21 protein-coding genes (2 of these 21 only partly in view) are annotated in these 57671 nt (G+C 61.3%); 15 read left to right on the top strand and 6 right to left on the bottom strand.

The features are described from left to right. From J3U88_RS09420 to J3U88_RS09405, 4 genes are all read left to right on the top strand, one after another. On the top strand, positions 1–846 hold the 3' portion of the coding sequence (locus tag J3U88_RS09420; RefSeq protein WP_207856604.1) for a radical SAM/SPASM domain-containing protein. Its footprint begins 528 nt before the window's first position; the window shows 846 of its 1374 coding nt (coding positions 529–1374); its start codon lies beyond the left edge, outside the window; its stop codon occupies positions 844–846. Positions 847–942: 96 nt separating this feature from the next. Beyond that, the gene (locus J3U88_RS09415) at positions 943–2118 is read left to right on the top strand and encodes an HlyD family secretion protein (RefSeq protein WP_207856603.1); all 1176 of its coding nucleotides are present in this window, start codon (positions 943–945) and stop codon (positions 2116–2118) included. Continuing rightward, positions 2115–4751 (top strand): ATP-binding cassette domain-containing protein, encoded by a 2637-nt coding sequence (locus tag J3U88_RS09410; RefSeq protein WP_207856602.1) that lies wholly within the window; start codon positions 2115–2117, stop codon positions 4749–4751. Before J3U88_RS09415 ends, J3U88_RS09410 begins: the two co-directional genes overlap by 4 nt. Next, complete coding sequence (locus J3U88_RS09405; RefSeq protein WP_207856601.1) at positions 4748–6886, top strand: ATP-binding cassette domain-containing protein; 2139 nt, start codon at positions 4748–4750, stop codon at positions 6884–6886. The genes J3U88_RS09410 and J3U88_RS09405 overlap by 4 nt, the downstream gene beginning before the upstream one ends. Here J3U88_RS09405 and J3U88_RS35280 read toward each other — a convergent pair. Then, positions 6870–7172 (bottom strand): IS66 family transposase, encoded by a 303-nt coding sequence (locus J3U88_RS35280; protein ID WP_423842028.1) that lies wholly within the window; start codon positions 7170–7172, stop codon positions 6870–6872. The two genes, J3U88_RS09405 and J3U88_RS35280, sit on opposite strands and share 17 nt — an antisense overlap. A 132-nt stretch (positions 7173–7304) precedes the next feature. On the opposite strand from J3U88_RS35280, the gene J3U88_RS34230 reads away from it, so the two are divergent. The 4 genes from J3U88_RS34230 (at position 7305) to ltrA (ending at position 14301) form a co-directional block, all read left to right on the top strand. Beyond that, positions 7305–9410 (top strand): P-loop ATPase, Sll1717 family, encoded by a 2106-nt coding sequence (locus tag J3U88_RS34230; protein ID WP_243435758.1) that lies wholly within the window; start codon positions 7305–7307, stop codon positions 9408–9410. A gap of 312 nt (positions 9411–9722) precedes the next feature. Then, complete coding sequence (locus J3U88_RS09390; RefSeq protein ID WP_243435757.1) at positions 9723–10223, top strand: DUF6283 family protein; 501 nt, start codon at positions 9723–9725, stop codon at positions 10221–10223. 172 nt (positions 10224–10395) lie between these two features. Beyond that, positions 10396–11838, top strand: coding sequence for a pentapeptide repeat-containing protein (locus J3U88_RS09385; protein ID WP_207856598.1), 1443 nt, complete (start codon positions 10396–10398; stop codon positions 11836–11838). Between the two features lie 1062 nt (positions 11839–12900). Continuing rightward, entirely contained in the window at positions 12901–14301 is a 1401-nt protein-coding gene (gene ltrA, locus J3U88_RS09380) for a group II intron reverse transcriptase/maturase (protein WP_207856597.1), read from the top strand. A gap of 73 nt (positions 14302–14374) precedes the next feature. Here the strand turns inward: ltrA and J3U88_RS09375 are convergent, their stop codons facing one another. The 4 genes from J3U88_RS09375 to J3U88_RS09360 form a co-directional block, all read right to left on the bottom strand. Continuing rightward, positions 14375–14881: a M48 metallopeptidase family protein gene (locus J3U88_RS09375; protein WP_207856596.1), complete on the bottom strand. Its 507-nt coding sequence runs from the start codon at positions 14879–14881 to the stop codon at positions 14375–14377. Between the two features lie 122 nt (positions 14882–15003). Further along, the gene (locus J3U88_RS09370; protein ID WP_207856595.1) at positions 15004–16578 is read right to left on the bottom strand and encodes an MATE family efflux transporter; all 1575 of its coding nucleotides are present in this window, start codon (positions 16576–16578) and stop codon (positions 15004–15006) included. After that, the gene (gene asnB / locus J3U88_RS09365) at positions 16571–18463 is read right to left on the bottom strand and encodes an asparagine synthase (glutamine-hydrolyzing) (RefSeq protein WP_207856594.1); all 1893 of its coding nucleotides are present in this window, start codon (positions 18461–18463) and stop codon (positions 16571–16573) included. The genes J3U88_RS09370 and asnB overlap by 8 nt, the downstream gene beginning before the upstream one ends. A 343-nt stretch (positions 18464–18806) precedes the next feature. Then, positions 18807–19589 carry a class I SAM-dependent methyltransferase gene (locus J3U88_RS09360; RefSeq protein ID WP_207856593.1) on the bottom strand — a complete coding sequence of 261 codons (783 nt, stop codon included), beginning with the start codon at positions 19587–19589 and terminating at the stop codon, positions 18807–18809. Between the two features lie 264 nt (positions 19590–19853). Between J3U88_RS09360 and J3U88_RS09355 the strand changes: the two genes are divergently transcribed. Further along, the gene (locus J3U88_RS09355; protein ID WP_207856592.1) at positions 19854–21134 is read left to right on the top strand and encodes a winged helix-turn-helix domain-containing protein; all 1281 of its coding nucleotides are present in this window, start codon (positions 19854–19856) and stop codon (positions 21132–21134) included. 79 nt (positions 21135–21213) lie between these two features. Further along, positions 21214–21786, top strand: a complete 573-nt coding sequence (locus tag J3U88_RS09350) for a sigma-70 family RNA polymerase sigma factor (protein ID WP_207856591.1) — start codon at positions 21214–21216, stop codon at positions 21784–21786. 244 nt (positions 21787–22030) lie between these two features. Here J3U88_RS09350 and J3U88_RS09345 read toward each other — a convergent pair whose 3' ends face one another. Further along, positions 22031–22360: a hypothetical protein gene (locus J3U88_RS09345; RefSeq protein ID WP_207856590.1), complete on the bottom strand. Its 330-nt coding sequence runs from the start codon at positions 22358–22360 to the stop codon at positions 22031–22033. Positions 22361–22616: 256 nt separating this feature from the next. Here J3U88_RS09345 and J3U88_RS09340 point away from each other — a divergent pair, with 256 nt between their 5' ends. The 5 genes from J3U88_RS09340 to J3U88_RS09320 form a co-directional block, all read left to right on the top strand. Beyond that, complete coding sequence (locus J3U88_RS09340; protein WP_207856589.1) at positions 22617–23246, top strand: hypothetical protein; 630 nt, start codon at positions 22617–22619, stop codon at positions 23244–23246. A 469-nt stretch (positions 23247–23715) separates the two neighbouring features. Then, entirely contained in the window at positions 23716–32028 is an 8313-nt protein-coding gene (locus tag J3U88_RS09335) for a non-ribosomal peptide synthetase (RefSeq protein WP_207856588.1), read from the top strand. A gap of 8 nt (positions 32029–32036) precedes the next feature. Next, complete coding sequence (locus tag J3U88_RS09330) at positions 32037–36596, top strand: type I polyketide synthase (protein WP_207856587.1); 4560 nt, start codon at positions 32037–32039, stop codon at positions 36594–36596. Further along, positions 36593–45697: a non-ribosomal peptide synthetase/type I polyketide synthase gene (locus tag J3U88_RS09325; protein WP_207856586.1), complete on the top strand. Its 9105-nt coding sequence runs from the start codon at positions 36593–36595 to the stop codon at positions 45695–45697. Before J3U88_RS09330 ends, J3U88_RS09325 begins: the two co-directional genes overlap by 4 nt. Beyond that, positions 45694–57671 carry the 5' portion of a non-ribosomal peptide synthetase/type I polyketide synthase gene (locus tag J3U88_RS09320; protein WP_207856585.1) on the top strand. The gene runs 1729 nt beyond the window's last position, so 11978 of the gene's 13707 nt are visible here — the first part of the coding sequence; the start codon lies at positions 45694–45696; its stop codon lies off the right edge, out of view. Before J3U88_RS09325 ends, J3U88_RS09320 begins: the two co-directional genes overlap by 4 nt.

Below are 57671 nucleotides of genomic sequence, written 5' to 3'. Positions count from 1 at the left end.
TTTCCCTTGCTGTACCAAACCCTGCTCGACGCGGGTGTTAGCTTCTGGCAAATTCAGCTCACCGTCCCCATGGGGAACGCGGTGGAATCCAACCAAATTTTGATGCAGCCCTGGGAACTGGTCGACCTTTACCCCATGCTGGCCTGGCTTTCCAAAACCGGCCACGCCGAAGGCCTCCAAATACAACCGGGTAACAACATCGGTTACTTCGGCCCCTACGAACGCGCCATGCGCGGCGTTCGCTTTAAGGACAATCAGAACGTCTTCTACACCGGGTGCAACGCCGGTTTGCAAGTCATCGGCATCGAGGCCGACGGCAGCATCAAAGGCTGTCCCTCGCTCCCAACCAACGCCTACACCGGCGGCAATATCCGCGAGAAAAAACTGGAAGACATTTTCTACAATGCGGAAGAACTCAAGTTCAACGAAAACGCCGGCACCCCGGAAGGAACCGACCATTTGTGGGGCGGCTGTAAAGGATGCGAATTTGCCGAATTGTGCCGCGGCGGCTGCAACTGGACCGCTCATGTCTTCTTCGGCAAACGCGGCAACAATCCCTACTGCCACCACCGCGCCTTGAAACAAGTTGCCAACGGTCAACGGGAACGTTTTTCACTCAAAACCGGCGCAGCGGGCCTTCCTTTTGACCACGGTATCTTTGACATGGTGACAGAACCCTTCAATGCACCCTATGATGATCCCCTTGCCTTCTCCCTGGACAAGGTCCAATTCCCCGAGCGTTTGGTCGCTTCCTACGAGGGCAACCTCCTGGCGGGTCTCAAAGAGCACCGCGATAAGTACCTCAAATACTACGCCGAACGGTTCCCACTCGCCCAACCCGTTTAAGCCGCGGGCGTTCGGTGACGGATCAACCGGTCCGTCGCCCCCGCAACGTGCGTCGCCCCGCACGTTGTGACAACGCAAGCCAAGGTCACCCCAACCATGTCTACCCCGTTTAAACAAACCACCCGCGCCCTCAACCGTGAACGACACCGATTGGTCGGCGGCCTTGCCGTCGCGCTTTTCCTGTTGGCCGGGCTTTGGATTTGGTGGTTTGGCGCCGGCGCCGTGCCCGTGCATCGCCAAGGCAATGCACGGGTTGTCGCCGTGGCCGAACCCCATGTGATCACCGCCCATCGCAACGGTCGGGTCGCCGAACACCAGCTCCAACTCAACCGCCGTGTGCAACGCGGCGACCTCTTGCTGCGGCTGGACCAGACCGCCGTTCAAAAAGCGCTGGAACAAACGGAAGCCGATCTGGACCTACACCGCCAGACCCTGGCGCAAATTACGGCCGCGGCGCAACGACAACAGGTGCTTGCCCGGAAAGCCTTGGAAAGCGCCGACTTGCGTTTACAACAAGCCAAACTCGCCGTTGAACGCCACGAGCTCCGGTTGCAGGCGGCGGAAGATAAGCTGGCCCGCTACCGCCCTCTGCGTCAGCGCGGTGAAATCGCCGAATTGGATTTTGCAGAAATGGAACAAGCCGCGCGCGAAGCTCGTCAAGAGGGCGACCAACTGCAGCTCACCCAACAACTGCGCGCGAGTGAACGGGCACAAGCCAAAACCGAGGCCGACAACCAGGCGGGCGAACTGGCACGCCGGCGCGACCAAGCCGAACGCGATATTCGCAGCGCGGCCTCCGAACAACAACGGCTGACCCACGAGGCGGCCCAATATGTGGTAACCGCGCCCGCGGACGGCGTATTGGCCGAGGTACGCCCCTTACAAAACGACGCATACGTGGAGGCGGGTCGCGAATTGGGTCGCTTGTTAACCGAGCAAACCCTCATGGTCCGCGCCTGGTTCCATCCCGCCGACGCCGTCGGCCGCATCAGCGCCGGCGACAGCGCGGAAATGCGCCTCGACGGTTTCCCCTGGCTGCAATACGGCAGCCTGACCCTGCGCGTGCGCGAGGTCGCCGGGGAATGGCGCAATGAGCGCGTGCGCATTGATTTCGACATCCTCGCAACCCCGCCGGGTATCCCGCTCCAACACGGGCTCCCCGGCCAGGTGCTCGTGCGTGGCGAAACCGTCACCCCGCTCCAGATGCTCCTGCGCACCGTGGGTGGCCGACGCGCCGCCCAACAACCCACCCGCTCGGAACCGCAACCATGAAGCGCCGTTTCTTGGTGCCGGAAATCGTCCAATCATCCCAAATGGATTGCGGCCCGGCGGCATTGTCGGCCGTGCTCAATGGGTTTGGCCTCGATGTGGGTTTTGGGCGCATGCGCGAGGCTTGCCAAACCAGCGTCGACGGCACCAGCATCGACACCCTCGAGGAAGTGGCCGTCGCCCTGGGCCTGCCCGCCGAACAAATGATGTTGCCGGACGACCATTTACTGCTGCCCGACACCGATCTCCTCCCCGCCCTCGCGGTGGTCTCACTGCCAGGCGGCGGCCATCACTTCATTGTGATTTGGCGCAGGCACGGGCGCTGGTTCCAAATTATGGATCCCGCCCACGGCCGCAAATGGGTCTCCGCCCGACAACTCAAGCGCCAACTCTACCAACACCGCCACGCCCTGAGCCACGCCGATTGGTTCGCCTGGGCGCGCACCTCCAAACATTTTGTTTTTCCCCTCATCCAACGCCTCACCGCGCTGGGGTTTAGCAAGGACGCGGCCCAGGTTCAGGTCGTCGAGACCCTGCAAAACGAGGATTACCGCCCGTTGGCGACACTCGACGCCGCCACCCGCTGCGTGCGCGCCCTCAAATCCGGTGGTGCCGTTCGCGCCAAGTCGGCCGCAAAACGTCTGATCAGCCGCCTCTACGAACGCGATTTGGCCGGGGACAGCCTGGGAACCTGCATCCCGGAAGCCTATTGGTCGGTGAACACCGCGCCGCAAGACACCCACCTGATGATGCGCGGCGCCGTGTTTATCAGCTTCCAACCGGGAACGCTTGATGAGGCCGAAAACGAACCCAGCGAAACGGATACCGCCTTGCGCCGCGCCGTCGGCGAGAAGGAACCCGCCGTCGCCGGCCTCCTGTGGCAAACCATCCGTGCCGACGGTTGGTGGGCCCCGCTCACCATTCTTTTTTTGGCGTTGCTGCAGGCCGGCGGTGTTTTGTTCGAAACCCTACTGTGGCGCGGCCTGATGGAGATCGGCAACGGGCTACCGCTGCCCGAGCAACGGCTCGCGGGCGGCATGGTCCTCTGGTTGTTTGCGGTCACCCTGCTCTTGCTGCAAATCCCGCAAAAAGTGGCCCAGTTACGCATGGGGCGAAACCTCGAAACGCGGCTCCGCGCCGCCTTTTTGGCAAAAATCCCCCGTTTGGGTGAACGTTACTTCCACGGCCGCCTGACCGGGGACATGGCCGAACGCAACCACATGTTGCACCACATCCGCGGCTTGCCGTTGATGGTCACCCGCCTGATTTCAGCCGTGTGTGCCCTGGTTTTCACCTGCGGCGGCGCTATTTGGCTGGCCCCCCATCTCGCCGGGCCCATTCTTCTGGCCGGCATCACCGCCGCCCTGTTGCCGCTGGGCATTTACCCCTTGCTCGCCGAACGCGACATGCGGGTCCGTGCCCACGAGGGTGCACTCAGCCGTTTTTATCTGGACGCGCTCAAGGGTGCCGCACCCATCCGCGCCCACGCCGCGCAAGGCGCCGTCACCCGCGAACACGAGCGCCGCCTGACCGCCTGGGTCCAAGCCGCTTACCAGCTGCTCACCGCCTCAACCCTTACCCGCCTGCAAAGCTTGGTCGGCGTCGCGCTCACCTTTTGGATCGTCAGTCGGCAGGTCCAGATTCAGCAGGACGGCACCTTGCTCCTGCTGATTTACTGGCTGTTGCAAATCCCCGACCTCGGCCAACAAATCGCCGCCGCCGTAAGCGCCTTACCCGCTTACCGCAGCACCACCCTGCGTTTTATGGAGCCGCTCGCCGCCCCCGACGAACACCACCAACCGACGGCAACCGAACCCCATCAGCCCACCGACACGCGCGGCCCCGCCCTGCGCTTTGAGGCGGTGGCCGTCACCCTCGGCCGCCAGGCCGTTTTGAGCGGGGTCAATCTCGACATCCAGCCGGGCGAACACCTGGCCTTGGTCGGCCCGTCCGGCGCGGGGAAATCCAGCCTGCTCGGTTTGTTGCTGGGCCGCTATCCCGTCAGCGAGGGCGCCGTTTGGGTGGACGGCACCCGGCTGGACAACGAAGGTTTGCCCGGTTTGCGCCGCGAAACCGCGTGGATCGACCCGGCCGTCACCCTCTGGAACGATACCCTGCTCAACAACCTCACCTACGGCAACGAACCCGAACCCGTCCCCTTGGAACCCGTCCTCGAGGCCGCCGAGCTGATGCCGATCCTCGACAAACGCAACCAAGGCCTGCAAACCCAGATCGGTGAGGCCGGCACCCGTCTATCCGGCGGCGAGGGCCAGCGCGTGCGCCTCGGCCGCGGCTTGCTGCGCCGCAACGCGCGGCTTATTTTGTTGGACGAGGCCTTCCGCGGCTTGGATCGCGCCACCCGCGCCGCCAAGTTGCGCATGGTGCGGGCATGGTGGCCGCAAGCCACGCTGATATACGTCAGCCACGACCTGGATTCTACCCTGTCCTTCGACCGCGTGTGTGTCATTGAAGGCGGCCGTTTGGTTCAGGACGGATCGCCCGAGCAACTGCGCAACCAACCCGGCCCCTACCAACGCCTGCTCCGCGCCGAACAGGAACTCATGGACAGCTTGTGGGCCGACCCCGATCAGCGCCGCCTCCGTTTGGTGAACGGTAAATTGGAGGCGCAACCATGACGCCCGATGAACTGGCCCGTCACGGTTGGCCCGCCGCCGAGTTGGACAACGCCGTGGCCGCCCTCGCCGCGCAAAGCGGCCTACCGCAAAGGCTTGACGCGGTAACGCTGGATGCGGCGGCCCTCGCCGGGAACGCCGAACCGGTCACCAATGAAAACCTCGACCGGATCATCCGCCAAGCCGCCGCGGGCCGCGGCCTGCAAGCCGAACGCCTCAGCGTCGGGTACGGTGACGTCGAGGACCTGCTGCGTTTCGCCGGGCCCGCCTTGTTTGTGTATCCCCACGAAAACCAGCCGTACCTGCTGGCCCTCGCCGGCGGCAACCACCGCTTTCTCAAGGTCTTGAGCCCTGACGGCCGCCTACTCAAGGTCAAAACAGAAAGCGTGCTGCCGCTGTTCGCCTGGAAGGTGGAGGCCCCCTTCCGCGTCGCCACCGAACAACTGCTTCACGAGGCCGAGATTCAAGGCGCCGACCGAGAACGCATCCAACAACGCCTGCTCAAAGAAACCTTGGCCGACTCGCGCATTCAATCCTGCTGGATGCTGCGCCTCAACGATACCGCGCCCCTTCCCGCCCGCGCCGCCGCCACGCGCCTGGGTTCGCGGCTGGCTTTGTTCCTAACCACCCACTTCATCCAATACTTTTTATTGATCCAGGCCTGGAAATGGATCGGCGGCGCCTCGCTCACCGGCCAAATCGACGCCGATACCCTGTGGCCCTGGGGTCTGCTGCTGCTGAGCCAAATCCCCTTAACCATGATGACCCTTTGGTTCCAGGGAACCTTTAACATCGGGGCCGCCCAAATCCTCAAACAGCACCTGCTCCAGGGCGCGCTGCACCTGGACGCGGACCACCTCAAAAAAATGGGTTCCGGGAACTTCCTCGCGCGCGTGCTCGAATCAGACGCGCTGGAGAGCCTCGTCATCAACGGCGGCTTGACCGCGCTGCTGTGTTTCGTCGACCTCGGCTTCGCCGCCTGGGTGTTGGCCCACGGCCCTCAAGCCGGCCTGCTCACCGCGTTGCTGCCGCTGTGGGTCGGGTTCGGCGGCATGCTCATCGCCCGGTATTACCATCGTTGCCGCCACTGGACCCATCTCCGCCTCAAACAATCCCACCAACTCACCGAAAAAATGTTGGGCCATCGCACCCGCTTGATCCAAGAGATCCCGCACCAATCCCACCAGCAAGAAGACCGCTTCTTGGCGGAAACCCTCGCCGCGGGAAAAGCCATGGACCGGATTTCGCTGTGGCTCGACCTGCTGCTCACGCGCGGCTGGATGGTCGCCGCCCTCGCCGCCCTGCTCCCCATCCTCTTCCAGCCGGGCCTCAACCCACTGGGTATCGCCGTCTCACTTGGCGGCATCCTTCTGGCCGTGCGCGGGTTCACCCAATTCAACGCGGGTTTCACGAGCTTGGTCCAGGCATGGATCGCTTGGCGCGAGGTGCGGCTATTGGTGGCGGCCCCGCCCGACGCGGTCCCCATCGCCGACCCACGCACCCAGCAGGCCGACACCAACCCAAGCGGCAACCTGGTCAACATGCGCGACATCCACTTCCGCCACCAACGCGCCCAAGCCGCCGTCCTGCAAAACCTCCACCTGCAGATCAAACGCGGCGAACGCATCCTCATCGAAGGTCCCAGCGGCAGTGGCAAGTCAACCTTCGCCGCCATCCTCGCCGGCCTGCGCGACCCCAACGGCGGCTTGTTGCTGCTCAACGGCTTCGACCGCGCCACCCGCCGCGATCAGGATTGGCACCGCCGCATCGCCTTGGTCACCCAATTCCACGAAAACCACATCTTCTCGGCCTCACTCGCCTTCAACCTGCTCATGGGCCGCGCCTGGCCACCCCAACACGCCGACTTACAGTTGGCCGACCAAATCTGTCGCGAGCTGGGCCTGGGCGACCTGCTCGACCGCATGCCGGCGGGCCTGCAACAAATGGTCGGCGACACCGGCTGGCAACTCTCCCACGGCGAGCACGCGCGCGTGTGCATCGCCCGCGCCATCCTGCAAGAACCCGAACTGCTCATTCTGGACGAAAGCTTCGCCGCCCTCGACCCGGAAACCCTAACCCTGGCCCACACGGCAATCTCCAACCGCATCGACACCCTCGTCCTCATCGCCCACCCATAACCAAGAACCAAGCAACCGAGCGACTTCGTGTTAGGCTGCTTTGGTCAATAAATGTTTGGGGTCCAGAATTCGGCAGCCCGCCACGCACAGCCCACATGTAAGACGGCGTGGTGTTTAATCGGTCTTTTTCACCGTAAACCCGGGGCGTTGTTTCATCGATTGGAACATCGTTGCTTTTGAGAAGGTCTTCCTTGAAAGCGTCGACCAAAGCGAGGCAACACTGAGCGACTTTTTGCGACCATTCATCCATCGTCGTTCTCGACAGGAGAATGCCAAGATGTGCCAACTGTTAAAAGAAGCGATTCGCGGCGCGCGCAAGGTCACCCCGCCCTCCCTTGGCTTTATTTTTATGACGCTACAAATGTCTTTTAGAGTAGCTTGATATACCCTGATTTATCATCTTGCTGAGGTTCTTGTTTTGTGGTATTTTTTTGGAAAAAACATCAAGCGGGCCCCTGTGATCAAAAATAACTTCAGAAAAATAAACTCTCTGGGCGACGTTCAAGCAGAGAGAGATTTTGAAATGCTAGATCAAGCTTTTTACGAAACCCCAGAATATAGAACTCTCATTGAAGAGCATACAAGGCGAGTGATTGTCGGTCGTCGGGGGACCGGCAAGAGTGCTCTATTCTACAAGCTTCAAAAACACTGGAGACTAGATAAAAAGGCGGTGATTGTAAGTATATCTCCTAACGAAACCGAAATCATCGGGCTTAGGCCTTTTGTTAATCTTTTTTCTGACAGACAGAAGCACCTAAGGATTGCTAGTAAAATCGCATGGGAATACGCTATTCTGCAAGAGATTATCCTTAACCTTGCATCGAACTATAAGATTCGATCCGACAATGAACTAGCACAGCTTTTAATTGAGGAAAAAGCATGGCGAAAAGAGGGTGATAATATTATAGATAGAATGTTAGGAGCCCTGGACACCCTGGTTGAAACTGACGTAGTTATAGAGAAAAGAATATCAACACTTGCCAGAACCCTTCAAATTAAAGACCTATATCAACTTGTCGCGAAGGCGCTAAATAAGAAGACCTTCTCTCTGCGCATAATCGCGGACAAATTGGACGAAGGTTATGAACCAGACCCTATTGGCATTTCTATTTTGACAGGTTTAATTTACGCTCTCGACAGCCTATCCAATCAACTCCCAAGAACGGCAACAACAATATTTTTTCGTGACAATATATTTCGGTCTATTCAGCTCCTTGATCCTGATTATTCCAGAAATGTTGAAGGTGATGTGCTTAGATTACACTGGGACGAATACCAACTTTTCAACATGATTTGCAACCGCTTAAGAGTAGCTTTTGGAATAACACAAGAGAAGAGTCTGAAAGTTTGGGATCAAAAGACGGCCCGAGATCTAAGAGGAAAACAAGGCTTTCGTCGATGCCTTCAATTGACACTGTACCGGCCCCGCGATCTTCTCGTTTTATTAAACAAGGCATTTAATAATGCTTATTCTCACAGTCGAGACGTTATAGTTAATGATGACATAGATAAGACATCAAGGCAAATTTCTTGTTCAAGACTTGAAGATCTCAAGAAGGAATACTTGGAGATCATCCCATGTATCGCGCGCTTGCTTTCGTTATTCTGCAACACAAAAACAACTCTCAACTATATTGAGATTGATGAAATTCTGGCAACGGTTTCTCTTGAATCACTTGAAAAATCAGAAGCCCAAGCGTTTGCCATTCTAAGCGACACAAAGACGATAATTCAGACCTTATACAGTGTAGGTTTCCTTGGTGTTTGGAAAGACAATGTATCTAGCTTTGTCTTTTGTCACGACGGTAAAGACCCTGACTTCTCCGTGAGTCATCAATCGAAGCTATTGATTCACCCATGCTATTGGATTGGTTTAAATATAAAACCTAATGAACACCTTGAAAACACTGAGGAGATCTACGACGAATACGATATACAAGTATCTTCTGAAACGACAGAAATAAGAAAAAGAAAACTTGGCGCAGTCATGCAGGAATTGAACAACATAAAACAAGGAAGGGAAGATGCCGGAGAGTTCGAGGAGTGGTGCCTAAAAGCTATCAAAATTGTTTTCCCTAAAGGGTTACAAAACCCTTCATTGAACCCAAACAAAAACAAAACTCAAAGGAGAGACATTGTTGGCACAAATACGGGCAGCACTGAGCTTTGGAGGCGAATCCTGGAGGATTATCAATCGAGACAACTGATTTTTGAAGTTAAAAACTTTGAGAGGGAACTCGGCCGAGATGAATACAGGCAAATGTTGTCATACCTGTGCTCGCAGCATGGGAACTTGGGTTTCATCATAAACAGAAGCACTAAAGCAGAATTAGAAAAAAACCGCGAACTAAAGTGGGTTCGTGAGCTTTACCACGAACACAAGAAGCTTATTATTAAGCTTCCTGTGATCAAACTTTACAAATGGTTGAGCAAGCTGCGTAACCCTCAAAAACATGATGCTGGCGAGAAGGAGCTTGGCTCAATCCTTGATCTTTATGAACGTAATTACATACGGCTGGATTAATAAAGGTCACCCATCATTCTCTGTGATTGCTTTTTTACAGCCAAAAAACTCGCCTCCTGAATTGCAAGCCTACCAACGAGCAGGAAAAAGCATCCCCTGAATTTCGGATAAGCTAGAACCACGTAAACGGTAGGAGAATCCCATCTTTTAAGATGGTACGAATGGGGTAGCCGGGATCCACCGGCAAAGGCATCGGGTCGTTGGTAACTACGCCAAGAGCCTGGGAGGGGTTAGGCAGTTTCTGGTGTTTTTCCGCCGTTTGTCGAGGTAGGATAGCCTCGTCCGACCCATGCTGAGAAAGGGGAATCAACGATGAAAAAATCACCGTGTAGCAACTGCCCTAGGCGAAAAGACAGTGATCCCGACGAATGGCCTCGGCAAAGGCGGCATGAGCTGGTCGCAATCATCGTGGGAGGGTTTCAAATGATGGCCTGCCACAAAACCAAGGAAGACCGGCCAAAGCCATGTGCTGGATATGTCGCGCAGGTCGGCATGGAACGCATCGGACTTCGTCTTCTGTCCACGAAGGGCCTCCTTAATCTAGACGTGTATGCACCCGGCGCGGCCAATCCCCATGAAACCTCCGGCGCCTTGCTTCGCGCCAAGGGCATTGACACGGAGGAAATCAACACCGTTCTTTCGAAAACTGAACGGCAGGGGCATGGGACCCCAAAAGCGCAATCAGCCTCGTTAGAGGAAGAGATAGCGCGGAGAACCGCCCCGGTCGAGGCACTGCTTCCCAAAGCTCCCCGCCTGCTAATTTTAAAAACGATGTTGAGAGCAGGCGGTACCTGTGAATTCCGATACCAGTAGATGGTCTTGAAATGGAAGCGACATTGTTTTCTATGACTACAAGCGAGATTTCCATGAGCTGGCAGGCAGCTACGTTCAACTTCACTTTTCGCTTATCTTGCGATTAACCCGTTCTTCTTAGCTTTCACTCTGAAACTTTAGAAAAGTTCAGACAGTAAGAAAAGGAACACCTTTGGATCAAGAAACAAAAACAAGTTCAAAGAAGTCATTATGGATGCGTTTGGGTTTAAAAGTCTCAAGCCCTGATTTGATTACAGGTGTATTTCTTGGAATTGGCTTAGTTATAACAGCTCAAGTGCTTTTTACTTTTGATATCGCTATTGATGTATTAGTGGTAGCCGCTGGCATTATCGTTGTTTTTTTTGTAGGAGCATTCTCCGGCTACTACCTGTTTAAGCACTATTCTTCAAAAGCGATTAAATCAATACCTGAAAACCCTGAAGAAATACAAGATTTAGTTTTTGAAATTGCGACTTTTTCGGCCAAGATATCTTCAGGCAAATATAATGAAAAAGATAAAGAACTTTTAAAAAAAAGGTTGAACAAAGGATCTCCATTTTTTTATTCTTTGTGCCAAGCAATTTGGGCTGCTGTTTTACGAGCGGTTGCATTTGGACGCCTTGTGGCAATCCTAGGTGGCGTGGTTAGTTTTTCAATATTTCTGGCGACCTATATGCAAGTCGAAAAATTAGAAATTCAAAATAAGTTAATTGAGACATCAAACCATCTTCAGGAAGCATCTCGACGAGCTTTGCTAGTTAGCGAGATCCAGGAAATCAATCTAGAGTTAAGTGCGTATTCTTCTAATGGTAAAGATAACATCAAGCTTTCTCTTGCGACATTAGAAAATATTGCTAACCTTTCAGCGGGACTTCGCCCATACCGGTTCTTGGAGTATGGAGAACCAGATTTCTACAAGTCAGTTGGGATTGTAACACCAATACAGGGGGCAGGACTTTTATCCAAAAAAGCATTGAGTCCCGAGAGAGGAAGGTTGTTGCTTCGGGTTCTACGATTAAATCCTGAAAACCTATCCGAATTTGCTGAAGTGCGACCAGATTTTTCTTATTCTGATTTTCGCGGGTTTCAAATATCCCATCTAAATTTCAGTGGCTTAGTAATGAACAGTTCTGATTTTCGAGATTCAGAAGGTTTTACAGCGGTTTTCAATAGTTCTCAATTAGACTATTCAAACTTCACTGGTGCCGAGTTAATTGGTGTTGACTTCACGCCATCAGAAAAACAAATATCTTCTCTTCGCTATCCGCACACAAATCTTCGTGGCGCAATTTTTGTTAACGCACGATTAAATCATGCAAAATTTGATAAGGCAGATTTAGAGGGTGCTGATTTCTCTAATTCAGTTTTATTTGGAGCAAGCTTTAATAATGCAAATTTGCGTAATGTTAACTGGGAGGGAGCTGCGGTTTTTCAAGCTGACACAGTAGATAATCAGGAAAAGGCAATTGACGATTTCGAACGAATAATTGACTTACTCCCATTAGAGGATCAAGCAAAATGGATTTACTCGTTTCGTTACCCAGATGCTGATCACAAATATCTCGGTGATGATGGAGATGACACAGTGTATTTATTTTTCTCAAAAAAAATGTAATGAAGAATTGAAATATAACAAGGCACTTGGTAGATCGGATGTTTTGATCAGCCCAGGGCGTTAACCTTTTTCTTCTACCCTTCGCGGTGTCAACAAGCTAACGGCCTGCATGTGCCCAGCAACCCAGCATGGCCGCCACTTACGCGGAAGCCTTAACCCAATCAACAATTAACTCTTGGGCCGGCGAACATACCGAGGTGCTGCGGGGGAGGGCTGTGCAATCTGCAGGCAACGCCCTTTTTGGCTTTGTGCCGCGTTCTTCGGGGAATTTCTTTCGCCGGTAACTGAAAGTGGCCTATTTGAGACAATGGTTTTCCCCGCGAGAACCTCGACGCCTCCCAACGTTGAATCCGTTGCTTCCATTGAGCCCCCTTCGGGCTGCTGGTTTCAAGCATTTCAGCTTCGCGCATGAGCAACCTCCTGAACGCCTTTTTTGACCAGGTCGCTTACCTACTAAAAGATGCAGTTCCCCTCGCGTTTACCATGTGAGTACCGGAGGCATAGCTCCTTTTGGCGGCTATCAAGGGTGAAACAACTTTTTTAAATTCGTGTCAGGGGATTTGGGTGAGCCGCCGTATCCGCTTCATGACAGGCGTTCCGCCTTTCAATGATTGCAAGCACCATTTATAGCGAAGGCCTCGGCCTTCGCTTTTTTTTGGTGTGCCCGGCAGGGCACACTCACTTGAGGGTTCAAGTCCCTTACAGGCCCGTCAGGGGGAACTGTTAGCCGAACGGCAAGGGTGCTCGTCGCGAGGCGGGATCTGAAGGAAGCCGAAGGCAAAACGCTGACCCGACGTACAGGAATCCCATCAGGCGGTTGCATGGGATGAGAAGGCCAATATCTTCAAAGTCCGATACCTGAACGGAACATGTCGCCGTAAATGCGGCGGGTATAAGCGTGGAGGTGGGTGTGCATTACCCGGGGAGGCCTGTCGATCTGCCTTGTGCTACTAATCTCGTAAGGGGTTGGGATGGATCGGCAGGAGTCAGCAGAAGGCATAGTAGGTCAGGCGACCTGACTGAAGGCCGGAACAGTTCATTTAGCATGGAGCCTTGATTTCGATGAAACGTGAAGCAACAGAATGTCGTGATGAGAAACACGACCCCACGCTGGAGAGTAGCGGCCGGAAGCCGCGAGGGCAAAGCGGCGGGGTGGCAAACGTGCCGGTACTCAGGGAATACTACATGCGGAAGGCAGAAGGACTACTTAAGAGAGTGGTCGCAAATGAGAACATGCAAACGGCACTGGCGCGGGTGAAGAAGAACAAAGGTGCGCCGGGCGTCGACAGAATGACTGTCGACGAACTGGACACCTTTCTCGCACGCAACTGGCCGAGCATTAAAGAAGAGCTTCTGGATGGGCGGTACAAGCCGAAACCGGTGAAAAGGAAAGATATCCCGAAACCGGGGGGCGGCACGAGGGTGCTGGGTATCCCAACCGTTTTGGACCGGCTCATCCAGCAAGCGATTCACCAAGTGCTCCAACCGATATGGGAACCGCTCTTTTCAAGTTCGAGCTACGGCTTTAGGCCGAGGAGAGGCGCCCACCAAGCGCTGATCGCGGCCAAAGCCCACGTTACAGCCGGGCACCGATGGATCGTGGATATGGACCTGGAGAAATTTTTCGACAAGGTCAACCACGACGTATTGATGGCACGGGTAGCGCGTCGTATCGATGACAAGCCGCTCTTGAAACTGATCCGTAAGTTTCTGACGGCAGGCATGATGGTGGGAGGACTTGAGACGCAACGGGTAAAGGGAACTCCGCAAGGCGGGCCGTTGTCGCCGCTGCTGTCGAACATCCTCCTCGACGATCTGGACAAAGAGCTTGAACGAAGAGGGCACCGGTTCTGCCGCTACGCCGACGATTGCAACATCTATGTGAAAAGTCGAAGAGCGGGAGAGCGGGTCATGGAAACGGTCACCTACTTTCTTGAGGCTAAGCTTCGTTTGAAGGTGAACCGAGAGAAAAGTGCGGTAGACCGACCCTGGAAACGGAAATTTCTCGGGTATAGCATGACGGCCCACAGGAAGCCGCGACTGAAAGTGGCCAAAGAAAGCATCCAAAGGTTCAAACAGGAACGGAAACGCGATTTCCGTAAAGGACGAGGACGCAACCTGGAAGCCTTTATGCGCGAATTAGCGCCAAAGCTTCGGGGGTGGGTCGCGTACTACAAACTGGCTGAGGTCAAGGGTGTCTTCGAGGAACTGGACGGATGGATTCGTAGGCGACTACGAACCATTCTATGGCGGCAATGGAAACGCCCGTTCAAGCGATATACGATGCTGCGTAAAAGGGGAATTCCCGAAGAAACGGCAAGGAAATCAGCTTGGAACGGACGTGGACCTTGGTGGAACTCCGGGAAAAGGCACATGAACTTTGCTTACCCGGCAGACTACTTTATTGGACGTGGGCTCATCTCACTTTCTCTGTACAAACTCAGTCTGGGAAGAATGAAATGAACCGCCGTGGTACGGAACCGTATGCCCGGTGGTGTGGGAGGACGGCGGAGGGCAACCCCGCCTCCTACCCGATTTACCAGAGGTCTTCGCCCTTCTGATCTCGGAAGGTTAAGTACAGGCGCAGATCGAACTCGAGTTGGTGGTAATCCGGCTCCATATGTTCGCACAACTGGTAAAAGGCCTTGTTGTGATCCGCTTCCTTAAAATGCGCCAATTCGTGAACCACGATCATGCGCAGGAAATCCTCCGGCACCTTTTTAAACAACGCATCGATCTGAATCGCGCGTTTGGCCTTGAGTTTGTTGCCCTGCACCCGACTCGCGCGCGTATGCACCCCCAGCGCATTGCGCATCACATCAATTTTTTCGCTGTACACCACCTTGCTCAAGGGGCCGGATCGCCGCATGTAGGTATTTTTCAAATCCAGGGTGTATTGCGACAACGCCTTGGGCGAACGAATTTGGTGCGCCTCGGGATACCGCTCCATTAAATAAGCACCCAACCGATCTTGGGCGATGAGCCGTTGCACTTTTTCCAATAAGGCGGGGGCATAACCGCCCAAATACTGCAGCGTTTCCATGATTTAACCTCACCCCGCCATTCTAACCCGGCTCGCGCAACCGCTCGAGAAAGGATTCCCGTGCAACCACCGCGGCCACTTAACAACCAGTCCACAACCTCACCCATCGCGCCGTATAAACATTAACCCGCTTGGTCCGTTCCCGATGTGAAACGGGCCAAGACCCGCTTTTGAATGCGACCCCGCAAACCCGCATCCACCAGCAGGAACCAGGAAGACAGGGCGTACAAACCCAGGTGCGCCGCAACGGCAAGCAGAAATCCCCAGGGCGCGGGTAGCGCCAAGGCACGCACTGCGAACAACCCGGCGACACCGCAACTCACCGGGCCGAGGACCCGCGCCAAAGGTGCCAAAATCTGGGCCGGCCGCGAGCCGCTCCAACGCGCCAGAACATAAACAAAGGCGGGTAAACCCAAGCACGGGTAAAACAGCGTGTAGGGAAAGCTAAGGCTGTAGAACCGCAACCATTCCGGGCCAAACAGCGCGAGCAACAGGGATGCCGGAATGCCGAACCCGGTAATCAGCAGCAGGGCGCGCGCGTAGCCGGCCGCGCGGCCGGCACCGATCAAGAGTTTGATCCAGCCGTCGGCGATGCCGGTAAACATGGCGCCGAACGCGAATAGCCGAATCAGGTTGGCGGTTAACCCATAATCGATCTCGGGATTGGCCTCGGCCGGCCCAATCCACAACTGCAGGATCTGTTGCGGATAGAGCATCAGCAGGGGGAACACCGACATCACGGCCCAGGTATGGGCCAAGCCGGCGTAATAGAGCAGCTTGCGAATGCCTTCGTCGCCGTGGGCCACGCCGAAACGCGCCGAGATGGTGTCCAACCCGCCGGCCATGCCGTGGGCGATGATGCGCACGTAGTTCCCCAACTGCAAGGCCAGCCCGAACATGCCGTTGGCGGTGAGGCCGAAAAAGCGGTTCATCAGGACCGAACTAAACACGGTTTGCACCATGAGCGCCACGTTGGCGGCGGTGTTCCAACCGCCCAGCAACAACATGCGTTTCACCACCGCGGTTTCGTACTCGGGATGGAACAACCGCAAGCGCGGTTCGCGGCGATGCACCCGAATCACGGCCGCGAGCAAGACCCCCAAAAACAGCAGTGTCGACAAAAAACCGTAGGCCACAATGCGGTCGGCCTCGCCGGAAAGGTCCATGAAGGTTACCGCCAATGCCGCGCTGGGGAAGGTCACGCGCTGGGCCACCATCCAGGTGTTGACCTCGGCGAAGCGTTCCCAAACGTTGAGCATGTTAAAACTCGGCGCGGACAGCGCAACGGCAACGGTTTGCAGGCCGATACACAGGGCCATAAAACGGGCGGCCCCGTGCAGAGCGGGCGGAATGTCGAACACGGCGTGTAACAAGGCGACAAAAAGGACGATCCCCAGCACCATCACCCCGGCCGTGATCAGGCCGACCCGAATCGCGGCGGCAAAAACGGAGACCAGTGCCTCGGGTTCCTCTTCGCGGTGGTAGGCGGAAACCAGTTCGTGAATGATGGATTGCTGCACCACGTCGGGGAAAAGCCGGAAATACCCAATGGTGGTGCCCAACAGAATCACCACGCTGTAGACCTCGCCGCCAAATTGGAGCAGCAGGCGCACCAGCAGCAGACCGAAAACAAGGTTGGCACCGAAGCGACCAAAGTTGGCAATCACACGCAGGAGGTTGTGGCGCAACTCACCCACAGGCAGCCACCGGCAGCGATCCTTTGATGAACTGTCGATGCCACAACACCATGCTGATCCAGCGGAAAATTTGCGAGGCGTAGTTGGCTTCACCGCGCACGTGTTCGCCGACCATTTTTTCGAGGCGGGCACGATCAAAAATACCGAGATCGCGACATTCCGGGCTGAACAAAATGGGATGCACCACATCCTCGCTGTGCTCGCGCAACCATTGCGCAATCGGCGAGGTGAACCCCATTTTGAAACGGCGGAACAGCACTTCCTCCGGCACATCCGGCCGCATCGCGTCACGCAGGATCTTTTTCCCCAAACCGTCGCGGAACTTAAAGGATCCGGGCAGGGAGAACATGAACTCAACCAGATGCACATCGAGGAACGGCAAGCGAGATTCCAACGCGTGGGCCATGGAAATCGCATCGCCGTAATGCAGCAGGTTCACCAAATTTTGTTCCATCTGCCGCCGCAAATCGCGGTTCACCTGGTCGTAATCGGGATGGGGTTGTTGGAAATCGGGAAAGATCGGTTGACGGTTCCAAGGCCCGATGTACAGACCGCCGTCACCACGCCACCGCTGATAAAGCGGTTGTGCCCAGGGCATCATGCCGCGCATGAAATTGGCGAAATAGGTCTTGGGCCCCCCGCTGCTGCCGATGGACTGCTCTTTTTTGGCGGTTTGGTAGAGGCTGCGCACATCCTGGCCGATTTGGCCGAAGCGGCCGCGACCGATTAAATCACGGAAGTGGGCAAACAGCAGGCGATCCAAATAACCGGCCAAAAGCTCGTCCGCGCCCTGCCCTTCCAGAAACACGGTGACTTTGCGCCGGGCGGCGCCGGTAATGTTCCAATAGGGCAAAATGGCGGGCGAGGCGTGGGGCGATTCGAGATGGTGCAAACACCGCGACAACACCTCGATCACATTTTTGCCTTCCATGGTGATGCCGTTGGCGCGCAGACCGACGGATTCGGCCAACTTGCGCGCATCGGGAAATTCGCTGCGGTAACCCTGCTCGTACACCGAGGTAAAGGTTTCGAGATTGGTGTGCACTTGTGCCGCCAAGCACGCGATCACCGAACTGTCGAGCCCGCTGGAAAGGGCGACCCCGACCGGAACGTCGCTGCGCATGCGCAAACGCACGGCGTTTTTCATGAGGCGGTTCACTTCCTCACAAGCCGCCTCATAGCTGATCTCGCGATTTTGGTGGGTCGGGTAATCCCAATAACGACGCAGCTTCACGCCGTCGCCATCCACGGTTAAATTATGGGCGGGTGGCAAGCGATGTACCTGGCGAAAACAGGTTTGCGGGGATTGCGCGCCGATGCTGCGCCGCATGATCAGGGAAAGCGCGTTCCAGTTGGGCTCGGCGAGGGACGGTTCCACGGCCAACAGCGACTTAATTTCGGAACCGAACAGGAAACGGCCGCCAACCTCGGCGTAATTAAAGGGTTTGATGCCGAAGCGGTCACGGCTACAGAAAAGACGTCTATTGCCCGCGTCCCAAATCGCAAAGGCCCACATTCCGTTGAGGCGATCCACCACGGCTTCGCCCCAGGCGTGGTACCCCTTGAGCAGCACCTCGGTATCGGAGGCGGTTTGGAAGGCGTAGCCTTGTTTCAGAAGTTCTTCGCGCAATTCGAGGTAGTTGTAGATTTCGCCGTTAAAGACCAGCGACAAACCGGCCTCGCGAAAATGGAACGGCTGATTGGAAGCCGCGACCAGATCAATGATGGCGAGCCGTACATGGACCAGCCCCAATTCGGGATCGGGCAAAAAGGTTCCGGCGCCGTCGGGCCCGCGATGGACCATGGCGCGTTGCATGAGATCGAGTTCGCGCTGCACCACGGCGCGGTCGCTGTTGAGGTTAAAAATACCGGCGATGCCACACAAAGTTTCCCTCCGCGCGGGCCAAAGAATGTTAAACAATGAGATAAATGATGGCCGATTATACCCGAGCGAGAATGGACATGGGCGACAATCTCCGATTTCAAAAGAAACGCCGGCTTCCCCACGGGGTGGAATGCCGAATGGGGTGGATTTGCCCTTCGTTTCACAGAAAAAAACCCTGAGCCGGCCGCCGCACGGACATCTTTCAAATTTTTTTTATTTTTTTTCGGACGGTTGGTCGCTTTTTGGTGAGTGTGTAAGTGGTAGAGCATTTTGAAGGGAGCTTGTAAACTCCTAACGCATTCGCGTTAACTTGCCGGTGGTTCATCAGAGCCACCGGCTTTTTTTATTTGGGCGTCCCAATCAAATAACTCAAGCCCAAGGGCGACTTGGGAATGGGCGCCACCCCCACGCGCCACGCGTAGTCCTGCCGGCCCGGCACCGTTTTAACCAGCGCATTGAGTTCGCGCGGTGAATAGACTCGCAGGACCGACACAATACCGTCGAAGAAAATGGCCAGGGGCAGGAGCGGCAAGATATAAGTGAAAAAGAGGCGTTTCCATGAGAATGGCTTTACGAACGGGATCACCAGAAACATCAGCGGCATAAACACCAGCATAAACACCATACCGAGCAGGCGGTTGGGATCGCCGTCCACCACGGCCACCCCGCGTTTTTGCGCCACGGCGTCGGCGAGCAGTGCCCGTGCTTGTGTCGGCTGAAGATGGTGAAAGCCGTTGAACATGGTACGGAAACCCTTCTGTTCCGGGGCCACCTTGGTTGCGTCCAGCGGTGTTTCCAGGCCTTGGATACGGCCGTCGCTCTCCCGCGCCAAACGCGCGAAGGCCCGATGGTTGGGGTAGAGATCGGAAAGCCGCACGTGAAGCTCTAAGTCGGCTTGCTCGCGAAACTGCTTAACCAGGCTCAACCAGCCCCCGCCGGCCCCGGACCCTAAATCGAGGATTTCGGTGCAGCCGGTGCGATTTAGCGCCTCGGCAAGGAGGGGCACCATCGGGGCAAACCCGTCGCCGGCCTCGGCCAGGAATTGTAAGGTATCGGTAATGCCGTCGCGAATGAATTGGGGACACCAGGGCAGGTCCGCGATTTCGAAAAAGTGAATACGTGCCATAACTACCTCGCTTTCAGATCCTTTTAGTTTCATAGGAGACGCCTGCAAAAAACCCATGTGCGCACCCTTGCCGGCCTGAGCCCGTTCAAGCACAACGTCGAACCCATGATACGGGACCACCACCGTCACCGATTCTGAATTGGATCTGAATTAAATCTAAACGGTTAAACCTTTGGTGGTAAATGTGTTGGCGATTATTCTAAACTTTGCGAAACAGGGTGCCGTCGTTAAAAGATACAGCCATGGTGCCGTCAGGAGGTTCCCATGCCGGAATTTAGATTCGGCCAATTCGTGTTCGACAGTGGGACGCGCCGCCTTTTTCGCGCCGGCCGCGAGATCCCGATTCAGGAGAAACCGGCCGCCTTGCTTCATTTATTGTTGAAGCAACCGGGCGATTTGGTAGACCGCGATGCGGTTACCGCGGCGTTGTGGCCCGATACCCACGTGGCCCTTGCCGATAATTTGAACACCACGATTAGCAAACTGCGCGCCTGCCTCCAAGACAAAGCAGCCAACCCTACCTTTATCGAGACCGTCCCCCGCCGCGGCTACCGTTTTATCGCACCCCTCCCCACGGGGGCGGCGGCCGCGCCCGAGGAAAACCCAAGCGTTCGCCGCCATTACGAACAGGGCCGCTACCATCTGGACCGACTCAATCCCGCCGCGCGCCAATTGGCCAAGGAACATTTTCAGGAAGCGCTAAAGCGCGATCCCAACAGCCATTTGGGCCACGCCGGTTTGGTGGAGGCGCTGCTCTGGGAAGCGGGCATGCTGGGCGATACCACCGCCGTCGCCCCGGCGATTGTCGCCTCCCTGGACGCCGCGCGCGAACACGCCCCCGTGGCTCCCGAAACCCAGCTTGCCGAGGCGCTCGTCGCCTTTTTGGTGCACTGGGACTATCCCCGCGCCGAACGCATGTTCGCCGAACTGGCCGCCGACGGCAACGAACCCGCGCGCGGTTGGTACGCCGCCTTTTTACTGGCCAACGGCCGCTTCGAGGAAGCCGTCACCCAGCTCAACACCGCGCTCGAAAGCAACCCCCTCTCGCAAACCTACCAACACCAAAAAGCCCTGGCCTTTTATTTTCAAGATGATCGCGCGCGCAGCCGTCAACAACTGAACCACCTGGCGCGCACCATGGACAGCGGCGACGGCGTCACCCACTGGTTGCGCTACCATCACAACGAACGCTGGCGCGAACCGGAAGAAGCCGTCGCGGCGCTGCAACAGGCGCTCACCGCCTGGGGTTTCCCCATCGAGGTCGTTTACCCGCTGGCCGCGTTGCAGCGTGAACTGGGTTTGGACGCGGTTCGCCGTCAACTGATCAACCTGCTCCAGCAAGCGCCGGGCATGCGCTTCACCTTAATCCTGCTCCACGCTCAATTGGATGAATGTGACCAAGCCTTTGCCCTTATTAACACGGCTCTCGCCTTACGCGACTGGAACCTGTGCTACCTCTCGGTAGAACCGCGGGCGATCAACCTCCGCGCCGACCCCCGTTACGCGGGCGTGTTGCAAAACCTGCTACGCGGCTACCTGCGCTAACCCCTCCCCCCACCTCGCCTGGAGCCTGCCGCGGCGTACCCCCTAACCTCAACCCAACGTCACCGCAAACGGAGTCTTTATGTCGGATCCAGACAAAGCGTCGATCACCCAACTCCTCATTTCATGGCAAGACGGCAACAGTACCGCGTTGGACGAATTACTGCCAATGGTGTATCGCGAACTCAAGGCCATTTCCCGAAATTACCTGCGCGGCGAGCGCAGCGGCCACACCCTCTCGGCAACTGCGCTGGTCCACGAAGCCTACGTGAAACTGATCGATCAAGACCGCATCACCTGGCAGAACCGCGCCCAATTTTTCGCCATCATCTCGACGCTGATGCGCCGCACCTTGCTGCAACACGCCCGCACCCGCAACGCCCAAAAACGCGGCTCCGGCGAGCAACACCTCACCCTGCGCGAAACCATCCATTTCTTCGGCGACACCACCGAAATCGACATCATCGATCTGGACAGCGCCCTCACCGAACTCACCAAAATGGACGAGCGCAAGGGGCGCATCGTCGAGATGCGGTTTTTCGCGGGCCTCACCGAACCGGAAATCGCGGACGTGCTGGAAATCTCCGAATCCACGGTCCGCCGCGAATGGCGCTCAGCCCGCGCCTGGCTGTACAAGGCGCTGCGCGCCAAGTAAAAGGCACTAGCGAATTTTGCCGTTGGGTAACCGCGGCTCCCGGCGAACAGAAGCGCAATAATTCAAACAACTTACCCGTTCCAGACGTAAAACCCCGGGTGCTTTTTGTTGTTGTTCCGGTCCCAAACAGTAACCCGTACCTTGTGCTCTCTAGCCCGCAATTCTCCCAAGGAATTCTGCTGCGAAGCCGAAAGCCATGCGATTACTTCGCTTACTCGGTCGAGCCGCCTTCGCCGTAGCGCTGCTACGCCTGTGCCGTCTCTCGGTCGTAATCTTCGTACTCACAAGGCTTTCTGCTTCTCGCGACGAATCCTTGTGAGAATTGCGGGCTAGGCGACGTTCTTCGACGCCCAACTTGATCGAAGTCTCCCCGCCAATAAACCTTCCCCAAGGGATAAGATTGGCGAAGGAGCTCTTTGTTCCCGTATTTTACAGATACTTTGTTAATCGATTCATCGCCTTCAACTTTGATTTGAATATCAATCGTCCAGCCCTCGACGTCAAAATCGCGCTCGAATGAAAAAATCATTAAACCAGCCATTTCATCAATATTGTTTTTGTCGGCAAGTCCCACAAAAAACTAAACGCCAACCCTTACCTCGCCTTTGCCCCGTGTCTTGGAGCCTCACAGTTGCGGCGTCAACACGGGTAGCCCGGACATGGAAAAGGTCTTTGCACGATCAATCGATCAGTATCCCGTCGCCGTCATGCTATGATTGGGCTTTCCGATGATATGAACAAACGATGTGAACGTTTACAAAGAGTGCCTTCGCCTGAACCAAACGACCGGAACGCGCTCGTTGCTTCGTGCCCATAAAAAGAAGGTGCCCATGAAGATCGTTGCCGCAATTTTGCTTGGCCTCGGCTTGGTCGGAATCCTGAACGCGGCTGACGAAAGTCAAGAACCCGAGCGACACTATGCACTGCACATCGACGGCAGGCGCCATGCCCTAACGCTCGATAACGCCATTGAATTGGACGGAACCTACACCAACCCGGAAGTGGTGCTCAGGGCCTCGGCGACACGTACGTTTACCTACGCCGGCCTGGTCTTCAAATACCCGGCTTCCTTCTCATGGGATGCCCAGATCATAGGACCCGACCACAAAGTGTGGACCATGGCCAGTCCCAATGTGCGTATTATCATCATCCGCTTACCCATTGTCATGACCCCGGAAGAACAGGCGGCGCAACTGGTGCGCGAGTTCAGTCAGGGAAACCCACGGATCACCGACGTGAGCCGATATTTTTCCGGCCGGACCCTGCGGGGAAAACGCGTCTCCGTTCAACTCGCGAGCGAACATTTTAACCTCGACACCTATGCCCTACCGACCAAAACCGGTTCCAGACTCATCATCCTCCACGACCAGCCGCCGGCGGGTAAACCCATCAGCGGCGAAGGCGAACGCGCCTTCCGAGACTTCTTCAAAACGCTAAAAGACACCGAGGGGCCGAAATAGTTAACGACAAGCACAAGCAAGGATTCCCCTACCTTCTTTTATCGCGGTAGGCGTAAGGATCAAACCGTTCACGGGTTGCATACAACATCCCTCGGCGATCAGGTTTCAATCGAGGTCGCTTCGCTCACGAAAACCTAACAAATCACAGCCAAATGAGAAAATGGTTACCCACCCTTCACCGCGAAAATTTGATGGGTCCACCGATGGGACCTGAACGCGCGTCGGGTTGGTCATTCACCCCGCGCTAACTTCTCGTAGGGGCGGCTAAGAAACTGCCTTAGAAAAACAACCGTCCGTCCGCAAGTTATTCTTTACTAGACCTCTTTAACATTCTTTTCACTTGGTAGGCCTTGCCGGGTCGTGATTAAATACCGAAACACCTCCTCTTTTCCCACGGCACATAGTTCTCAAAAATCCATCATTTCCCGATTATCGATACATCCTCTTTAATCAACACTGGGGCGATAAAATGAGCTTTCCCAACGTCACAGGCGGCGTGGACGTGGTCCGCCTGTCCGATCTTTGGTCTCACCTGCTACGCCAACGGCCCGAGATCTTTGAAGCACATGTCCTTGCGCGCGACGACCGCGCGGGCCGCAACCGTTTCACGGCCTTTCTTGTTCCTGCTTTTCCCTTTGAATCAGTTGCATTTATTCGAGAAGCGAACCACCAGAACCCGCATCTTCCCGCGCTCGACGCCGCGGTCCAGCTTCCCGTTTTGCCACGCGATGCGGCCGGCCGCGTTTGTACCGAAACCTTGAGCGATATCCCGGTTTTTGATCCCGAGGACCCACACCTAACCCATGCGCGGCTTGCGTTTCGCCCATCTCCCACGCAAACCACGAGCCATGAGCCGGCAGCACGCCAAGGAGCGTCCTCGGATAAGGGCGCGGCTATTTTTGCCGTCACGCTCGAAAATAAACACGTCCCCGAAAAACCACTTTCGATTTCACAGCTTTTACCTCATTTGACCCCCACCAAAAAAGCCAACATCAGGCGCAGCGCACCTTCTGAACAGCCCGCGTTTTGCGACGGCGGTCCCCTGACCCGACCGACCCGCCCGAGCCTGATCGCGTTATTGCAGGATGCCGCGCGGGACCCGCAACAAGGTTACCTTCACCTGTCTGCAACAGGCGCGACCACCTTCCAAAGTTATGCCGATACCCTCGCCGAGGCACGTTGCATTTTGGCCGGCTTGCGCAAAAAGGGCTGCCGCGCGGGCGAACCGGTCATCCTGCAAATCGACAACAGTCGGGCATTTTGGCCGACTCTCTGGGGCTGTGTGCTCGGCGGCATCATTCCTGTGCCGGTCACCGTGGCGCCGACCTATGATCAAGATACCGCGGTCCTCCGCAAACTCGTCCATGCCTGGGACATGTTGGACCAGCCCCCCGTTTTGGTTTCCGGTAAACCCGCCCAAGCACTACCCGAATACGCACGCCGCGCCGGTTTGGAAGCCATGGCCTGTGTCCCTGTCACCGACCTTGCCGCCCATCCACCCAGCGACGAAATCCATCCAGCCCACACCGACACCCCGGCCGTGTTTTTGCTAACCTCCGGCAGCACCGGCAAACCCAAAGCCGTGCCCTTGACCCACGGCAACCTCATGGCCATGACCGGCGGCACCATTCAAATGAATGGCTTTACGCGCGAGGACGTGACCCTCAACTGGATGCCGCTTGACCACGTCGGCGTGATCGGGTTCCTGGGCATGACCGCCGTCGACCTGGGTTGCAGCCAGGTCCATGTGCCGACGGATTGGATTTTGAAAGCGCCGTTGCGCTGGTTGGAATTGATTGAAACCCACCGGGCCACGATTTCATGGGCACCCAACTTTGCCTTTAACCTGATCAATGAACAGGCCGAATCCTTGGCCCAACGTCGCTTCGACTTAAGCTCGATGACCTTTTTGGTGAACGCGGGCGAGGCCAACGTGGCAAGCACCATGCGCCACTTCGTCAACCTGCTCGGTGAACACGGCTTACCCGCCGATGCCATGCACCCCGCCTTCGGCATGTCGGAAACCTGTTCCGGCATCACCTGGCGCGGCCATTTCGGCCCGGACCAAATGCGCGACGACCAACCCTTTGTGCGCTTGGGCCCACCGATCCCCGGCGCCCAACTGCGTTTTGTCAACGAGGACGGCACCGTTCTGCGCGAGGGCGAAATCGGCTTGCTCCAGGTTTCCGGCTCCTCCGTCACCCACGGCTATTATCGCAATGCCGAACAAAACCGCGAATCCTTCAAGGACGGCTGGTTCACCACCGGTGATTTGGGTTATTTAGAAGAAGGCGAGTTGGTAATTACCGGCCGCAAAAAAGACGATATTGTGATCAACGGTGTCAACTTTTACTGCCATGAAATCGAAGCGGTGGTGGAAGCACATGCAGATGTCACCGTTTCCTACACGGCGGTTTGCGCGGTTCGCGATGCGGATCGTGCCCAGGAAGATTTGGCGGTCTTCTTCAATACCAACCTTGAGGGCACGGCCCGAGACGGGTTGTTCCGCGCCATTCGCGGCGCGGTCGCCAAAAACTTCGGATTGGTTCCCAAGTACCTGATCCCGCTTGAGACCGAGGCCGTTCCCAAAACGGCCATCGGTAAAATTCAGCGAGGGTTGTTGAAGCAACGCTTTGAAGACGGCCTCTACCGCGACTTGGTCAACCAAGAACAGGACATCGACGATCAATTGCCGGACATGATGGTCCGACCGGTTTGGCGGGCGGCACAACAAGCCGCGGTGCCCCTGGTCGAAAGCGCCGGGCCCCTATTGGTCTTTGCCGACCAACAAGGTTTGGCGGACAGCATCGTCCCGCGCCTGATGGAAACCGGTCCCGTGATCACGGTACGCCGCGAACAGGACGCGGTGCAAGCCGACCATCACGTGAACCCAGCCGACGCCGCAAGCGTCACCGCCTTGCGCGCGGCCCTTGAGCAACAGGGCGCCATCCCAGCCCGCTGGTTGATTTTGTGGCCGGTCGATCCCGGCCCGGACGACCCAGCCGACACGAGCGACGGCCTGACCGCGTTGTTCACACTGGTTCGCGATCTCGTAAATCCCGGCACCCCATTGCAAATAAAAGTCGCGGCCGTCGGCGCGGACCCCGAGGGCGAGGCACCCTTTGAACCAGCCAAGGCAACGCTGGCGGGTTTCTTGGCGTCGTTGCCGCGCGAGACCGCCGGCAGCGCAACCCAACTGATTCACCTAGCGCGCGATGTTCAGAACCACCGCGACGCCTTGATAACCGAATGTCATGCGCCGATCACCGACCCCATCGTGCGTTTCCACAAGGGCGCCCGCGAAATCCAAAGACTTAAGAAAAGGACCTTCTCCGCCGACGAACGCACCCAAACGGGTTTTGTAAAAGGCGGCTTCTACGTAGTAACCGGCGGTTTGGGCGGTGTCGGCCGCCATTTTTGCCGCCGACTCATCGAACAATACGATGCCAAGCTGCTGATCCTCGGCCGCACAAACGCCGACAACCCGGAAACCCGCGCGGCACTTGAGGAACTCAAGGGACAGACGGCCTACGCCTCGGTCGACCTCGGCGACAACCCGGACCTGCATAACCTGATCACAGAACAAGGCGACCAATGGAACCAACCGTTAAACGGCATCCTGCACCTCGCCGGCGGCTACCACTTCCGCACGGTGGCGGAGGAGGACGTAAACGGCATCCACGCGGTTCTCGCGCCCAAGGTAACGGGCACCCTGGCCCTACACAAGGTGGCCGCGGCCCATCCGGGTTGCCTGTTCCTGGCGGTGTCCTCGGTGAACGCTTGGTTTGGCGGTGCACGGCTCAGCGCCTACGCGGCCGCGGGCAGCTTCCTCGAACAGTTTACGGCTTGGCAGCGCACGCAAGGCATCGACGCCCGCTGTCTCAGCTTCAGTGCTTGGACCGAAACCGGCATGAGCCAGGGGTTACCCATCGGCGAAACCCTCCGTCACCAAGGGTTCCAAGCGCTGACACCCCGCCAAGGTTTGGCGGCCCTGGAACTGGCACTTGCTTATGACGCGCACCACCTATTGGTCGGCGTGAACGGCAACCACCCGGCCGTGCGCATGTTCTGCGCGGAAGAAAGCCTGCCGCTCCACACGCCAACGGTGTTTGCGGCCCGCACCACCGAGGGAGAACCCGTGGCGCCCACGTGGATCGACCCCTTCGGAAACCGCTTCGTTCCCTCGGTCGTCACGGTAGAAGATCCACCCCTGAACGCGGACGGCACCCTGGACGTAACACGCCTGCTACAGGCGCACCGCAACCAAAGCAACAAACACCAGGCGCCGCGCAACGCGGTCGAAGAGACCCTGTGTGCGATCTGGCGCGACCTGCTCAAACAACCGATCAACAATGTGTTCGCCAACTTCTTCGAGCTGGGCGGCCAATCGATCAACGCGCTAACGATGGTGGCGCGCATCCAGGAACAACTCCAGGTAAGCCTGCCGGTCGACCGCATCTTCGCCAAACCGATTCTGAGCGACATCGCCGAATTGATCGCCGGCGCCTCGACAGAAAGCGAGCTACCCGCCTTGACCCGTGCCGACCGCACCCAACCGCTCCCCCTCTCTCCCGGCCAAGAACGTTTGTGGATCATCGACCGCATGGAAGGTTCGCGCGCCACCTATAACGAAACGCTCGGCTTACGCCTGCGGGGTGAACTGGACGTGGCGCGGCTGCGCCGCGCGCTCGGCGAGGTGGTCGCCCGCCACGAGATCTTGCGCACCGGCGGCCAAACCCAAGGCAACCAAACCGTGCAACTGATCGTGGACCGCACCGACCATGGTTTCACCTACTACGACCTAAGCGATCTCGCGGCCGGCGACCGCGATCAAGCCCTCGCCGATTTGAAACGCGAAACGGCACAAACCCCGTTTGACCTGAGCCAAGCACCGCTGTTCCGCGTCGCACTGGTCCGCCTCGGCGTCGAGGACAGCGTGCTGCTGCTGGTCGCACACCACATGATTATCGACGGGCACGCGCTCGGCCTCATGCTCTCGGAATGGTCGCGCTGTTACAACGCCTTGGCCGACGACGACAGCTTCAGCCTGGGCAGCGCGCCCTTTCAATACGCGGACTACAGTGTTTGGCTGCGCAACCAACTTCAGGGCGACCTGCTCGAACAACAGACGGCCTTTTGGCGCAAAACCCTGGCGGACGCACCCCCGTTGCTCCAGCTTCCCACCGACCACGTTCGTCCCGCGACACCGTCCCACCGCGGCGGCATGCTGCCGTTTACCCTGGACGCCGACCTGGTCACCCGCTTGCAAGACAAAGCACGCGCCGGGGAAACCACGCTCTACCTGACCCTCGCCGCCGCCTTTAACATGTTGCTGGCACGCCACGCGGGTGTCGACGATGTCGTCATCGGCGCACCTTTTGCCAACCGGCCCCGTCCCGAAATGGACGCCATCCTCGGCTTCTTCACCAATGTGCTGGTTTTGCGCACCTCGCTCGCCGACGATCCCGACTTTGACACGGTCCTGCGCCGCGTGCACAAGGTCGCAAGCGACGCCTACGCCCATCAATTGCTCCCTTTCGAAACCATGGTCGCCGCGCTTAACCCCGAACGGGATTTGGGTTTCAACCCCTGGGTTCAGGTTGTCTTTGAACTGCAAAACGAACCCATGCCCGTACCCGAACTCAACGGGATCACCGCCGCCGCGGAACCCTTTTTCAACCATCAGGCCCGCGTCGACCTGGAACTGCACCTGTGGCAAAACGAGGGGCGCCTCGAGGGCTGGTTCCTGTTTGCCCTCGACCTCTTCGAACCGGCGCGCATTGAAGCCATGGCGGCGCGGTTCCAAGCTCTGCTCCGCACCGTTTTAGAAGCGCCGCAACAACCGCTTTCCGCATTGACCATGCTGACCGAGGCGGACCACGCGGCCTTGGCCCACCTCGACCAATCCAAAGCCGAAACCGGCGAGCCCGTCTGTATTCACACCCTATTTGCGCGCCAAGCGGCGGCGACACCGACGGCCCCCGCGCTTACTTGGCAGAACGAAACCCTGGATTACCAAAGCCTCAACGCGCGCGCCGACGACCTGGCCGGGACACTGGCCGAGATGGGTGTCGCGGCGGAAACCACGGTGGCCTGCCTGCTGCCGCGCGGCGCCGATGCGGTGGTCGCCCTGCTCGCCGTGCTCAAAACCGGCGCCATCTACCTACCGCTCGATGCCAACCAACCGGAAGAACGCCTCAGCGGTATGTTGGAAGACAGCGAGGCCTCCTTCGTGCTGACCCTCACCGATTGGGAGGACCAGGTTTACCTGCCCTTCGGCATGGTGTTCTGCATGGATCGCGATTGGGAACCCGGCGGCGCGGTCGGCTTCGACGCCGAGGCGCACGCGGTCACCCCGGACGCACCGGCCTACATGATTTACACCTCGGGCTCTACCGGTCGTCCCAAGGGCACCCTGCTCGGCCACGCCGGTTTTACCACCATGATCCAACAACAAATCAAGACGTTCGGCATCGGCCCGGGCGACCGCGTCGCCTGGTTCGCCAACCCGGCCTTTGACGCGGCACTCTCCGAAATCACCATGGCCCTGCTCTCCGGCGCCTGTTTGCTGCCCGTCCCAACCGAAACCCAACAAGACCCGTCGGCCTTTGTCGCCTTCATGCGGGAACAACGGATTAGCGCGATCACCTTGCCGCCGTCCTACCTGCGCGGGCTCAACCGCCCCGCGTTCGACGACCTCAAGGTCCTGATCAGCGCGGGCGAAGCGGCCCAAGCGGAAGACGCGCGGTACTACGCGGAACGGCTGCAGTTCTTCAACGCCTACGGCCCCACCGAATATTCGGTGTGCGCAACCATCCACCGCGTCCGCGCCTCCGAAAACACCGAACAGGGGGTTCCCATCGGTCGCCCCATCGCCGGCACCCACGCCCTCCTGCTCGACGGCGACACCCCCGTGCCGCCAGGCGTCGTTGGTGAATTGTGCTTGCGTGGACCGGGCTGTGCCTTGGGTTATCACAACCGGCCCGAGCGCACCGAACACGCCTTTCCCACCGACGCCGAGGGCCGCCGTTTCTACCGCACCGGCGACCTGGCCCGCCTCACCGCGGACGGCAATTTGATCTTCGTCGGCCGCAAGGACCACCAGGTCAAGGTGCGCGGTTACCGCGTCGAGCTCGGCGAGGTGGAACACGCGCTGACCAGCCATCCCACCATCAGCCAAGCAAGCGTGGTCGCCACCCAAGACGCGGACGGCAACACCACCCCGGCCGCCTACTACACCTTCGGCTCGCGCCTAGAGCTGTGGCCGTCGGTGGCCGAGTTCTTCATCTACGACGACACGCTGTACCACACCATGGCCGCCCACGAGCAGCGCAACCAGTGTTACCAACGCGCCTTCGCCAAGGTGCTACCTGGAAAAACCGTGGTGGAGATCGGACCCGGCCCCGAGGTGATCCTTTCCCGCTTGGCCCTGGAAGCGGGCGCCACCCACGTCACCGCGATTGAGTATTTGGAGGAAACCTACCTCAAGGCCAAACAGCGGGTGGCCGAGTTGGGCCTCGAGGACCGCATCACCCTGATCCACGGCAACGCCATGGAAGTTGATCTCCCGGAAAAGGTGGATTACTGCATTTCCGAGATTGTCGGTTCCATCGGCGGTTCCGAGGGCGCCGCCAAACTGATCAACGACGCGCGCCGTTTTCTCCACAACCCAAGCCACATGATCCCCGAGCGCTCCGCCACCCGCATCGCCGCGGTTTCCCTGGAAGAAGGCCTGGACATGGCCTTCCCCAAGGCGGCCGCCTCCTACGTGGAGCGCATCTTCGCCGACAAGGGCTACCGTTTCGACCTGCGCCTGTGTCTCAAAAACGCGGGTCGCCGCAACCTGCTTTCCGACGACGGCATCTTCGAAGAACTGCAGTACACCGAAGAACTGCCGCTGGAACACGAACACCCAATCAAACTGACCTTCCACCGCGACGGCCGCTGTCACGGCTTCCTGGTTTGGCTGACCCTATTCCCGGACGAACAAAACGGCCTAGACACGCTGGAATCACAAGAATCCTGGCTGCCGCTGTACCTGCCGCTGCCCCATGATCCCATCGAGGTCGCCGCCGGCGATGTCTTCCGCGGCACCGTGCGCCGCACGTTGTGCGACAACGGCCTCAACCCCGATTACCGCGTCAGCGGCACGCTGGAACAGGCCGACGGCGGCTTTCAGCCGATTGAGGTGGTTTCCTTCCACCACAAAGCCGTGTACCGCGCCACGCCCTTCTACAAATCCTTGCTGGGCGAAGAGACGGTACCGGTGCGACCTACCTTGGCGGCAAGCGAGGTGCGCGCGCACCTCGCCAAACAACTGCCGGACTACATGGTCCCCGCCCACTTCATCGAACTGGCGCGTTTGCCGCTGACAGCCAACGGCAAAATCGACCGCAAGGCGCTGCCCTCACCCCGCCAAGCCGCCGCCGCGAGCCAGAGCTTCGAGGCACCCGCGGGCGCGGTGGAACAAACCGTGGCCGAAATTTGGTGCGCGGTGCTGGAACGGCCGCGCGTCGGCCGCAACGAACATTTCCTGGAGATCGGCGGGCATTCGCTGAGCCTGATCCAGGTTCACCAACAGTTGGAAACCCGCTTCGGCCCGACCCTTACCATGGTGGAAATGTTCCAATACCCGACGGTCCGCGCCCAAGCCGAGCAAATCGCACAACGCCTCAACGACACAGCGCCGCCCGAAACACCGGCAAACCCCGCGCCGCGCGGCCGCACCCGCTCCCTCAGCAACCAACGCAACCGACGCACGCGCAACCGCAATCGCGACTAGGCGGGACCATGACCGATCCTGAATCCTACGAACCCGGCGAAAATGACATTGCCGTGGTAGGCCTGGCCTGCCGCTTTCCCGGCGCGGCCGACCGCAACGCTTACTGGGACAATCTGCAAAACGGCGTCGCCTCGGTCACCGAGCTTAGCGATGAAGCGCTGCTGGCGGCCGGCGTCCCGCGCGCGGCATTCGAATCGCCCGACTACGTGCGCAAGGCGGCGATTCTGCCCGACATCGACCGCTTCGACGCGGCCTTTTTCGGGATCACGCCCGGCGAAGCGGAACACATGGATCCACAGCACCGGCTGTTCCTGGAAACGGCCTGGCACGCCCTGGAACATGCCGGTGTCGACCCGGACCGCGCCGAGGGTCCCATCGGGCTGTTCGCCGGCGCGGCCATGAACACCTACGGCCGCCTGCAAGCGGACGGCGGCATGCTGGACCTAACCCGCTTCTACGCCCACGCGCTGGGCAACGACAAAGATTTTTTACCAACCCGCACCGCCTACAAACTCAACCTCAAAGGCCCCGCGCTTTGCGTGCAAACCGCCTGCTCCACCTCGCTGACCGCCGTCCATCTGGCCTGCCAAAGCCTGCTCGCGGGTGAATCCGACCTGGCGCTGGCGGGCGGGGTGGCACTGATGGTGCCGCAAACCGTGGGCTACCATTATCAGCCAGGCATGATTTTGGCAAAGGACGGCGTCTGTCGGCCGTTTGACGCCGCGGCTTCCGGCATCATCGGCGGCAACGGCGTCGGCGTCGTCGCGCTGATGCGGGTTCAGGATGCCCGCGACCAAGGCAAACCCATGTACGCGGTGGTCAAAGGCATCGCGGTCAACAACGACGGCGCCGCCAAGGTCGGTTTTACCGCCCCCGCGGTGGAAGGTCAGGCGCGCGTGATTGACGAGGCGCTGGCCATGGCCGATGTCGACCCCGACAGCATCGGCCTGATCGAAGCCCACGGCACCGCGACGCCCCTCGGTGATCCCATTGAAGTGGCCGCCCTGACCAAGGTGTTCCGCGCCCAAACGGACCGCGTCGGTTACTGCGCGCTCGGTTCGGTCAAGTCGAATTTCGGCCACCTCAACACCGCCGCCGGGATTGCCGGTTTCATCAAGGCCGTATTGGCGCTGCACCACCGCACGCTTCCGCCCAGCCTGCATTTCGAAACACCCAACCCCAAACTCAACCTGGCCACCAGCCCGTTTTTCGTGAATACCCGCAAACAAGCCTGGCACACGGCGGCGGGAAAGCCGCGCCGCGCGGGCGTCAGTTCCTTCGGCATCGGCGGCACCAACGTGCACGCGGTATTGGAAGAGGCATCCAAGCCCAGGCCTTCGACGGCCGCGGGCGGCCCCTACCTGCTGCCGCTTTCGGCCCATGATCCGGCCGCCTTGACCGCGCTGGCCGCCACCACCGCCGCCGCGCTGGACCATCCGGCTTGTGACCTGAGCGCCGCCGCCCAAACCCTGAGTCTCGGGCGCAAACCCATGGCGCATCGCACCTTTGCGGTGGCCGCTAGCGGTCCCGACGCCGCGCTTCGCCTGCGCGCCGCCGTCCCAACCCACACCGACGCGCACCAAGGCGAAATCGCCTTTCTGTTGCCAGGCCAAGGCGCGCAAATGCCGGGCATGGCGCGTGATCTGAACGAATTCCCGGTTTTTCGCGAAACCCTGGCACGGACCTTGGCCGCGGCGCGCCCCCACCTGGACACGGATTTGGCCCCGCTTCTCTTCTGTGCACGCGACGACGCAGAGGCCGTCGCTTCGCTGCGCCAAACCCGTTTGGCGCAACCCGCGCTGTTCGCAATCGGCGTCGCCATGGCGGCCCAGTGGCGCGCCTGGGGCGTGGAACCCACCCTTTTGCTGGGCCACAGTTTGGGCGAATACACCGCCGCCTGCTTGGCCGAGGTGTTTTCGTTGGAGGACGGCATGGGTTTGGTTTGCGAGCGCGCACGCCTGATGCAAAACATGCCGCCCGGCGCGATGCTGGCCGTTCCGCTGGCGGAAATCGACGTGGCCGCCCATCTCGGTGCCGGCATCGAACTCGCCGCGGTCAACGGACCCAAATCAGCCGTGCTGACCGGCGAGCCGGCCGCGCTCACCACCCTGCAACAGCAGCTTCAGGCGCGCGGCCTCAACGCGGTCAAACTCCACACCTCCCATGCCTTCCATTCACACCACACCGAGGCCTTGCGGGCACCCTTCGCCGCGGCCTTGAGCAAGGTAACCCTGAAGCCGCCGCGCTTGCCAATGATGTGCAACCTCACCGGCAAACGCCTCTCGGACAGCGAGGCCGTTTCGCCCGACTACTGGCTGACGCAAATGCGCAAGCCGGTGCGGTTTAACGATTGCCTGCGGACCTTGCTAAGCACGCCGCGTTGTCTCCTGCTGGAAATCGGTCCGGGCGCCACCCTCGCCGGCTTGGCCCAAAACCACCCGCGTTTCGGCACCGGCCACACCGCCTTAGCAACCATGCCCCATGCCAAAAGCCAAACCGACGGTACCACTTTTGTGCTGGAAAGTTTGGGCAAAACCTGGTGCGCCGGGGTCGACCTCAACTGGGAGGCGCTGCACGGGGATCAACCGCGCCGCACCCTCGCCCTGCCCGCCTATCCCTTTCAGCGCAAACGCTTTTGGTGGCCGCAAGGTTCGCCCGCCCCAAGCACGGAAACCACCACCCAAACCACACCGAGCTATGATCTGTTTGCGCCGACCTGGACCAAGCTAATCGAACCACCGCAAGCGAACGCGAAACCCGGTTTGTGGTGGCTGGTGACCAACGGGCGCCGTCGCGCGCCGCGGTTCCTTGAGGACGCCGAAGCCGACGGGCATCGCATCGTGCTGTTCAGCCAAGGTGACGGCTTTCAAAAAATCGCCACGGACCGGTTTGCGGTAAACCTTGCGGCAGCGGGTGCACAAGACGCCCTGCTCGCAACCATGGCTCAGATCGGCACCCCCGAACAGATTGTGTTTTGCAGTGACTTGGACCTCGGGGCGGAACAGGATCCCACCGACCCCAACCACGGCCCGATGGACGGCGCCCTAAAGGTTTATGAAAACATGGCGGAATTATTGCGATCCGTTACCAACCTGCCAAAAACCGAACACGGCCATCCGACCCAAATCACCCTGCTCACGCGCGGTTTGGAAAACGTCACCGGCCGCGAACCGCTGTTTCCCCATCAAGCCCCTTTGATCGGTTTGTTGCGGGTGGCGGTACAGGAAGTCCCCGACCTAAAAGTTCGTTTTCTCGACCTGGATCCCGAGGACGACCGCGGCGAGCTGCTCTACGAACTGTTAAAAAGCCAGTCACCCGCGCGGCATCTCGCCCAACGGGGCCAAACCTTCTGGGCGCGTACGATTCAGCCGGCCCCCCCGCGACCGCAAACCCCTTTTCGTGCCGAACCCGGCCTCTACCTAATCACCGGCGGCACGGGCGGCGTCGGTGCCGCCTTGGCCGAGGTCCTCGCGGGTCCGGGCGTCACCCTGCTCCTCACCGGACGCACCGCCTTGCCCGGCCTCGACGGCACCACCCAAGCCGACGCCGACAGCGACGATCCCACCGCGCGCGCCTTGGCCGCGGTCAAACGCCTGCGCGACGCCGGCGCCGAGGTGGTCACCGCCCAGGCCGATGTCACCGACCGCGCCGCAATGACCCAACTCATTGAAGCCTGGGAACGCCGCGGCCGGAGGGTGCGCGGCGTCATCCACGCGGCGGGCGGGGCACGGGTCCAAACCATCGCGGCCGGAAATAGTGGCAACTGGGCGCGTGAACCCAAAATCGCGGGCACCCTGGTCCTCGGCGAACTCTTTGCGCGGCGCCCGCTCGACTGGATGGTGCTGTGCTCCTCGATGGCCGCCGAACTGGGCGGGATCGGGCTGGCCGATTACGCGGCCGCCAACGCCTTCCTCGACGCCTTCGCCGAATGGCGCGACAGCAGATTCGCGGGACGCACCATGTCCATCAACTGGGACGGCTGGCACAACACCGGTCAATCGCGCACCGCGCCGGGCACGCCGGTCGGCATGCCGCCGCAACGGGGCCAAGCCCTGTTCGCCGGCTTGCTGCAAAAACCGCTGACGCGGGTGTGGGTCACCACGACCGATATCGAACAACGCCGCAACCGCGCCGCGGCCGGTCTGACCCGCGACCCCGACGAAACCCCCGCTCCGAGCGCCAAACGCGGCAGTCATCCGCGTCCGCCGCTGGCCAACCCGTATGTGGCCGCGCGCAACCCGCTGGAAACCTTACTCGCCGACACTTGGGCCGCACAACTCGGTCTGGAACAGGTCGGCATTCACGACAACTTCTTCGACCTTGGCGCCTCTTCTTTTCTGGCCGTCCAAGTTCACGCCGCCCTGCGCGGTCCCCTGCAAAAGCTACCCACCCCACCCAAGACCTTGAGGGTCTCCGACTTTTTCGAATACCCGACCATCGCGCAACTCGCCGCCAACATCACCCCTGCCGAAACGCCCGCCCCCACCGCCGCGAACAAACGCGACCGCGGCGCCAGGCAACGTCAGGCGATGGCACGCGATAACGCCCGTCGAACGAGGAAATCATGACGCAACACGATAGCGATCTCGCGATCATCGGCATGGCCTGCCGCTTTCCCGGCGCCACCGACCTCAATACCTACTGGAGCCAATTGCTGAACGGCGCCCGCATCAACACCCGCCTCAGCGACGAGCAGTTGGCGGCGGCCGGGGTGGATCCGGCCGAGTCGGCCAAACCCGACTACGTGCGCGACAAACCCCTCCTCGCCGACATCGACCGCTTCGACGCCGGCTTTTTCGGGTTCCTGCCGCGCGAGGCCGAACTGCTTGATCCGGGCCACCGGCTGTTCCTCGAAACCGCGTGGCACGCCTTGGAACACGCGGGTCACGCCGCCGACGCCCCGGAGCAACACGTGGGCGTGTTCGCCGGTTCCGCGGTCAGCACCTACCTGATCAACCACCTGTTGCACAACCGCCGCATTCGCGAGGGCGAACCGCTGACCCGGCTGATTTACGCCACCGACAAGGATCACCTCGCCACCCGTACCGCCTACAAACTCGACCTCAAAGGTCCGGCGGTCAGCACCAACACCGCCTGTTCTTCGTCCTTGGTCGCGGTCCACACCGCCTGTCGCGCGTTGCTCGGTTACCAGTGTGACATGGCGCTGGCGGGCGGCGTCGCGGTGCAGGTCCCACAACATCGCGGCTACCGCTACCAAGACGGCGGCATGGCCTCACCCAACGGCGTATGCGCGGCGTTTGACGCATCGGCGCAAGGCACGGTTTTCGCGGACGGGGTCGGCGCGGTGGTGCTCAAACGCTGGGAAGACGCGGTTGCCGACGGCGATACGATTTACGCGCTAATTCGCGGCTCCGCGGTGAACAACGACGGTGCCGACAAGGTCGGTTACACCGCGCCCAGCGTCTCCGGCCAAGTCGCCGTGATTGAAGAAGCACTGGGCGTGGCCGGCTTGGAACCCGCCGACATCGATTACATCGAAGCACACGGAACCGGCACCCGATTGGGCGACGCGGTCGAGGTGCGCGCGCTCAACCGCGCCCTGGGCGGACCCGACACCCCGGTAGGTTCGATTCCCCTGGGTTCGGTCAAAACCAACATCGGCCACCTCGACGCCGCCGCCGGGATCAGCGGTCTGATTAAATGCGCGCTGGCGCTGTACCACGAGCAATTGCCCGCCAGTTTGAACTTCACCACGCCCAACCCCGAGATCGACTTCGACGCCGGCCCCTTCTACGTGCACACGGAAACCACGGCTTGGCCGCGCCAAGACCGGCCCCGACGCGCCGGCGTCAGTTCGTTTGGGCTCGGCGGTACCAACGCCCATGTCATCCTCGAACAAGCCGATCAGCCGGCAGCGCGGCCCGAAACGAACAAACCGCTGCCTTTTGTGGTATCCGCCAAAAGCGAGGCGGCCCTCGACCGCATGACGGAAGCCTTGGCCGAACACGCCCGTTTGCACCCAAACCAAAACGCGGTGGACACGGCCTTTTCCCTGGCGGAAGGCCGCAAATGCTTCCCCTACCGCCGCGCGGTCATCGCCCAAAACGCGGCCGAAGCCGCGCACGCCCTAGCGCGCCTGGGCACAGCCGCGGCCGCCCCGTTCGAGCCACCACCCCTGGTTTGGCTTTTCTCCGGTCAGGGCGCGCAATACGCGGGTATGGCCGCCGATTTGGCCGAACACGACGCCGACTTCCGCGCCCGCGTTGAAGAAACCTGTCGCCTGCTGCTCAAGCAAGGCGGCCCCGACCTGAGCGGGTTGCTGTTGGAACGCCAAGTCGACGACGGTCAGTTAACCGACACTGAATGGGCGCAACCCGCGCTGTTTATCGTCTCGTTTTGCTTGGCACGCTGGTGGTGGGAACGCGGTGTCCGCCCCACCGCGATGATCGGCCACAGCATAGGTGAGTTGGCCGCGGCCTGTTTCGCCGGGGTCTTTTCCCTACAAGACGGTTTGCGGCTGGTCCTGCAGCGCGCTCGCCTGATGCAGGCCCAACAACCCGGTGCCATGCTGGCCGTCGCCGAAGAGGCGACCCTGCTGGAAAGCCAACTCGGTCCGGGTCTGACCATCGCCGCCTACAACGGCCGCGAGCGCAACGTGGTCGCCGGCCCGATTCCCGCCATTGACGAACTGGCGACGAAACTTCAGAACGCGGGCGTCTCCTGCCGGCGACTGCACACCTCGCACGCCTTCCACACGGCCATGATGGAACCGGCCTTGGCGCCGTTCACCGCCGCCTGCGCCGCGGTAACCCTCAACGCACCCAGCATGGCGGTCATTTCCAACCGCACCGGCAAACCGCTCACCGCCGAGCAAGCCCAGGACCCCAATTACTGGGCCGAGCACCTGCGCCGCCCGGTTCGCTTCGCCCAAAGCCTCGATCACGTGGCTTCCCCCGACACCCGCTACCTGGAAATCGGCCCCGGCCAAAGTTTACAGCAGTTGGTCGCCCACCACCGTCCCGAGGCACGCGGGCGCGTGTTCGGTTCGCTGCCCAGCACCAAACAAGCCGCGCAAGGCTGTCCTACCGCGTTGAACAGCGCCGCCGCTTTGTGGACCCAAGGGGTACCCGTAATTTGGTCCGATTGGTTCGAACCGACCGGCACCGATTCAGGCCCGCGCCGCATCGCGCTGCCCGGTTATGCCTTCGAACCAACCCGTTTTTGGATTGAACCGGATCCCGCCGTCGCGGAAGCCGAGCCCAAACCCGCCCCTTCAGCCGAGGAACCGCCCGCCGCCGTCGAAAACCCATCCAAACCCCAAACCGGCAATACCCGCGCACGGGTCGACCTGCTGCGCGCCGAACTGCGCACCGTGCTCAGTAACGCGGCGGGCATGGATGAACACCAGATCGATACCGCGCAAACCTTCCTGGAACTGGGCTGCGATTCGCTGCTGCTAATCCAAATCAACCAAACCGTCAAAACCGAGTTCGGCGTCGACGTGCCTTTCCGCCGCCTGTTCGACGACGTGCCCACCATCGACGCCCTCGCCGCACTGCTCGACGTGGAACTAGGCGAGGATGTCCAATTGGCGGATCCCGAGCGCGCAACCACACCCGTCGTCGCGGAGGGCGCGAACCCGGCCCTCGACGCCATTAGCGCCCAACTCGCCGAAATCGCCCGCCAAGTAGCCGCCCTGCGCGGTGAGCCACAAGCACCTGCCAAAGCCGCGCCGCCGCCCAAAAAAGCCCCCGTCAAAAGCGCGGAAAAGGTCAAGCTCGGTCCCTACCGCCCCATTGAACGGGAAGAAAGCGACGAACTGACCCCACGGCAGCGCGCCTACCTGGACGTCTTCAGCGAACGTTATCTGGCCAAAACCAAAGGTTCGCGCGATTTCACCCAAAAGAACCGCGCCACGCTGGCCGATGTGCGCGCGTCCCTCGGTTACCAAGCTCTTTGGAAAAACCTGGTGTATCCGCTGGTCATCGAGCGCGCCGAGGGCTGCCAGGTCACCGACCTGGACGGCAACCGCTACATCGACATGGTGATGGGTTTTGGCGTCAATCTGTTCGGTCACAACCCGGCCTTTGTCACCAAGGCCGTCAGCGAGGCCCTCGCCGGCCGCCCGCAAATGGTGGGCCCGCAAATCTCGCTGATGGAAAACGCGGTGCAGCGTTTCCGCCAACTCACCGGCATGGACCGAGTCACCTTCTGCATCACCGGTTCCGAGGCGGTCGCCACGGCGATGCGTTTGGCCCGCACGGCCACGGGCCGCAACCGCGTGGCCCTGTTTAAGGATTCCTACCACGGCAACTTCGACAGCGTGTTGGTGCGGCGCGGCGCCGCGGGCAACAGCCTGCCGGTCACGCTCGGCATCCCCCAACACATGGTCGACGACATCGTTGTGCTGGACTACGGCTGCGACAGCGCGCTCCAATTCCTCCGCGAGCAAGACGACATCGCCGTGGTGCTGGTCGAACCGGTGCAATGCCGCAACCCCGAATTGGAACCCGGCCCCTTCCTGCGCGAGCTGCGCAAGGTCACCGCGGCGGTCGGCACCCTGCTTGTTTTCGACGAGGTGGTCACCGGGTTTCGCGTCCATCCCGGCGGCGCCCAGGCGGTCTTCGGCGTGCGCGCCGACTTGGCCACCTACGGCAAAATCGCGGGTGGCGGCATGCCACTCGGCATCGTCGCGGGAAAAGCCGAATACATGGACGCGATTGACGGCGGTTTCTGGCAATACGACGACAGCTCCTTCCCGCCCGCCAACCAAACGGTCTTCGCGGGCACCTTCTGCAAACACCCGCTGGGCATCGCGGCCGCGGCGGCGGTGTTCCAACACCTGCTCGACGAAGGCCCCGCGCTTCAAGAAACCTTGGCCGCGCGCACGACCCGTTTCGCGGCGGCCCTGAACGCGGTCTTCGAGGAAGCCCAGGCCCCGATTTTTGTCAAAAACCACGCCTCGATCTTCGCCTTCGCGGCCCGCGACGATTACAAGTGGTTCGAACTGCTCTTCTACCACTTGCGCCTGCACGGTGTTTCGGTTTGGGGTGAACGGCCCTACTTCGTGAGCACGGCACACCGCGACGAAGATTTGGACGCGGTGGTTGCGGCGGTGCGCCGCGCCGTCGCCGACATGCAACGCGGCGGCTTTCTACCCGATCCGAGCCAACCGGAACGCGCCCCGCTGACCCCGGACCAGCGCGACATCCTAACCGCCTGCACGATGGACCCGGCCGCGACCCACGCCTACATTACCCCGGCGGCGATGCGGCTGCGCGGCCCGTTGCAAAGCGACGCTCTCGCCGCCGCCTTCAAAAAGGTGGTCGCCCGCCACGACGCACTGCGCACCACGGTTGACGCGGACACAGGCGAAAGCTTGGTCCATGCGCGCATCGCGGCCGAATTGACCCGCGTTGACCTGCGCGACACCCCGCAGCGCCTCGCCGACCTCCTCGACCGCGAGGAGTACCGCGCCTTCGACCTCAAACGCGGCCCGCTGGTGCGCGCCACGCTTTACCAACTGGCCGAGGAGGAACACGTCCTTTGCGCCGCCACCCATCACCTGGTGTGCGACGGCCTCTCGATGGACACCCTGCTCGGCGACCTGCTCCAGCTTTACAACCAACAGATCGGCCGACCGACCCCACCCCTACCCACGCCGCAAAACCCGGCCCAATACCTGGCCTGGCTGGAAGCGCCGGCCCAGGTCACGGCGCGTCAAAACAACACGGCTTACTGGATGGAACGCTTCCAAGACGGTGTGCCCGCCTCGGCCTTGCCACTCGATTTCCCGCGACCGCCGTTGAAAACCGTGGTCGGCGCACGGGTGGTCAGCACCCTCGAGGCGCCGCTGGTGGCCCAACTCAAAACGCTCGGCCAAAAACAGGGCGCCTCCTTGTTTGTCACCCTCGCCGCCGCGTTTAAGGTGCTGCTCTACCGCTTAACCGGCGAGGATCGCCACGTCATCGGCGTGCCCGTCGCCGGCCAAGCGCTCGCGGGCCTCGACCCCTGCATCGGCCATTTCGTTCACCTGGTTCCCCTCCTCAGCGAACCGGGCGAAGCCGCCCATTTCAGGGCCTACCTTGCCGCGCTGAAGCAGCACTTTTTCGCCGCCCACGACCACGCCCAATTCCGCGCGGCCGACCTGAAAACACGCAACAGCGATCCGACCCGCGCGCCGCTGATCAACATCACCTTCAACCTGGAAACCGTGCCGGGCAGTCTGACCCTCGGCGATCTCCAGGTTGAGAAGGTGGATGTGCCCAAACATCACGTTCCCTTTGAGTTGGTCGTCAACGCCTACCTGGACGGCGAACAGGTTCACATCGAATGGGACTACAACCGCAACCTCTTCGCCGCGGCCACGCTCCAGCGCTGGACGGAACACTTCAGGCTGCTGCTGGAAGCGTTGAGCAGCGATCCCAACCAACCCCTCGACCGGCTCGCCATGCTCACCACGGCAGAACGCCGCCAATTGCTTAACGTGCGCGGCGACGCCGCCCCCCGTGTCGCCACCACCGGCGCCACCCTGGTCGCGAGCGTGGAAGCCGCCGCGGCCCGCTACGGCGCGGCAACGGCGGTGACCCTGCCGTGCGAAAACGGCGAGGTGCAGCACCTGGATTACGCGGGCTTAAACCGCCGCGCCAACCAATTGGCCCATCTGCTGCGCGCCCAAGGCGTGGGTTTGGAAACCCCGGTTGCACTGTGCCTGGAACGCGGACCGGAACTGATCATCGCCATGCTCGCCGTGATAAAAGCGGGCGGCTGTTACCTGCCGCTGGATCCTACCCACCCCACCGCGCGGCTGCAGCACATGGTGCAAGACGCCCAAGCGCCGCTGTGCCTCAGCCAAACCGATCTGGCGGGCACCCTGCCCGCGAATCCATCCTGTCGCGTGCTGAACTTGGATCAACTGGACGCGGATTTGGCCGCGCAACCCGACCACAATCCCGGGATTGCCGTCGATCCCGCCAACCTCGCCTACATTATATATACATCGGGTTCGACCGGGACGCCCAAGGGCGTGGCCGTCAGCCACGGCAACGCGACCCGTTTGTTCGAAAGTTGCACCGCCTGGTTCGACTTCCAACCCAGCGACACCTGGAGCTTTTTCCACTCGGCCGCCTTCGACTTTTCGGTGTGGGAGATCTGGGGTGCCTTGTGCCATGGTGCCCGCGTCCTGACCGTGCCCTACTGGGTCAGCCGCAACCCCGAAACCTGCTACGACCTGTTGCAACGGGAAGGCGTGACCCTGCTGAGCCAAACCCCGTCTGCCTTCTACCAACTGCTGCGCGCGGAAGAGAACCGCGACCGCCTGGTGCATCCCCGCTACCTGGTCTTCGGCGGCGAGGCGCTGAACATCGCGGCGCTGGAACCCTGGTTTAACCGCCGCGAAACGGACGAAACCACGCTGATCAACATGTACGGCATCACCGAAACCACGGTGCACGTGACCTACCGTCAGGTGACCCGCGCCGATCTCAAAACCGCGATGAGCCCCATCGGCGTGCCGCTGCCCGACCTCAGCCTGGAAGTGCTGGATGCCCACGGCGAGCCGGTCCCGCTCGGCGTCGCGGGCGAATTACAGGTGGGTGGCGCCGGTCTGGCGCGCGGCTACCTGAACCAGCCGGCACTGACGGCCCAGCGTTTTGTGCCCAACCCCCACGGCCCCGCCGGCGCGCGTTTATATCGAAGCGGCGACCTCGCCAAACGGCGCGCGGACGGCGAACTCGTCTACGTCGGTCGCCACGACCACCAGGTGCAATTGCGTGGGTTCCGTCTGGAGTTGGGCGAAATCGAAGCGCGTCTGGTGAAACACCCGGCCGTGCGCGAGGCGGTGGTGCTGTTACGCGACGACGCAACACGGGGCGAACACCTCACCGCGTGGTGGGTCGGTGACGCCGCCGCGGCGGAGGAACTGCGCCCGATGTTGCGCGAGGTGCTGCCCGCTTACATGGTGCCCGCTTATTTCGTTCACATGGAGCACCTGCCGCGCACCGGCAACGACAAAATCGACCGCCGCGCCTTGCCCGATCCCAAACCGGCCGGGCACGACGCCGAGGCCGCGGCCGCGCAACGCACCCCGGCCGAAACCACCATGGCCGAGATATGGGCCTCGGTTCTGAACCTCAAAGAAATCAACATCCACGATCACTTCTTCGACCTGGGCGGTGATTCGATCATCGCCATCCAAATCGCGGCCAAAGCCAAGGCCGCCGGGATGCGCCTGACCCCGCAGCAGATTTTCCAACATCCAACCGTGGCCGAGTCAGCCGCCTTCGCGGCGACCCAAGATCGCTTCGCCGCGGTTACCGAGGTCGCGCCCCGACCCGAGGGCGCGGTGCCGCTGGGTGCCATGCAGCAGCGTTTCTTCGCGGCCAACCCACCGGTTCCCAACTACCACCACCAATCCTTGATGTTGGATGTCGCCGCGGGGGTTGGTGAGACCCAGATCCATGCCGCGCTGAACGCGCTGCTCGACCACCACGACGCCTTGCGGCTGCGCTTCATCCGCGAGCAGGGCGCCTGGCGGCAGCACTACGCCGCGCCGGGCGAGCAGGCACCGCTTCAGGTTACGGACTGCCGCGACGGCGACGCCGCGGCGTGCGCCGCGCGGTTGGCCGAAGCGGCGAGCCAGGCGATTCACCTGGGTGACGGCCCCTTGCTGCAAGCCAACCTGTTGCTGGGCGCGGGCGCCGACGCGACCCACCCCAACAGCTTAATGGTACACATCCACCACCTCGCGGTGGACGGCGTATCCTGGCGTATTTTGTTGGAAGACCTGGAAACGCTGCTGGCGCAACAGGCAACGGGCCGGTCCCTGCAACTGCCGCCGCGCACCGCCTCGGTCAAAACGCTGAACAGCGCGGGCCAAACCTGGGCCGATTCACCCGCCGGCCGCGAGGAACGTGTTTTTTGGGAAAACCAAACCCGCGCGGCTTCCGCCTTACCGCGCTGTTCCGACGCCGAAACAACCACGGGTAACCAACAAGCAACCTACCGCACCAGCTTGGATCCGTCGCTCACCGATCTGCTCACCCAAGTTCCCACGCGCCGCCGCATCGCGGTTAACGATCTCCTGGTAACCGCGGTCGCAACCCAAATTGCCGCCCTCACCGGCAACAGCCAGGTCGTCCTTGATCTTGAGGGCCACGGTCGCCAAGACTTGGGGGCATCCCATGACAGCACGCGTACCGTGGGTTGGTTCACCGCGATGTACCCGGTCAACCTGACCTTGCCGGAGGAAAGCACGGCCCAGGTTCAAGCCGTTGCCGAAGCCCTGCGCGCCGTGCCCAACGGGGGCGCCGGTTACGGGTGGTTGTACCCGGATCGGCGCGCCGGCGCCGAGGTCCTGTTTAACTACCTCGGCCGTATCGACGGCAAGGCCGACGGCAGATTGGTGCGGCCGCGGCCCGCGCCGGGACCCGACAGCCATCCCGACAACCCGCTGAGCCATCCGTTGGAAATTGACGCGCTGATCAACGACGGTCGCCTGGAAATGCACTGGCGCTTCACCGCCGAACACTTCCGCGCCGAGACGGTATCGGACTGGGCCAACGATTGCCTCAACCATTTGGTGTGCTTGATTGACGCCTGCTTGTCGGAAACGGATGCGGCCCCGGTGATGGACGCAAGCGGCTTGGACGCGGACGACTTGGAAAAGGTATTTGCCGAAATTGATTTGGCGGGGATGGGTGAAGCATGAGCCGCAAAAACATCGAGGCCATTCTGCCACTGTCCCCGGCGCAAGAGGGCATGTGGTTGGAGAGCATGACCCAAACGGGGTTGCACCTGGAACAAAGCCACGCGCGTCTGCGTGGCCCGCTCGATGCGGCGGCCCTGGAACGCGCCTGGCAATGGCTGGTGCAGCGCCACGAAATGTTGCGCACGGGTTTTGTCGGCAAGGATTTACACAAACCGGTACAGGTCGTTTACCGGCGGCTCTCGGTCTCCCTGTCGCACCTTGATTTGCGTGAAGGCGACGGCGAAACGGCTTTTCAGCGGTTTTTGGCAGAAGACCGCGCCGCCGGTTTCCACCCGGCCCGCGCCCCGCTGATGCGGTTTACCCTGTGCCGCTTCGGCGCCGAGGAACACCGCTTGGTGTGGACCCACCACCATCTTTTGATGGACGGCTGGTGCATTTCGCTGATCTTCGGCGATCTGTTCGCCGCCTACCGCGCCTTCCGCGCGGGCCGCGATCCCCAGGCACCGCCCGCCCCGGCCTACCGCGATTATTTGGCGTGGCGCGCCAAACGCGACACCAGCGCAACCGCGGATTACTGGCGTTCGGTGCTACAGGACGTCAGCGAACCAACCCCCTTGGCAACCACCGCCGAACCCGCGCCGGCCGATACGTCCCATGCCCTAGACGACCGCCGTGTGCGCCTGTCGCCCGAAAAAACGCGGCGACTCCAAGCGCGCTGCCGTCGCGCCCGCATCACCCTCAACTCCTTGTTCCAGGGTTTGTGGGCCGTTCTCCTGGCCCGCTACAGCGGGCGCCGCGATGTGCTTTACGGGATCACCGTCTCAGGGCGTCCCCCCGAATTGGACGGCGTCGACCGCATCCTCGGTTTGTTCGCTACCACCCAACCGCTGCGTTGCCAACTGAACGAACGCTTACCCTTTTTCGATCAACTGAGCCGTTTGCAGGCGGACCAACTGGTCGCACGCAACCACGAGGCCCTGGGCGGCGGCGCCTTGCAGCCCTTCAGCGGGGTGCCCACTGGCACGCCCCTGTACGAAAGCGTGTTGGTTTTTGAAAACTACCCAATGGATCCCGACGCGGTTGCCGACCTGGATTTCACCGTGGAAGCCGACACCGAAAACGAATCCGGGGCGCGTACCCACCACCCGCTGGTGCTGATGGTTGCGGTTCAACCGGAAGGTTTGGCGCTGCACCTGGTTTATCAGCAATACCGCCTCGACGGCGAGGCGGCCGACCGCGTGCTCGACCACCTTACCCACCTGCTGGGTCGTTTGGAACAGGACGAGGCACCCGAGGTCGGCGCGCTGATCCAAGCCTTGCCGGAACCGCTGCCGCGCATTTTTGCCAACGCGCCGGTCGCGGGCGCCGATTACACCGCGCCACGCAACCCACGCGAAGAAGCCGTGGCCGCGATTTGGTGCGCCATACTGGGCCGCGAGCAGGTCGGCGTCACCGAAAACTTTTTCCAGGCGGGCGGGCACTCTTTGCTCGCGACCCGCCTTTTGGCGCAACTGCGCAAAACCTTTCGCATCGATCTGCCCTTGCGCGCCTTGTTCGACAACCCCACGGTTGCGTTACAGGCCGACCTGCTCGCGCCGGATTGCACCCGGGGCGCGGCGCCCATCCCGCGTCAAGCGCGCAATCAGCCGTTGCCGCTTGCCTTTACCCAAGAACGCCTGTTGTTTTTGGATCGACTCGCCGAGGGCCGCGGCCAGGCCTACCACGAACGGGCCGCGGTGGAACTGGGCGGCGTGTTGGACCGCGCCGCGTTGGAAGGGGCATTGGAAGATTTGGTCGCCCGCCACGAGGCCTTGCGCACCAGCTTCCGCGACGGCGAACAGGGGCCGGTCCAGGTCATCGCCGCAAGGGTCGCCACCCCGTTGCGCTTTGCCGACCGTCCCGACCTGAATCCCCTGCCGGTGGCCGAGGCGGTCGCGCGCATCGCGGCTGAGGCGCCCGCTTTCAATTTGGCCGAGGCACCTTTGTTCCGCGTCAGCCTGGTGCGGCTCGCGCCCGAACGCCACTTGATGCTGCTCCACATCCACCACATCATCACCGACGGTTGGTCGCACGCGCTGTTCATGCGTGAATGGCAAACCCTGTACGCGGCGCGAACCGCGGGGCACAACGCTGATTTGGCGCCGCTCCCATTGCAGTTCGCCGATTACGCGGCCTGGTTACGGCAACGCTTTGCCCGGGGCGACTTGGCCGAAACGGTTCACTACTGGACCGAGCAACTTAAGGACGCGCCGCCGCTGTCAACCATCCCCACCGACCGACCGCGCGGCGAGGCGCTTTCCGGTCGCGCCGCCACCGTGAGCTTGCAACTGAACCAACCCTTCACGCGCCAACTGGCGGCCCACGCCCAACAACACAGCGCCACCTTATTTATGCTGTGCTCCGCCGCGATGCACCTGCTGCTGGCGAGACTGACGGGGCGCGACGACGTGCTGCTGGGCATGCCCCACGCCGGCCGTGACCGCGCCGAGCTGGAACCGGTGTTCGGCTTTTTCGTCAACACCCTGGTCCAGCGCGCCCGCATCGACGGCAACGCCGGGTTTAACCACCTGCTCGAGCAGGTGCGCAATTGCTGCCTCGACGCCTTCGCCCACGCGGAAATGCCTTTTGAAAAGTTAGTAGAAGGCTTGCAGCCGCAACGGGCGCTGAACCACACGCCGCTGTTCCAGGTGTTCATCAACATGCTCAACCACGAGCCGGTTCGTCTGGAGGCCGAGGGTTTGCGCGTGGTCGAGATTCCCCTGCCCGAAACCGAGGCCATGTTCGACCTCACCTGGTACATCCGCGAAACCGCGACCGGCTTGCACTGGGAACTGCGTTACAACCGCGATCTCTACGACGTCGCAACCATGGACCGCGTGCTGCACCAGTTGGCGCACCTACTGCGCGAGGCGATTCGCGACGGCGAACAGGCGGTGGCGGCGCTAGCGCTCGCGCCCGCCGCGCCGGCCTTGCCCGAGCCGCCGGCGGTGGTCGGCGAACCCATCCACGCCGCCTTCTTGCGCACCGCCGCCGCTTCACCGAACCGCATCGCGCTGCGCACCGAAAGTGACCCCATCACTTATGCCGAATTGGAACGCTGGTCGGCCGGGTTGGCGGCGGCGCTGCAACGCGAAGGCGTTCGCCGCGGCGAGATCACCGCGATTTACGCCGAACGCGGACCGGCACTGGTCGCGGCCGTGTTGGCGTCCTTACGCCTGGGCAGCCCTTTTACCATCCTCGACCCCGCTTATCCCGCCGGTTCCCTGATCAACCAGCTCGAGGCCGCCGACCCCAAGACGCTGCTGCGCGACCCCAACGCACGTCCCGAGCCCCCCGCCTTGGCGGCCTATTGGGCAAGCAAACGCCGGCTCACCATCACCTGCAAGGACGACGGTTCAGAGACGCGGTTCTCGGATAAAACCATCGATGCCGCCGCCCCCGCGTATATCATGTTCACCTCGGGCACCGCGGGCAAACCCAAAGGTGTCGTCGGCAACCACGCGGCGGTCACCCACTTCCTGGCTTGGCAACGGCAAACTTTTAATTTAACCGCCGCCGACCGCTTTATCCTGCTCGCGGGCCTCGGCCACGATCCGTTGCTGCGCGACCTGTTCGCCCCACTCAGCATCGGCGCCACCCTGACCATGCCGGCGCAAACGGCGCTGGAATCGGGGCCGGCCTTGAGCGCGGCGCTTGCCGCCAACCACATCACCACGCTGCACCTGACCCCACAACGGCTGCGGCTGCTCGGTGGTGAAGCAGCGTCACTCCCCGACCTGAAACAGGTTTTCTGCGGCGGCGACCGGCTGTTTGCGGCCGACGTGCGCGCCTTGCGGCGGCTTTCGCCCAGGGCCACCGTGGTCAACAGCTACGGCACCACCGAAACCCCGCAAATCGCCGCCTGCCACATCATCCCACCCGAAACACCGGCCGCGGTGATCGGTGTCGGCGCCGATGGGAGCATCCCCATCGGACGCGGCACCGCCGGCGCCCGGCTCTGGATTCGCAACGCGGCCGGCAACACCGCGGCGCCCGGTGAACTGGGCACCATCGTGGTGCGGAGCAACGCCCTGTGCTTGGGTTTTCTGGGCCAAAGCACCCGCATCGGTCCCGACTACGTTACCGGCGACCTCGGCCGCCGCGATGACGACGGCACGGTCCGCTACGAAGGCCGTGGCGACCGCCAATTGAACCTTCGCGGCAACCGCATTGAACCGGCCATGGTCGAACACCAACTCCAAGCATTGGCGGCGGTCGCCCGCGCCCACGTCGGCTTGCGCCGCGATCCCAACGGCAACGACCGCCTGATCGCCTGGTGGGTTCCCGCGGCAGGCCGGGGCGACGCGGCCCCTGTGCGCGCCGCGCTGTGCGAGCAGCTGCCACCGGCGATGGTACCGGAGGTGTTCGCGGCCATCCAGGAAATCCCCTTAACGCCCAATGGTAAAACCGACAGCCGCGCCTTGCCCGAACCGGCCTGGCCCACGGCGCACGCGGCCTACGAACCGCCGCGCGACAGCCTGGAACACGACCTGTGCAGCTTGTTCGCGGCCGTGCTTGAGGTGGAGCGTGTCGGCCGCAACGACGACTTTTTCGAACGGGGCGGGCACAGCCTGAAGGCGATGCAGTTGGTGGGCCGCCTGCACGCCGAACTCAGCCTGGTCATCCCCCTGCGCGCGATCTTTAAAAACCGCACCCCGGCGGCCCTGGCCCGCACGGCCCAACACGCGGGCCGCGCCGCGCTGCAGGCCGTCCCCGTCGCCCCACCCGCCGACACCTACCCGCTTGCCCACGCCCAACAACGGCTGTGGCTGTTGTGGCACCTCGACCCCGCGGCGACAACCTACCACATGGGTGATGTCCTCTGTTTGGAAGGGAAGCTCGACCGCGACGCGCTCGGCAAGGCGCTTGAAGGCGTGATTCAACGTCACGCGATCCTGCGCACCCACTTCCCGACGGTCAACGGCGAACCCCGTCAGCGGATTCTGGATCCGGCGCCCTACCAACCCGCGTTCATCGACCTGGGCGAAAACGGCGATCCCCGCGCCGCGGCCGAGGAACAGGCCCAAACCCTGCTCACCGAACCGTTTGACCTCGCCGCTAAACCGCCGGTGCGGTTTACCCTGCTCCGCCTCAACGCCGAAACCCATTGGCTGTTGTTCAGCATTCACCACATTCTCTGCGACCGCTGGAGCTTGGGCCTAATCGCCGCCGAAACGGCCACCCGCTACAACGCCGCCAAACGCGCGGAAGGCTTCGCGCCGACCCCGCTGCCGATCCAGTACCACGATTACGCGGCTTGGTCGCGCCAGGACATCGACGGGCTCGCCGAGGGTTTGGCCTATTGGCGCGGGCAACTGAGCTCGGCCCCGGCCCCGCTCGAACTCCCCGCCGACTTCACCCGCCCCGCGCTGCTGCGCCACGACGGCGCCATGGCACGGGTCCCGCTCGCCGTGTCGCGCGCGCTGTGCGAAGGGGTCGGACGCACGCACGGCGCGGGCTTGTTTATGGTGTTGTCCGCGCTGGTCAAAGCCCTGCTCTACCGCGTCACCGGGCGTACCGATTTCAACCTGGGCACCCCGGTCGCGGGCCGCTTCCATCCCGATCTGGAACAGCAAATCGGCTGTTACGCCAACATGGTGGTGCTGCGTCAGCCCTTGCAACGGGGCATGACCTTCAGCCAACTGCTCGCCGCCGTTCGCGAAACCGCCGAGCAAGCCTATAGCCACCAAAACGTCCCTTTTGATTTGCTGGTGGAGGAACTCAACCCGCAACGGGACCTGTCGCGTTCGCCGTTGTTCGACGTGGTCGTGGTGCTCCAGGAAGACGCGCACCCAGCCGAACTGGACGGCCTGCAGGTCACCTCGCTTCCCCACCCGCACCGGATCAGCAAATTCGATTTGAGCTTTATTTTCGAAAAAGCGGGCGACGACCTGTTGTGCCACCTGGAGTACCGTACCGATCTCTACCGCGCCGAGCGCATCAACCGCCTCGCCGACCAACTCAACGTGTTGGCGGGGGCGCTGCTCGCCGAACCGGGCCGGGTCATCGACCGCGCGCCGCTGATGAGCGTTCCCGAGCAAGCCTTGATCGCCGCGCCCAACCAAACCGAGGTCGGGTATCCCGAATGCGACCTGGTGACCCTGTTCGAACAACAGGCGGCCCGTCACGGCAACCGCCGCGCGGTGATCGGCAGCAATGAAACCCTGAACTACCGCGCGCTCAACCGCCAAGCCAACCGCTTGGCCCACACCCTCAAACAACGTCACGGCGTGGTTCCCGGCGCCATGGTCGGCTTGTGCCTCGACCGCTCGCCCGCGATGATCATCGCCCAATTGGCCGTGCTCAAAACCGGCGCCGCCTATGTGCCGCTCGACGCAAGTTACCCCGACGCCCGCTTGCAGCACATGCTGGCGGCGACCCAACCCGTCACCGTGCTTTGCGAGCCCGGGCAACGGACGCGTTTGGCCGAACTGGGCGCTTCAAAGCTGTTGGATTGGGGCGCGCCTCTGGAAGAAAAGGACACCAACCTCGGTTTGCCGCTGTTTGCTGAATTGCCCGCCTACGTGATTTTCACCTCGGGTTCCACCGGCTTGCCCAAGGGTTGCGTGTTAACCCACCGCAACCTGGTCCGCCTGGTGCAAAACGACCAGCACCCCTTTGACCTCGGACCCGACGACGTCTGGGTCTGCGCCCATTCCTTCTGCTTCGATTTCAGCGTGTGGGAAGTGTTCGGCGCCTTGCTCCACGGCGCCGCGGTGGTCGTTGCCGAAACCGAGACCGTCCGCGACATCGGCGCCTTTTACCAACTGCTGCGCCGCGAGCAGGTCACGGTGCTCAACCAAACGCCGGCCGCCTTTTACAACCTGATCGAGGAGGACGGCAAACACCCGGCCGCCTTGGGTGACCGGCTGCGTTACGTGATTTTCGGCGGGGATCGGCTTGAGCCGTTCCGCCTCAAACCGTGGCTGGCACGCTACGGGGCCGACACCCCCGCGCTGATCAACATGTACGGCATTACCGAAACCTGTGTCCACGTCAGCTTCGGACCCATCACCGCCGCCGACGCGGAACAAGCGGGGCGTTCGCCCATCGGCGGGCCGCTGCCCGATACCCGCATGTGGTTGTTGGACGAACAGGGCGAAGCGCGGCCCGTTGGGCTGCCAGGGGATATTTACGTGGGCGGCGGCGGTTTGGCCATGGGTTATTGGGGTCAGCCGGCGTTAACCGCCGCGCGTTTTGTGCCCGATCCCCGCGGGAACGGCGCCCGCCTGTACTGCAGCGGGGATGTAGGGGTGTTGCGCGCGGACGGCGGTTTTGACCACCTCGGCCGCAACGATTTCCAGATCCAATTGCGCGGGTTCCGGGTTGAACCGGGCGAAATTGAAGCGGCGCTGTGCCGCCACGCGCGGGTCCGCGAGGCCTTGGTGCTCGCCACCGGCGCGGGCGAAACCCAACAATTGCACGCCTTCTTGGTGAGCGAGGGCGGCGTCGGGCCGGCGGCTTCCGAATGGCGCACCTTGTTAAAAGACCGTCTGCCCGACTATATGGTGCCGGCCACCTTCACCCATCTGGCGACCTGGCCGTTAACGGCGAACGGCAAAATCGACCGCGGCGCCTTGGTCAAAACCCTCGCAAAAACCGACAGGACCGCGGAAACGCCGGCAAGCGCCGACGAACAGCTGTTGCGCGCTTTGTGGCGCGAGCTGCTCGGCCACGACGCTTTCGGCGCGGACGACACCTTCTTCGACGTCGGCGGTAACTCGCTGCTGTTGGTGCGCCTGCGCGCCGCCTTGGAGAAACAGTTCAACCGCGAGGTGCCCATCACCGAGTTGTTCCGCCACACCAGCATACGCGCGCAAAGCGCCCTGCTCGGCGATGCGCCGGCGGAGAACACGCGGCAACGCGCGACCGCCGCGGCTACAGACCCGATCGCGGACGCGGACATCGCCGTGATCGGCATGGCGGGCCGTTTTCCCGGCGCCGCCTCGGTCGCCGAACTCTGGCAAAACCTGCTGGACGGCGTTGAATCGGTCACCTTCTTCAGCGCGGACGAATTGCGTGCGGCCGGCGTCCCCGACGCACTGATCGAGGATCCGGCGTACGTTCCCGCCAAGCCGGTTATGGCCGACGCCGACCGCTTCGACGCCGCCTTCTTCGGGTTCACCCCACGCGAGGCCGAGGTGACCGATCCCCAGCACCGCATCTTCCTGCAATGCGCCTGGAACGCGCTGGAAGACGCGGGCATCGACCCGAACAACAGCGAGGCGCGCATCGGCGTTTTTGCCGGCTGCGGCGCCAACGGTTACCTGCTCAACAACGTGGTTCCCAACCGCGAACAGCTGCGCAACCTCGGCGATTACCCGCTCCTGATCGGCAACGACAAGGACTACCTCGCCACCCGTACCGCCTACAAACTCAACCTGCGCGGTCCGGCGATCACGGTCGGCACGGCCTGTTCCACCTCACTGGTCGCGCTCCACCTCGCGGTGGAAAGCCTACGCCGCGGCGAGTGCGAGGCGGCGCTGGTGGGCGGCGTATCCATCAAGGTGCCGCTGGTCGAAGGTTACGCTTACCAACAAAACGGCATCCTCTCGCCCGACGGTCACTGTCGCGCCTTCGACGCCGCGGGCCAAGGCACCATCGGCGGCAGCGGCTGCGCGGTGGTGGTGGTAAAACCGCTGCACCTGGCCGTGGCCGACGGCGACCCGGTCGTCGCGGTCATCAAAGGCAGCGCGGTCAACAACGACGGGCGCGAGAAAATCGGCTTTACCGCGCCCGCGGTCGACGGCCAAGCCGCGGTGATCGACGCCGCGCTCAAACGCGCCGGGGTCCATCCCGAACAGATCGGTTACGTGGAGGCCCACGGCACCGGCACGGCGCTCGGCGATCCCATCGAAATCGCGGCACTGACCGAGGTCTACCGCCGCCACACCCAGAAAACGGGCACCTGCGCCATTGGTTCGGTCAAAACCAACATCGGCCACCTCGACGCGGCGGCGGGGATCACCGGTTTCATCAAAGCAAGTCTGGCGGTGGCCCGCGGGCGCATCCCCAAAAGCCTGCATTTCGACCGCGCCAACCCCGAGATTCCTTTTGAAACTAGTCCCTTCCGCGTCGCCGCGCAAACGCGGGACTGGCCCCTGGCGGGTCGACGCCACGCGGCGGTGAGTTCCTTCGGCATCGGCGGCAGCAACGCCCACGTGATCCTGGCCGAAGCGCCGGTTCAGGCAAAACGCCCGGACACGCCGAAGGGTCCGCGGCTGCTGGTGCTGTCCGCCAAAAGTGAGGCGGCCCTTAACGCGGGCGCGCAATCGCTGGCCGACCATGTGGCGCGCGCGCAACCCGACCTCGACGACCTGGCCCACACGTTGCAATCCGGGCGCGCGTGCTTCCCGTACCGCCGTCACGTCGTAGCCGAGGACACCGCCCAAGCGGTGACCCTGTTGCGGACCCCCGCAACCGGCGTGGTTCCGGCCCCGGCGCAACATCCGAAGGTGGTGTTCCTGTTCCCCGGCCAAGGCGCGCAACACGTCGGCATGGGCAGGGAACTTTACGCACAAAACCCCTTGTTCCGCGCCCATTTAGATGCGGCGCTGCAACGGCTGACCCCGCTGCTCCAACGGGATCCCCGGGCCCTGCTGTTCGGTGAGGATCCCGAGGCAGAGGCACAGGTCGGCCAAACCGAATACGCGCAACCCCTGCTGTTCGCCGTGAGTTACGCGGCGGCCCGGATGTGGCAGGCACGCGGTGTGAACGCACACGCCATGCTCGGCCACAGCCTGGGCGAATACGTCGCGGCCTGTTTGGCGGGTGTGTTCAGCCTGGACGACGCCTTGCGGTTGGTGGTCGCCCGCGGACGCTGCATGCAGGCGGCCCCACGCGGCACGATGCTGGCGGTATCGGCGGCGGAAACGCGCGTGCGTCTGCTGCTGCCGGCCGAATTGAGCCTGGCCGCGATCAATGCGCCGGAACGCATCGTGGTTTCCGGCCCACAAGCCCCAATCGACGCCTTTGCCGCCGATTTGACCGCACGCGACATCGCCCACCGCGCGCTCCACACCTCACACGCCTTCCATTCACCGATGATGACCGAGGCGGCCAAGGCGCTGCACGCGGTGCTGGACGAAATCGAACTGACCCCGCCCAAACAGCGTTACCTCTCCAATCTGACCGGCACCTGGATCACCGACGAACAGGCCGTCGATCCCGGTTACTATGCGCAGCACATCTTGCGGCCGGTGCGCTTTAGCGACGCGGTGACCTTACTTGAAAGCGAGGGCGATCCAGTCTACTTAGAAGTTGGGCCGGGCCAAACGCTGACCACCTTGGTCGGTCAGGCCGGGATCACGCCCCTCCGCCGCATCCCGACCCTGCCGCATCCGCGCCGCGCGGAGGATGCGGTCCGCGTTTGTTACGACGCCTTGGGGCGCCTGTGGCAAGCCGGGGTCGGGGTCGATTGGCAAGCGGACCGACCCGCGCGACCGTTGCGCCGTATCAGTTTTCCCGGCTATGCCTTTCAAGGTGCACGTTTTTGGTTGGATGCGGGAACGGGCGCGAATAGAGTGCCGACAACCAGCGAACCCGCCGCGACAGAGAAAAACAGCGACCTCTCCCGGTGGTTCTACAAACCCGATTTCACCGCCCGTGCGCGCACGGGTTCCCCCGTTTCACTGGACCGTGGTTTGTGGCTGGTATTCCACGAACCCACCTGGAATTTGAGCATCGCCGACCAACTCAACGCCGGCGGCGCCGCGGTGGTCACGGTCGAAATCGGCGAAGGTTATCAGCGCCGCACCGAAAATCGTTACCATGTACGGCTCGGCGTACACGCGGACATGACCGCCCTGATTGGCGAGATACTGAAACGCGAACCGCAACAGCTTCACATAGTCCACGCCTGGAGCGGCGGCGATATCGCCAAACGAGAACGGGGTTATGGATCCTTATTGCACCTCGCACGGGCACTACAAGAGGCGGCATGCGAGCTGCCGATCCACCTTCAAGTCGTAACCAAAGAACTCTGGACCGTGGCCGGGGAAAACGAGGTCAACGCGGAGACGGCGCTGCTGCTGGGTCCGTTGCGCGTGTTGCCGCAGGAAATGCCCAACTTGCGCGCCCGCGTGATCGACATCCACCAGCGCGGCCCCCGTTTCTCGCCCGCGCGACGCGCCCAACTCCACGCCGAACTGCTGCACCTGGAAGGGGCGCGCTCGGTGTTGTTGCGCGACGGCGACCGCTGGGAAGCCGGGTACCGCGCGCTTCAACTACCCGAGGTGAACGCCGCCGAGGTATTGCGTCCCGGCGGCACCTACCTGATCGCGGGCGGCCTGGGCGGGATCGGCCTGTTGCTTGCCGAATGGATGGCGCGCGAGGCCAAGGCCAACCTGGTCTTAATCGGTCGCGGTGGTCTGCCGGCCCGCGAAACCTGGCCGCAATGGCGGGACGCGGCGACAGCGACGGCGCCGGCGGTGCGTTTCCTCGCCGAACGGGCGACGGCCAACCGCGCGGTACGCCTCGATTTGGCTGAAATCACGCCCGGCCTGGAAGCGGACGCGGCGCACATCATCGCGCAAACCGGCGGCGACAAAACCCTGGATCCACGCCTCATCGCCACGGTCGACACCCTTTGCACCGCCTACCTGCGCGACTTCTTCCGCGAGCGCGGCGTCGACCTTTCGCCAGGCACAAGGCACACCCGTGCGTCCGTGGTCGAACAACTCGCCATGCCGCCGGCCTACGCCAAGTTCGCCAACCTGATGCTGCAAACCACCATCGCCCGCGGCCTGTTCGCCGAGGAAAACGGCTTAACCGTCACCGATCTGGAACTGCCCGACGCCGGTTTGCTGAGCCGTCATCTCAAGGAAACCCACCCCCACATGGCCGGTGAATTGGCGTTCTTGGAAACCTGTGTGCGCCAATACGGCGACGTCTTCGACGGCCGCACCAAGGGCGTCCAGGTCTTGTATCCCGAGGG

The organism is Acanthopleuribacter pedis (genome assembly GCF_017377855.1).
Taxonomy (GTDB): domain Bacteria; phylum Acidobacteriota; class Holophagae; order Acanthopleuribacterales; family Acanthopleuribacteraceae; genus Acanthopleuribacter; species Acanthopleuribacter pedis.
The sequence above is the reverse complement of the archived record's forward strand: the minus strand, read 5'-3'. Positions and strand labels throughout refer to the sequence as shown.

Bases quoted from the DNA above. Each gene is read 5' to 3' on its own strand.
- J3U88_RS09415 (WP_207856603.1), top strand. From the start codon at position 943: ATGTCTACCCCGTTTAAACAAACCACCCGCGCCCTCAACCGTGAACGA.
- J3U88_RS09410 (WP_207856602.1), top strand. From the start codon at position 2,115: ATGAAGCGCCGTTTCTTGGTGCCGGAAATCGTCCAATCATCCCAAATG.
- J3U88_RS09405 (WP_207856601.1), top strand. From the start codon at position 4,748: ATGACGCCCGATGAACTGGCCCGTCACGGTTGGCCCGCCGCCGAGTTG.
- J3U88_RS09390 (WP_243435757.1), top strand. From the start codon at position 9,723: ATGAAAAAATCACCGTGTAGCAACTGCCCTAGGCGAAAAGACAGTGAT.
- ltrA (WP_207856597.1), top strand. From the start codon at position 12,901: ATGAAACGTGAAGCAACAGAATGTCGTGATGAGAAACACGACCCCACG.
- J3U88_RS09375 (WP_207856596.1), bottom strand. From the start codon at position 14,881: ATGGAAACGCTGCAGTATTTGGGCGGTTATGCCCCCGCCTTATTGGAA.
- J3U88_RS09360 (WP_207856593.1), bottom strand. From the start codon at position 19,589: ATGGCACGTATTCACTTTTTCGAAATCGCGGACCTGCCCTGGTGTCCC.
- J3U88_RS09355 (WP_207856592.1), top strand. From the start codon at position 19,854: ATGCCGGAATTTAGATTCGGCCAATTCGTGTTCGACAGTGGGACGCGC.
- J3U88_RS09350 (WP_207856591.1), top strand. From the start codon at position 21,214: ATGTCGGATCCAGACAAAGCGTCGATCACCCAACTCCTCATTTCATGG.
- J3U88_RS09340 (WP_207856589.1), top strand. From the start codon at position 22,617: ATGAAGATCGTTGCCGCAATTTTGCTTGGCCTCGGCTTGGTCGGAATC.
- J3U88_RS09335 (WP_207856588.1), top strand. From the start codon at position 23,716: ATGAGCTTTCCCAACGTCACAGGCGGCGTGGACGTGGTCCGCCTGTCC.
- J3U88_RS09330 (WP_207856587.1), top strand. From the start codon at position 32,037: ATGACCGATCCTGAATCCTACGAACCCGGCGAAAATGACATTGCCGTG.
- J3U88_RS09325 (WP_207856586.1), top strand. From the start codon at position 36,593: ATGACGCAACACGATAGCGATCTCGCGATCATCGGCATGGCCTGCCGC.